This window comes from Paenibacillus sp. J22FR21, from assembly GCF_056269135.1.
Genome location: NZ_JBWDNJ010000001.1, coordinates 230,686 through 288,356 on the forward strand (window position 1 = coordinate 230,686; position 57,671 = coordinate 288,356).

The 57,671-nt window shown below is 48.3% G+C and carries 51 protein-coding genes and 4 tRNA genes (2 of these 55 only partly in view); 42 read left to right on the top strand and 13 right to left on the bottom strand.

Going from position 1 to position 57,671, the window contains the following annotated elements; genetic code table 11:
- The 11 genes from AC0YNS_RS01065 to AC0YNS_RS01115 form a co-directional block, all read left to right on the top strand.
- A protein-coding gene (locus AC0YNS_RS01065) for an ABC transporter ATP-binding protein (protein WP_475779238.1) crosses the window boundary here: on the top strand, nucleotides 1-123 show its 3' end. Its footprint begins 642 nt before the window's first position; 123 of the gene's 765 nt are visible here — the last part of the coding sequence; its start codon lies beyond the left edge, outside the window; it ends in the stop codon at nucleotides 121-123.
- On the top strand, nucleotides 89-1,171 hold the full coding sequence (locus AC0YNS_RS01070) for an efflux RND transporter periplasmic adaptor subunit (RefSeq protein WP_475779239.1): 1,083 nt from the start codon (nucleotides 89-91) through the stop codon (nucleotides 1,169-1,171). The genes AC0YNS_RS01065 and AC0YNS_RS01070 overlap by 35 nt, the downstream gene beginning before the upstream one ends.
- A 3-nt stretch (nucleotides 1,172-1,174) precedes the next feature.
- The gene (locus AC0YNS_RS01075) at nucleotides 1,175-4,099 is read left to right on the top strand and encodes an ABC transporter permease (RefSeq protein WP_475779240.1); all 2,925 of its coding nucleotides are present in this window, start codon (nucleotides 1,175-1,177) and stop codon (nucleotides 4,097-4,099) included.
- A gap of 6 nt (nucleotides 4,100-4,105) precedes the next feature.
- Complete coding sequence (locus tag AC0YNS_RS01080) at nucleotides 4,106-4,993, top strand: ABC transporter ATP-binding protein (RefSeq protein ID WP_090979739.1); 888 nt, start codon at nucleotides 4,106-4,108, stop codon at nucleotides 4,991-4,993.
- Between the two features lie 5 nt (nucleotides 4,994-4,998).
- Entirely contained in the window at nucleotides 4,999-6,540 is a 1,542-nt protein-coding gene (locus AC0YNS_RS01085) for an ABC transporter substrate-binding protein (protein WP_475779241.1), read from the top strand.
- A 139-nt stretch (nucleotides 6,541-6,679) separates the two neighbouring features.
- A complete protein-coding gene (locus tag AC0YNS_RS01090) occupies nucleotides 6,680-6,844 on the top strand; it encodes a hypothetical protein (protein ID WP_177186601.1) in 165 nt (54 codons plus the stop codon).
- 81 nt (nucleotides 6,845-6,925) lie between these two features.
- Nucleotides 6,926-7,002: transfer RNA gene (locus AC0YNS_RS01095), tRNA-Met, on the top strand.
- 21 nt (nucleotides 7,003-7,023) lie between these two features.
- Nucleotides 7,024-7,100 (top strand) — tRNA-Ile (locus tag AC0YNS_RS01100).
- An 18-nt stretch (nucleotides 7,101-7,118) separates the two neighbouring features.
- A tRNA-Leu gene (locus tag AC0YNS_RS01105) sits at nucleotides 7,119-7,204 on the top strand.
- A 1,007-nt stretch (nucleotides 7,205-8,211) separates the two neighbouring features.
- Nucleotides 8,212-14,850: a LamG-like jellyroll fold domain-containing protein gene (locus AC0YNS_RS01110; protein ID WP_475779242.1), complete on the top strand. Its 6,639-nt coding sequence runs from the start codon at nucleotides 8,212-8,214 to the stop codon at nucleotides 14,848-14,850.
- A 167-nt stretch (nucleotides 14,851-15,017) separates the two neighbouring features.
- Complete coding sequence (locus tag AC0YNS_RS01115; RefSeq protein WP_475779243.1) at nucleotides 15,018-15,437, top strand: NUDIX hydrolase; 420 nt, start codon at nucleotides 15,018-15,020, stop codon at nucleotides 15,435-15,437.
- A gap of 142 nt (nucleotides 15,438-15,579) precedes the next feature.
- Here the strand turns inward: AC0YNS_RS01115 and AC0YNS_RS01120 are convergent, their stop codons facing one another.
- On the bottom strand, nucleotides 15,580-16,275 hold the full coding sequence (locus AC0YNS_RS01120) for a helix-turn-helix domain-containing protein (RefSeq protein ID WP_475779244.1): 696 nt from the start codon (nucleotides 16,273-16,275) through the stop codon (nucleotides 15,580-15,582).
- Between the two features lie 375 nt (nucleotides 16,276-16,650).
- On the opposite strand from AC0YNS_RS01120, the gene AC0YNS_RS01125 reads away from it, so the two are divergent.
- From AC0YNS_RS01125 to AC0YNS_RS01135, 3 genes are all read left to right on the top strand, one after another.
- Nucleotides 16,651-16,971: a hypothetical protein gene (locus AC0YNS_RS01125; RefSeq protein ID WP_475779245.1), complete on the top strand. Its 321-nt coding sequence runs from the start codon at nucleotides 16,651-16,653 to the stop codon at nucleotides 16,969-16,971.
- A 454-nt stretch (nucleotides 16,972-17,425) separates the two neighbouring features.
- Nucleotides 17,426-18,127, top strand: a complete 702-nt coding sequence (locus AC0YNS_RS01130; RefSeq protein ID WP_475779246.1) for a uracil-DNA glycosylase — start codon at nucleotides 17,426-17,428, stop codon at nucleotides 18,125-18,127.
- A gap of 12 nt (nucleotides 18,128-18,139) precedes the next feature.
- Nucleotides 18,140-18,973: an SPL family radical SAM protein gene (locus AC0YNS_RS01135; RefSeq protein WP_475779247.1), complete on the top strand. Its 834-nt coding sequence runs from the start codon at nucleotides 18,140-18,142 to the stop codon at nucleotides 18,971-18,973.
- A 66-nt stretch (nucleotides 18,974-19,039) separates the two neighbouring features.
- On the opposite strand, the gene AC0YNS_RS01140 is transcribed toward AC0YNS_RS01135, so the two are convergent.
- Both AC0YNS_RS01140 and AC0YNS_RS01145 read right to left on the bottom strand, forming a co-directional pair.
- A complete protein-coding gene (locus tag AC0YNS_RS01140) occupies nucleotides 19,040-20,044 on the bottom strand; it encodes an S-layer homology domain-containing protein (protein ID WP_475779248.1) in 1,005 nt (334 codons plus the stop codon).
- A gap of 94 nt (nucleotides 20,045-20,138) precedes the next feature.
- Nucleotides 20,139-20,477 carry a L,D-transpeptidase gene (locus AC0YNS_RS01145; protein WP_090979722.1) on the bottom strand — a complete coding sequence of 113 codons (339 nt, stop codon included), beginning with the start codon at nucleotides 20,475-20,477 and terminating at the stop codon, nucleotides 20,139-20,141.
- A gap of 133 nt (nucleotides 20,478-20,610) precedes the next feature.
- Between AC0YNS_RS01145 and AC0YNS_RS01150 the strand changes: the two genes are divergently transcribed.
- The 5 genes from AC0YNS_RS01150 to AC0YNS_RS01170 all read left to right on the top strand — a co-directional run bounded on the left by AC0YNS_RS01150 (nucleotide 20,611) and on the right by AC0YNS_RS01170 (nucleotide 27,257).
- On the top strand, nucleotides 20,611-22,416 hold the full coding sequence (locus tag AC0YNS_RS01150) for a cache domain-containing sensor histidine kinase (protein WP_475779249.1): 1,806 nt from the start codon (nucleotides 20,611-20,613) through the stop codon (nucleotides 22,414-22,416).
- The gene (locus AC0YNS_RS01155; RefSeq protein WP_475779250.1) at nucleotides 22,394-23,998 is read left to right on the top strand and encodes a helix-turn-helix domain-containing protein; all 1,605 of its coding nucleotides are present in this window, start codon (nucleotides 22,394-22,396) and stop codon (nucleotides 23,996-23,998) included. The genes AC0YNS_RS01150 and AC0YNS_RS01155 overlap by 23 nt, the downstream gene beginning before the upstream one ends.
- A 159-nt stretch (nucleotides 23,999-24,157) precedes the next feature.
- Nucleotides 24,158-25,447: an ABC transporter substrate-binding protein gene (locus AC0YNS_RS01160; RefSeq protein ID WP_475779251.1), complete on the top strand. Its 1,290-nt coding sequence runs from the start codon at nucleotides 24,158-24,160 to the stop codon at nucleotides 25,445-25,447.
- 95 nt (nucleotides 25,448-25,542) lie between these two features.
- Nucleotides 25,543-26,430, top strand: coding sequence for a carbohydrate ABC transporter permease (locus tag AC0YNS_RS01165; protein ID WP_475779252.1), 888 nt, complete (start codon nucleotides 25,543-25,545; stop codon nucleotides 26,428-26,430).
- Nucleotides 26,427-27,257 (top strand): carbohydrate ABC transporter permease, encoded by an 831-nt coding sequence (locus AC0YNS_RS01170; protein ID WP_475779253.1) that lies wholly within the window; start codon nucleotides 26,427-26,429, stop codon nucleotides 27,255-27,257. Before AC0YNS_RS01165 ends, AC0YNS_RS01170 begins: the two co-directional genes overlap by 4 nt.
- Nucleotides 27,258-27,398: 141 nt before the next feature.
- On the opposite strand, the gene yicI is transcribed toward AC0YNS_RS01170, so the two are convergent.
- Complete coding sequence (gene yicI / locus AC0YNS_RS01175; protein ID WP_475779254.1) at nucleotides 27,399-29,726, bottom strand: alpha-xylosidase; 2,328 nt, start codon at nucleotides 29,724-29,726, stop codon at nucleotides 27,399-27,401.
- A 132-nt stretch (nucleotides 29,727-29,858) separates the two neighbouring features.
- On the opposite strand from yicI, the gene AC0YNS_RS01180 reads away from it, so the two are divergent.
- The gene (locus tag AC0YNS_RS01180) at nucleotides 29,859-30,740 is read left to right on the top strand and encodes an AraC family transcriptional regulator (RefSeq protein WP_475779255.1); all 882 of its coding nucleotides are present in this window, start codon (nucleotides 29,859-29,861) and stop codon (nucleotides 30,738-30,740) included.
- 69 nt (nucleotides 30,741-30,809) lie between these two features.
- Here the strand turns inward: AC0YNS_RS01180 and AC0YNS_RS01185 are convergent, their stop codons facing one another.
- From AC0YNS_RS01185 to AC0YNS_RS01195, 3 genes are all read right to left on the bottom strand, one after another.
- Entirely contained in the window at nucleotides 30,810-31,136 is a 327-nt protein-coding gene (locus AC0YNS_RS01185; RefSeq protein ID WP_475779256.1) for a hypothetical protein, read from the bottom strand.
- 124 nt (nucleotides 31,137-31,260) lie between these two features.
- Entirely contained in the window at nucleotides 31,261-31,533 is a 273-nt protein-coding gene (locus AC0YNS_RS01190) for a hypothetical protein (protein WP_475779257.1), read from the bottom strand.
- 167 nt (nucleotides 31,534-31,700) lie between these two features.
- Entirely contained in the window at nucleotides 31,701-31,877 is a 177-nt protein-coding gene (locus tag AC0YNS_RS01195; RefSeq protein ID WP_475779258.1) for a YjfB family protein, read from the bottom strand.
- Between the two features lie 224 nt (nucleotides 31,878-32,101).
- On the opposite strand from AC0YNS_RS01195, the gene AC0YNS_RS01200 reads away from it, so the two are divergent.
- The 11 genes from AC0YNS_RS01200 (at nucleotide 32,102) to AC0YNS_RS01250 (ending at nucleotide 45,546) form a co-directional block, all read left to right on the top strand.
- Entirely contained in the window at nucleotides 32,102-32,785 is a 684-nt protein-coding gene (locus AC0YNS_RS01200) for a response regulator transcription factor (RefSeq protein WP_475779259.1), read from the top strand.
- Nucleotides 32,782-34,584 (top strand): sensor histidine kinase, encoded by a 1,803-nt coding sequence (locus AC0YNS_RS01205; protein ID WP_475779260.1) that lies wholly within the window; start codon nucleotides 32,782-32,784, stop codon nucleotides 34,582-34,584. Before AC0YNS_RS01200 ends, AC0YNS_RS01205 begins: the two co-directional genes overlap by 4 nt.
- A gap of 140 nt (nucleotides 34,585-34,724) precedes the next feature.
- Nucleotides 34,725-35,408, top strand: coding sequence for an N-acetylmuramoyl-L-alanine amidase family protein (locus AC0YNS_RS01210; protein WP_475779261.1), 684 nt, complete (start codon nucleotides 34,725-34,727; stop codon nucleotides 35,406-35,408).
- A 23-nt stretch (nucleotides 35,409-35,431) separates the two neighbouring features.
- On the top strand, nucleotides 35,432-36,301 hold the full coding sequence (locus AC0YNS_RS01215; RefSeq protein WP_475779262.1) for a carbohydrate ABC transporter permease: 870 nt from the start codon (nucleotides 35,432-35,434) through the stop codon (nucleotides 36,299-36,301).
- 12 nt (nucleotides 36,302-36,313) lie between these two features.
- The gene (locus tag AC0YNS_RS01220; RefSeq protein WP_475779263.1) at nucleotides 36,314-37,192 is read left to right on the top strand and encodes a carbohydrate ABC transporter permease; all 879 of its coding nucleotides are present in this window, start codon (nucleotides 36,314-36,316) and stop codon (nucleotides 37,190-37,192) included.
- A 14-nt stretch (nucleotides 37,193-37,206) separates the two neighbouring features.
- Complete coding sequence (locus AC0YNS_RS01225; RefSeq protein ID WP_475779264.1) at nucleotides 37,207-38,322, top strand: efflux RND transporter periplasmic adaptor subunit; 1,116 nt, start codon at nucleotides 37,207-37,209, stop codon at nucleotides 38,320-38,322.
- A 25-nt stretch (nucleotides 38,323-38,347) separates the two neighbouring features.
- Nucleotides 38,348-39,793: an ABC transporter substrate-binding protein gene (locus AC0YNS_RS01230; RefSeq protein ID WP_475779265.1), complete on the top strand. Its 1,446-nt coding sequence runs from the start codon at nucleotides 38,348-38,350 to the stop codon at nucleotides 39,791-39,793.
- Between the two features lie 130 nt (nucleotides 39,794-39,923).
- Nucleotides 39,924-40,187: a hypothetical protein gene (locus tag AC0YNS_RS01235; protein ID WP_475779266.1), complete on the top strand. Its 264-nt coding sequence runs from the start codon at nucleotides 39,924-39,926 to the stop codon at nucleotides 40,185-40,187.
- Between the two features lie 228 nt (nucleotides 40,188-40,415).
- Nucleotides 40,416-40,688, top strand: a complete 273-nt coding sequence (locus tag AC0YNS_RS01240; protein WP_475779267.1) for a hypothetical protein — start codon at nucleotides 40,416-40,418, stop codon at nucleotides 40,686-40,688.
- A gap of 297 nt (nucleotides 40,689-40,985) precedes the next feature.
- Complete coding sequence (locus AC0YNS_RS01245; protein ID WP_475779268.1) at nucleotides 40,986-43,061, top strand: DUF4832 domain-containing protein; 2,076 nt, start codon at nucleotides 40,986-40,988, stop codon at nucleotides 43,059-43,061.
- A 220-nt stretch (nucleotides 43,062-43,281) separates the two neighbouring features.
- Nucleotides 43,282-45,546 carry a DUF4832 domain-containing protein gene (locus AC0YNS_RS01250; RefSeq protein ID WP_475779269.1) on the top strand — a complete coding sequence of 755 codons (2,265 nt, stop codon included), beginning with the start codon at nucleotides 43,282-43,284 and terminating at the stop codon, nucleotides 45,544-45,546.
- A gap of 156 nt (nucleotides 45,547-45,702) precedes the next feature.
- Here the strand turns inward: AC0YNS_RS01250 and AC0YNS_RS01255 are convergent, their stop codons facing one another.
- Both AC0YNS_RS01255 and AC0YNS_RS01260 read right to left on the bottom strand, forming a co-directional pair.
- Complete coding sequence (locus AC0YNS_RS01255; RefSeq protein ID WP_475779270.1) at nucleotides 45,703-46,698, bottom strand: oxidoreductase; 996 nt, start codon at nucleotides 46,696-46,698, stop codon at nucleotides 45,703-45,705.
- Between the two features lie 35 nt (nucleotides 46,699-46,733).
- Nucleotides 46,734-47,135, bottom strand: a complete 402-nt coding sequence (locus AC0YNS_RS01260) for a MerR family transcriptional regulator (RefSeq protein WP_475779271.1) — start codon at nucleotides 47,133-47,135, stop codon at nucleotides 46,734-46,736.
- Nucleotides 47,136-47,453: 318 nt separating this feature from the next.
- Between AC0YNS_RS01260 and AC0YNS_RS01265 the strand changes: the two genes are divergently transcribed.
- From AC0YNS_RS01265 to AC0YNS_RS01285, 5 genes are all read left to right on the top strand, one after another.
- Entirely contained in the window at nucleotides 47,454-47,798 is a 345-nt protein-coding gene (locus AC0YNS_RS01265; RefSeq protein WP_475779272.1) for an ArsR/SmtB family transcription factor, read from the top strand.
- 47 nt (nucleotides 47,799-47,845) lie between these two features.
- Entirely contained in the window at nucleotides 47,846-48,322 is a 477-nt protein-coding gene (locus tag AC0YNS_RS01270; protein ID WP_475779273.1) for an ArsI/CadI family heavy metal resistance metalloenzyme, read from the top strand.
- 278 nt (nucleotides 48,323-48,600) lie between these two features.
- A complete protein-coding gene (locus AC0YNS_RS01275; RefSeq protein WP_475779274.1) occupies nucleotides 48,601-50,043 on the top strand; it encodes an arsenic transporter in 1,443 nt (480 codons plus the stop codon).
- Nucleotides 50,043-50,465, top strand: coding sequence for an arsenate reductase (thioredoxin) (arsC, locus tag AC0YNS_RS01280; RefSeq protein ID WP_475779275.1), 423 nt, complete (start codon nucleotides 50,043-50,045; stop codon nucleotides 50,463-50,465). Before AC0YNS_RS01275 ends, arsC begins: the two co-directional genes overlap by 1 nt.
- A 4-nt stretch (nucleotides 50,466-50,469) precedes the next feature.
- Nucleotides 50,470-50,913 (top strand): protein-tyrosine phosphatase family protein, encoded by a 444-nt coding sequence (locus AC0YNS_RS01285; RefSeq protein WP_475779276.1) that lies wholly within the window; start codon nucleotides 50,470-50,472, stop codon nucleotides 50,911-50,913.
- A gap of 172 nt (nucleotides 50,914-51,085) precedes the next feature.
- Here the strand turns inward: AC0YNS_RS01285 and AC0YNS_RS01290 are convergent.
- A tRNA-Val gene (locus AC0YNS_RS01290) sits at nucleotides 51,086-51,161 on the bottom strand.
- A gap of 147 nt (nucleotides 51,162-51,308) precedes the next feature.
- Here AC0YNS_RS01290 and AC0YNS_RS01295 point away from each other — a divergent pair.
- Both AC0YNS_RS01295 and AC0YNS_RS01300 read left to right on the top strand, forming a co-directional pair.
- Nucleotides 51,309-51,473, top strand: a complete 165-nt coding sequence (locus tag AC0YNS_RS01295) for a hypothetical protein (protein ID WP_256208370.1) — start codon at nucleotides 51,309-51,311, stop codon at nucleotides 51,471-51,473.
- Nucleotides 51,474-51,924: 451 nt separating this feature from the next.
- Nucleotides 51,925-52,191: a DUF3892 domain-containing protein gene (locus tag AC0YNS_RS01300; RefSeq protein WP_475779277.1), complete on the top strand. Its 267-nt coding sequence runs from the start codon at nucleotides 51,925-51,927 to the stop codon at nucleotides 52,189-52,191.
- A gap of 73 nt (nucleotides 52,192-52,264) precedes the next feature.
- On the opposite strand, the gene AC0YNS_RS01305 is transcribed toward AC0YNS_RS01300, so the two are convergent.
- Entirely contained in the window at nucleotides 52,265-52,999 is a 735-nt protein-coding gene (locus AC0YNS_RS01305) for an MBL fold metallo-hydrolase (RefSeq protein ID WP_475779278.1), read from the bottom strand.
- Between the two features lie 172 nt (nucleotides 53,000-53,171).
- On the opposite strand from AC0YNS_RS01305, the gene AC0YNS_RS01310 reads away from it, so the two are divergent.
- The 3 genes from AC0YNS_RS01310 (at nucleotide 53,172) to AC0YNS_RS01320 (ending at nucleotide 54,511) form a co-directional block, all read left to right on the top strand.
- Nucleotides 53,172-53,372: a hypothetical protein gene (locus AC0YNS_RS01310; protein WP_090976991.1), complete on the top strand. Its 201-nt coding sequence runs from the start codon at nucleotides 53,172-53,174 to the stop codon at nucleotides 53,370-53,372.
- Between the two features lie 158 nt (nucleotides 53,373-53,530).
- Nucleotides 53,531-54,100 (top strand): stalk domain-containing protein, encoded by a 570-nt coding sequence (locus AC0YNS_RS01315; protein WP_475779279.1) that lies wholly within the window; start codon nucleotides 53,531-53,533, stop codon nucleotides 54,098-54,100.
- Nucleotides 54,101-54,211: 111 nt separating this feature from the next.
- Entirely contained in the window at nucleotides 54,212-54,511 is a 300-nt protein-coding gene (locus AC0YNS_RS01320; protein WP_090976987.1) for a DUF1292 domain-containing protein, read from the top strand.
- Between the two features lie 65 nt (nucleotides 54,512-54,576).
- On the opposite strand, the gene AC0YNS_RS01325 is transcribed toward AC0YNS_RS01320, so the two are convergent.
- Complete coding sequence (locus AC0YNS_RS01325) at nucleotides 54,577-54,996, bottom strand: DUF1885 family protein (protein WP_475779280.1); 420 nt, start codon at nucleotides 54,994-54,996, stop codon at nucleotides 54,577-54,579.
- Between the two features lie 161 nt (nucleotides 54,997-55,157).
- Complete coding sequence (locus AC0YNS_RS01330) at nucleotides 55,158-56,624, bottom strand: aminotransferase class I/II-fold pyridoxal phosphate-dependent enzyme (protein ID WP_475779281.1); 1,467 nt, start codon at nucleotides 56,622-56,624, stop codon at nucleotides 55,158-55,160.
- Between the two features lie 141 nt (nucleotides 56,625-56,765).
- On the opposite strand from AC0YNS_RS01330, the gene AC0YNS_RS01335 reads away from it, so the two are divergent.
- Nucleotides 56,766-57,671, top strand: the 5' portion of a protein-coding gene (locus AC0YNS_RS01335) for an MFS transporter (RefSeq protein ID WP_475779282.1). The gene runs 360 nt beyond the window's last position; the window shows 906 of its 1,266 coding nt (coding positions 1-906); its start codon is at nucleotides 56,766-56,768; its stop codon lies beyond the right edge, outside the window.

A 57,671-nucleotide genomic window follows, 5' to 3' on the forward strand; every position in this document is an offset into this window, starting at 1 on the left:
ATGTCGGTATTCCAGACCATCATTCGCACGGAACAAGTTACGATTTGTATGACAACGCACGATCCCACGATTCTGGAGGTTGCCGATCATGTTTACGAAATGGTTGACGGGAAGTTCATTTAAGACTGCAGCTGTTGTAGTTCTTGGAGCTTCTCTTGTTTTCACGAGCGGATGCTCATTGCTGCCAAACGAGGATAACGAAGAATCATTGCCTGCTATAGCGCCGCCGCAAATTTCGAAGAAGCCGGAGTACGAGGTAACGACTGCTACGCTCGAATCGAAGAAGACGGGAATCGGGAAGCTGATTTCGCTTCAGGAAGAAACGCTGTATTTTACACTCGACGGCAAACGATTGAAGGAACTTCATATTAAAGTCGGCCAGAAAGTAACAGCAGGCCAAGTGATCGGTTCCCTCGATGTGGACGATATGAAGAAACAATTGCGCTCGGATAAACTGCAATTCTCGCGAGACGAACTGCAGATGAAAGAAACGCTGCGCAAGAAAGACGAGATGGACCCGGTAGAGTTCGAGCTTGCGAAGATCACCTTCGAAGAGAAGCGCCAGAAGTTGGTAGAATCGCAGCTGGAGATTGACAAAGCGATTCTGAAAGCGCCTTTCAGCGGTACAGTGGTTTCGTTGAACGTCATGAAAGGCGATTTGATCAAAGCTTACGATCCGGTATGTATCGTTGCAGATACAGGACAGTTAACCGCAGCAGCGAAAATGACCGCCGATGAGCTGCAAGGCATCTCCGTAGGCATGCCGGTTGTCGTTGATATCAACGGTGCCGGACAGGTCAAAGGCAAGATTGCTCAGCTTCCGATTCAGAAGGATGACGGAGGCGGTGGTGGCGAAGGCGGCGGTGGCAACGGAGGTGCGGGCGGCAATAAACCAGAGCGTCCTGAAGATTTCCTGACGGTGAAGCTGGATAAGATGCCTACAGGCGTGACGCGTGGAACGCCGCTGTCCATCTCCATTATTATGGACCGCAAAGAAAATGCAATCGTTATTCCGCCATCTGCATTACGTTCAATCGGGTCTCGTACTTACGTGCAAGTCATCGACGAGAACGGCAAACGCGAGGTGGATGTTGAAGTAGGGCAGCAAACGGCAACGCAAGTTGAAATCCTCAAGGGATTGACACCGGGGCAGAAAGTCGTAGGTCGATAAGCTATGGGGATGCCGCTATTTCGCTTTCTGCTTCGCAAAATGTGGAACACGCGATGGATGACGCTCAGCTCGCTGGCCGGCTTGATCATTGCCGTCGCCTTTGCGACCAGTATCCCGATGTACGCGGATGGAGCGCTGAAGCGGGTTGTGGCACAATCGCTCATGGAAGAGAGCAGCGGGCTGCCGGCGGGATCGATTCTGATGCGTTACCAGGAAACGACCGGTAAGACGGATTTGAATGCGTTGACCGAGGTGTCCCGTTATATCCGCGAGGATGTGCCGAGCGAAGTTGGATTTCCTTTCGGCACCTATGTACAAAGCTTAGCCATTCGAACGGCGGAGCTGACGCCGGAGGATCCAACGACCGTCGATGCGAGCCGGGTTCGTCAGATGGGACTTACATCGATGAGCGGCCTCGATAAGAAAACAGAACTGACGCAAGGTCGTTGGTACACCGACACGGTTGGTGACGATGACACGATCGAAGCGGTCATTCTGGAAGAGGCGATGTACCGCAGTGACATTCATATCGGCGATGTGTTTGAATACCCGATCTACAGCGGTTTGAATCTGACGCTTCGCGTTAAGATCGTCGGAGCGTTTAAGCCGCTTAGCGATACGGATCCGTATTGGTATCAAGGGCTTGAAGGCTTGATGAGTACGCTGCAAATCGGCGAGAATGCCTTCCAGAAAGGGCTTATGAAGGATCGGAAGATTCCGGTTCATACGGCTAACTGGTATTATGCATTCGATTTGAAAGATATCAAGACAAGTCAATTGTCGCCGCTGAATCAGACGCTTGAGCGGTTGAACATCGAGCTGTACCAGCGTTTGAAGGATACGAGAGTAGAGATCTCATTCGCTAAACTGCTCAATGAGTTCCGCAAGTCGAGTCTTCAGCTGCAGCTGCTGCTCTTTACATTGGCTGCACCGATGCTGGCGATGGTGTTCTACTTTATCGCAATGAATGCCCGGCAATCGCTTGATAAACAGCGCAGTGATATCGCTGTATTACGAAGCCGGGGAGCGGGAACCAGGCAGATCATCGGCATTTACATGCTGGAAGGATTACTGCTCGGAATCGTCGCTCTCCTCATTGGTCCGTTAATCGGTTGGTTTATGGCGAAGAGCATCGGCTCGGCCAATGGATTCCTGGAATTCGTCAATCGGAAATCGATTCCGATTGGATTCGGAACAGAGTCAATTATCGCAGGTATCGGCTCTGTGGTTCTTGCCCTTCTGGCGACCATCATCCCAGCGGTTATTTATGCCAGGGCTTCGATTGTGGACTATAAGAAGCAGATCGCGCGCTCTGATCGTAAACCGGTTTGGCAGAGATGGTATGGCGATGTGCTGCTGCTTGGCATCGCAGCTTATGGCTGGTACTTATTCAATGAACGCCAGATGATTTCGTTCAAAAGCAAAATGACGACGGATCAGCTGAACGTGCAGCCTTTTCTGTTCTTTGTTCCGGCGTTGGCAATCTTCGCAATGGGTTTGTTCTTCCTTCGCGTCTTCCCATGGCTGCTGAAGCTGTTTAATTGGATCGGCCGGAAGATGCTTCCGGTGCCGCTCTACTTAACTTTGACTCAGCTGTCGAGATCGTCGAAGGGATACTACCCGCTGATGATATTGCTTATCTTGACGCTTGGATTAGGAGTTTACAATGCTTCTGCGGCTCGAACGATCGATCTGAACTCTACAGAGCGGACGCTCTACAAATTCGGAACCGACGTTGTCATGCAGACGGTATGGGAAGGAACTGCTGAAGTGATCGACACCGGAGGCGGAGATGCCGGCGGTGGCGGTGGCGGACAAGGCGGCAGCGGCGGTGGAGAAGGAGCCGGCGGCAATGGTGCTGGAGGCAATGGAGGAGGCGGAAATGGTGGAGGCGGCGGCAACGGCGGCGGCTCTACGGTTCCGACTCGGATCAACTATTCGGAGCCTCCATTTGAAGTGTTCCGCAAGCTGGATGGGGTAGAGGCGGCGGCGCGCGTGCTGCAGACCAAAGCCAATATCGTCGTTTCAGGACGATCGGCCGGACAAGGAACCGTCATGGGCATCGACAATGTCGATTTCTCCAAGGTGGCCTGGTTCCGTGACGATCTGTATCCTTCGCATCCGTTCAACTACTTAAATTATTTGGGGCTCTATGAACAAGCGGCTATTATTCCTTCCAACGTGGCCGAGAAATATCAGCTGAAGCTTGGCGATACGATCTCTGCCGGTTTGCAGGAAGGAATGATTGACTTCGTCGTCGTCGGTATCGTACCGTACTGGCCGAGTCAATATCCGGATTCATCACCGTTCATCATCGCGAATCTGGATTATATCTATGACCAAGTTCCGATGATTCCTTACGATGTATGGCTCAAAATGAAACCAGGTGCGCTTACCGCTCCAATCATGAAGCAGCTGCAGGATGAGGGCATTGAGCTTGCGAATGTTCAGGACGTGCGCATTGAGCTTGCTGTGCAATCGAAGCATCCGACACGCGGCGGCGTATTCGGGATCCTAAGTCTCGGCTTCCTTGTTTCCATCATTGTTTCGCTAACGGGCTACATTCTGTTCTGGTTCTTTAATCTATCAGGGCGGATCGTACAGTTTGGTGTTCTTCGCGCGATGGGGCTCTCCAGGAAGCAGTTGACCGGTATGCTGCTGCTTGAGCAGGTGTTTACAGCGGGACTGTCCATTGGACTCGGTATCCTAATCGGCAAAATCGCAAGCTTGCTATTCTTGCCATTCCTGCAGACGACCGATAATGTCGCGAACTCTGTACCGCCGTTTAGGGTCGTATTCGATTCCAAGGATACGACGCAGCTCTACATCGTGGTCGGATGCATGATGCTGATGGGTGCAGCGCTTCTACTCATTCATATCCGCAGATTGCGCGTACATCAAGCCGTTAAGATGGGAGAGGAGCGTTAAGACCTCATGATTACTTGCGAGGGACTCGTTAAAATTTACAAATCAGATGATCTTGAGGTCGTTGCACTGCAAGGGCTGAACCTTCACGTCCGTGAAGGTGAAATGATGGCGATTATCGGCAACAGCGGCAGCGGGAAATCGACGCTGCTCAATATACTGGGCGGTCTTGACCGCCCTTCGGCCGGCCAAGTGAGTGTAGGGCCATGGGATTTGCTCAAGATTACCGATGAGCAGCTCGTTTCTTATAAACGCGATACCGTCGGTTTTATCTGGCAGAGTAATGCACGCAATTTGCTCCCGTATTTAACGGCGCTCGAGAACGTGGAGATGCCGATGATGCTGTCCTCCAAACTGGATCGCGCTTATGCGAAGCAGCTGCTGGAGTGGGTGGGGCTGAAGGAGCGCATGCACAATAAGCTGCATCAGCTCTCAGGCGGTGAACAGCAGCGGGTTGCAATCGCGATTTCGCTGTCAAACCGGCCGAAGCTGCTGCTTGCCGATGAACCGACAGGCTCCGTCGATACGCGTACTTCAGATCTCATCATGGATATCTTCCGCAGACTTAATCGCGAGATCGGCATTACGATTGTTATCGTTACGCATGATTTATCGTTAGCCGGTAAGGTTGACCGTGTCGTGGCGATTCGGGATGGATTAACCAGTACCGAATTTATTAAGCGGAACCCGAATCTGGACGATAAAGATCAGATAGGCGACCATTCGACTCTCGGCGGCGCTGAGGCCATCCATGAAGAATATGTCGTCGTTGACCGGGTAGGCAGACTTCAAATTCCGAAATCGTATTTAACAGCCTTACAAATTACAGATAAAGCATCAATGGAATTTGACGGTGAGCGCATCATTATCTCGCCGCCTAAATCACTGGAGGGGTAGAACCAATGGAGAAGAAGGTAAGACGTTCACGGGGAAAACTAATTATGAGGACTTCTGCTTTGGCGGTTACAGCAGGCCTACTGGTATCAAGTCTTGCAGCATGCAGCAAGGGAGACAGCGGCAATGAAGCAGAGCGTCATGTACTGAGAATCGGCTTTATGTATTCCAATTCCGATAATGAACCTTATCTGCGTCAACAGTTCACGGATGGTTACGAACTAACGCATCCGAATATCGACATCGAAATCGCTGCCGCAATCAACTATGACGACCAGCGTTTCGAAGAGCCCGATCCGAACAAGAAGCAGCCAGACCCCTATGAGAAGCTGAAAGAGATGATCAACGGCAAGAACCCTGTCGATGTTGTTGTACTGGAATCTTCTTATTTGAAACGTCTGGTAGAAGACAATCTGCTTAAACAGCTGGACCCTCTGATCCAAGAGAGTGAATTTGATATCGAGGATTTCGTACCGACGGTTATCGATGGTATCAAGGATGCGGGAGGCGGCAGCCTCTATGCGCTTACGCCGACCTTCAATGCTTCAGCGCTCTATTACAATAAGAAGTTGTTTACTGATGCCGGTGTTACGCCGCCGACAGACGGCATGACTTGGACAGATATCCTTACGAAGGCCAAACAGGTAGCGAAGGGCGAAGGGGCAGAGCGTAAATTCGGCTTCTCGTTCAATCGTTGGAGCGGAGACCCGTTCTGGGATTCGCAAACCTACTCGGCACCTCTTCAGCTTAAGATGTTTGACAATAAAGCAGAGAAGATGACCGTAGATACACCGCAATGGCGCAAAGTGTGGAGTGAAGTAGCCGCATTGTACCAAGAGAAAATCGTACCTACCCAAGAAGATATGAACAACGGTGGCGGCGGTGGCATTGCCAGGGACAAAGAAGTCGCATTTAACCCGTTCCAGAACGATCTATTCATCAGCGGTCGCATCGCCATGATGATCGGCGGCTATGACTATGTGAATGAGCTGTCCAGAGCGAAAGATTATGCCACTAAGAACCCTAAGATTCCATCCCCGGATTGGGATGTCGTGACGATCCCGACTTTCGAGGAAGCTCCTGGTATTGGCGGCAGCATCTACTTGAACAATCTAATGGCGATCAGCGCCAATGCACAGAACAGCGACGATGCTTGGGACTTCATCCAGTTCAACAACAGCAAGGAATGGGCGAAGCTGAAATCCCGCAGCACGTATGAGATGGTAGCGCGCAAATCGTTCCTGAAGCCGAAGGACGGCATGAACTATAACATCGAGGCCTTCTACACCCTTAAACCGATTCCACCGCAGGATATCACGCTTGAGAAGCTCTACCGCGAGAAGCCGAACCTCTATCAGGTTCAACAGTTTGCACAGCCACTCTTCCAGGAAGTCATACAAAAGAAGAAATCCGTCGAAGAGGCGCTTAAAGAATGGCAGACCAAAGGGGATGCCATGCTGCAGAAGATCAAGGACAATCCGAATGGTCCGCTTGAGCCGGTTGATGGCGGAGGCGGCGTAGGCATTAATGTTTACGGCGGTAAAGGCTAAATCATAGTGGAGCAACCGCATTGGCGCATCTTGCGTCGATGCGGTTTTTTATATCTTTGTCGGATCGTTCAGAGCCGATGCTTGTTTTTTCCGAAAATGGGGCATTCTAAGCGAAACGGCGAAGAAGGGAGTAAGTGACATGAAGTGGATATATTGGGGGCGTCTGTATGAAACCAAATTTCAAGCCGGATGTCTGGTTAGACGGATGGAAAACGACTGGTGGGTATACGGTTATGAATGTCCGCAAGAGATCGAAGTATTTCGTTCGCGCAAAGGAAGATTCGGCGTTCGATTTCTGCCATAAAAATATACTTGACTTATTCATGCATCATATAGTATATTATTTCTTGTCGCCATTGAATGATTTGTAGTGAATGAGTGTTATCGCGGGGTGGAGCAGCTCGGTAGCTCGTCGGGCTCATAACCCGAAGGCCGCAGGTTCAAATCCTGCCCCCGCAACCAACCTTTCGATTATTATCGTAAGGGCCCTTAGCTCAGTTGGTTAGAGCGGTCGGCTCATAACCGATTGGTCGGGGGTTCGAGTCCCTCAGGGCCCACCATTCCACAATCATGAACATGCCGGGGTGGCGGAACTGGCAGACGCACAGGACTTAAAATCCTGCGGTGGGTGACCACCGTACGGGTTCGATTCCCGTCCTCGGCATCCAACAAGAAACCTTGATGAATCAAGGTTTTTTCTATTTTATATGGTGCTTGTACGTATACTTAAAACATCAAATCCTGTGCGTTTAAACTTACCACACAGGATTTTCGTAAAAGCTTATAATACCTCCTTTGCAGTATCTGACTAAATCAGATAATCAAGGGAGGTATTTTTGTTATGCGTATCACGAAAGTTAAAAAAACAGCGCCAGCAACAATGGAGTTGCTTGAGAAAGACTTTTTTGGCAGCACTAATTATTGAACCAAATTAAAGACATCAGCCCCCTAATAAAGAGAGCGTTAGCTAAGGAACGGGCCACCTTGGCAACATTCATCGATGTGTGTGACTTCCTATAAAACACTACATTCGCTTTTTCATAGTCATAGTCCTCCATTGAAATTGAGTAATAAATAAATCTCCAATGGTGGTGCTAAAAACATATAAAAGTAACAATCAATGACGAATGGTTTCCATGACCAAATAGCAAATCGTGGAATATAGGGGAGCCATATTTGATATTAATTATAGCCTATTAAAATTCAACTACAAAATGAACTCTCTTTTGACATTTTCAACGACAATCTACCTAGATGAAATTACCATATCGTTCTACTAGATTGTAATTTTTTATTTTTTTGAATATAAGTTAATATATTTGTACACAAGTTTTGAAATATAAAGGTTCCAGCTCGAAGAGAGCTGGAACCTTTTTTCGTTGTTGAGGTGTTTTATGGAACGGCTGCCCGTCAAAGAATAGCCGTTTTTTGCTAGCTTGATTCCAATCAAAATAAAGAGGCGTAGGAGAGGGCTGCAATATGTTTCGTCCGAAAATCGTAGAATAGTTCATTTTCTCCGTTTGCTTCTGACTCTAAAATACAAGTTGACAATGAATAAACGCTTGCTGCGTTACAATCCGTACGACGAGATGTTGGGAGGGGATTAACAAGCTTGCCCTGATGATAGACCATGAATGTTTTCACAAAATATACCACAGAAGGGATAATAATATGAACAAGCACAATCTGAAATCACGCCTGGCATCGCGTCTGACTGCTTTGGTTCTTAGTATTTTGCTAGTGGCACTAACACTACTGCCCGCCACTGCTTTCGCAGATACCCCTACCGAAGGCGATCCCTTCCAAGGCGAGATTCTATTCCCCTTCAATGAGGGGAATGGCTCGAGCTCCAGTGCCCTGTCGGGCGATCTATCAGCGACATTAAACAACTACGCTTGGAATCCAAATGGCCGAGGCAATACTTCCGCGTTCTCCAATGACCAAGCAGGCCAGAACGGAATTACAATCGACTACGGCACTCCTTTCGCGAGTGTAAATGATCTTACGATGGGCGTTTGGGTGAAGCCCGCAGCCCCCAATTCCGGACAAACCAGTTCTTTAATGGCCCCGCCTTATGCTGGTACTACAGGCAATTGGGGATTCAGTAGTGGAGAAATCTGGTGGAGTATCAACTGGGGCACCAGTGCAAACAACTTCGCTGACACAAGTATAAGCTTCCTGTCTTATGGATCGAATGGTTCCGAATGGGATGGCGGCCTCTCAGCGCCGGCAGGCAATCTGGCAGATGGAAACTGGCATTATTTGGCATACAGCTTAAGTGCAACTGCGAAAACGATCGCTCTGTATGTAGACGGCAATCTGATCGGCGAGAAAGATTATAGTTCCCTATATCCAGTCAATCTGCAAGCTTACAAATGGTTCGGAGGGAATGGGTACCAGGCTAAGTCGTACACCGGCCTGTTGGATGAGCTTTCCGTTTTCCCTTCTGTTCTGGGTGACTCTGCGCATGAAGCACTATATAACAGAGCACCTAATACTAGCAATCCTAGCAATCCGGGCAATCCTGGCGATTCTCTCCAAGGCGAGATTCTATTCCCCTTCAATGAGGGAAATGGTTCGACCTCCAGCGCCAATTCCGGTGAGCTGACAGCCACATTGAACAACTATGTATGGGATATCGATCACAATGGCCGGGGCGATACTTCCGCGATTACCAATGACCAAACAGGCCAGAACGGGCTGACGATCGACTACGGTACTCCGTTCGCGAGTGTAAATGAACTTACGATGGGCGTTTGGGTGAAACCCTCTGCTCCCACTCCTGGATCATCCAGTTATTTAATGGCTCCGCCTTATGCCGGTACCACTGGCAGTTGGGGGTTAAATGCCGGAGAAATCTGGTGGAATATCGGTTGGGGCACCAGTGCAAACAATTACGCCGACACAACCATAAACTTCACATCATACGGATCGGATGGATCCGAGTGGGGAAGCAGCCTTTCGGCGCCAGCGGGGAATTTGGCAGACGGTGACTGGCACTATGTGGCGTTCTCCTTCAGCGCGACGGCGAAAACAGTCGCACTGTATGTGGACGGCAATCAGATCGGTAACAAGAGCTACACGTCCACATTCCCTATTAATCTGCAAGCCTACAAATGGTTCGGCGGGGCTGGCTATAATGGAAGCGGGTACACGGGCCTGCTGGATGAGCTTTCCGTTTTCCCTTCCGTTCTGGGCGATACCGCTCATGAAGCGTTGTATAACAGAGCGCCTAATACGAGCGACAATACAGGCAATTCAGGCGATCCCTTGCAAGGCGAGATCCTTTTTCCTTTCAATGAGGGCAATGGTTCAACCTCCGGCGCCCTTTCGGACGGTCTGACGGCTACATTAACCAACTATATGTGGGATATCAATCACAGCGGCCGGGGCAATACTTCCGCAATCACCACGGACAGCAGAGGTGCGAGCGGGCTCACAATCGACTACGGTGCTCAGTTCGCGAATGTAAATGATCTTACCATGGGCGTATGGGTCAAACCCTCAGCTCCTAGTCCAGGAACATCCAGTTCATTAATGGCCCCGCCTTATGGCGGCTCCGATGGCAGTTGGGGGTTACATGCCGGAGAAATCTGGTGGAATATCGGCTGGGGCACGAGTGAAAACAATTACACCGACACCAAGATAAACTTCCTATCTTACGGATCTGATGGCTCCGAGTGGGATAGCAGCCTTTCAGCGCCAGCAGGGAATTTGGCCGACGGCAACTGGCACTATCTGTCGTTCTCCTTTAGCGCGACGGAGAAAACAGTCGTTCTTTATCTGGACGGCAGTCAGATCGGTGAAAAGACATATACGTCCACATTCCCTGTTAATCTTCAATCCTACAAATGGTTCGGCGGAGGCGGATATAATGAAAGCGCGTATACCGGCCTTCTGGATGAGCTTTCGATCTTCACCTCTGCTCTGGGTAGCACCGCACATGCAGCGCTATATAACAGAGCGCCTAATACAGACGGCACCGGACAGCAGACAGATCCGGCCGACACCGATCAGGTAGGCGACAAAACCTATCATGTGGCCAAGACCGGCAGCGACAGCAACCCCGGCACCGAGGCCGAACCATTCCTTACGATTCAGAAGGCAGCTAATGTTCTCCTGCCTGGCGAAACCGTATTCATCCACGAGGGCGTCTATGAAGAATCCGTACGTCCGAAGTACAACGGCACGGCTGAACACCCGATTTCATTTAAATCTGGCGACGGCGAGAAAGTAGTCATCTCAGGTGCGAACCTGATCACCGAGGCATGGCAGACGGCGTCAAACCCAAGTGCGGTGGAATATGACGCAGATGACGCCAACCTCTGGAAAGTGAACATCAGCTTGCCGATGGGCAATTACCGCAATCAAATTTTTGTGGACGGCGAAGCCATGCTGCCTTCACGGTATCCGAACGTTGCGAAGGAAGACGCGTACTATCGTCCGAACTGGCTGACTTATGAGTTCGACGGCGAGAATGCCAGTACCGGCGGATGGTCTACCCCTACGGGCAAGCTGCGCGACCCCGAGATGAACCAACCGGCAGGTACATGGGACGGTGCAGCGATTGTGGGTATGGACAACCGCGGATGGAACTTATCCGGTGCGGAAGTCGTCTCATCCACGCCAGGCTGGCTTAATCTTGCAAACATGAATTTCTATGAGCTAGGCCCAACCGGCTACGCCTCAGGCGATGATTTCCATTACTATATCCAGAACGCAATGGCCGCTCTGGATGCACCATATGAGTGGTTTTATAACCAGAATAGCGAAACGCTGTATGTACAGCTCCCGAACGGCTTAAACCCAAATGATCTGGATGTTCGTTACAAAGCACGTGATTGGGGCTTGGATCTGTCCAGCCGTAAATACATCCATATCGAAGGTATCGACCTAAACGGCTGCAGCCTGACTATGCGCAGCGGCGTGAGCAATGTAGTGGATAAAATGACAGCCAAGTACGTCACCGAATTCCTGTCCCCAGATAATGAGCGGGGTGGCATCATCGTAGGCGGCAAGAACAACACCTTGATCAACAGCGAGATCGCCTATTCTGCCGGTGCGCTGGTCACCGTGGAAGGCGAAGGCAACAAGATCGTCAACAGCAAGCTGCATGACGCTACTACCGGCCCGACATTGTTTACCTTCTCGATAACCATTTCGGGTATCAACCACTTGATCAGCCACAACCAGATTTATAACGCCAGTGGAACTCTGATCGGCGGCAGCTTCTACGCCAGCGAAATCTCCTACAACGATATCCATGACGGTAACTGGCACAGCACTGACGCAGGACTGATGTATTTCGCTTATAACGATTTTGGTAACAGCCAAATTCACCACAACAAAATCCATGATTCCCACAGCGAATTTTCCAATGGCGTGTACTTTGATCTGGGCTGCAAGAACGCCTTGGTATACGGCAATGTGTTTTGGAATTTGCCATGGACGGCTGTTTTCATTAACTCCAGCTCCGAATTTATATCCGTGGTCAACAACACGGTTTACAAAGGAGCAACCAGTCACTCGAATCCTGAAATTTACACGAACTCCCCAGGCGACGCCTACATGGACGTTTTTATGAACAACATCGTAGATTCCCGCGGCGTGGGTACTGATAACGTTAACGCCGGCGCGGTGGTACTGGACAACTACGGCAGGCCAAATGACGACATCGATGGAACCGCGACCTTTAACAACCCATCGGCGTTTGACTTTACCCTGAAATCCGGTTCCGACGCAGTCGGTATGGGCGCCTATCAGCCGGGAGATAGCTGGACTGCCGGTCTGAAGGGTACTCCGGTAACGGCCGAAGAAGTTAGCAGCGGCCCGCAGTTCCTGTCTTATTCGAACAGAAACCTGTTGTTCAACAGCGGTTTTGAGTGGCCGCGCGTGGAATTCCCGAGCATGGGCTCAATGCCGTATTGGGAAAAAACAGGGACAGGGAGCGCATCGCTCGTCAGAGCCGGTTCATCGGCCGACAACGCTCATGCCCGCGATCAGAACGCAGTGGAGCTGACCGGTCAGAACATCGGACTCGAGCAGGAGATCGCAGGTCTGGAGCCTGGTGTGGAATACGTGCTGCGCGGCTTTGCCCGGATGGGCAACGGCAGCAGCGCCGAAGGGCAGAAGGTAGAAATAGGCGTAATTGTCGGTGCAGATACCCTCAAAGATGAATTGGACCGGCCCGCATGGCGATCGGTGTCCATCACATTTACGGCAGACGAGACCGGAACAGCCAAAGTCTACGCCACAAAGACAACATCCGGATCACGAGCACTGGTAGACGACTTCTCGGTTGTGCGTGCCGATCTTACGCCTGACGAGGGACCTGTCAGCGACGATCTGTACCCGATGCTTCAGTCCCCAGTGGCACTGCTGGACGATATGCTGTTTGAGAATGCCAAATGGACGGCAGCCAACCAATCGTCGTTTGTGAAAGACGAACCGATCGGTCTCACCCTGGAAGCTCAGTCCGGCCAATCAGCAGCTGCGTTCTACACCCAGGAAAAGTACAGTAACAAGGACTTCTATTTGAAACTGGACGAGAGTGAAGATCTTGACGCTCTTGACCTGAACATCATACTTCGGGCAAATGCGGCTACGCGAACTGCCAACAGGTATGAGATTGCTATTCAAGGCACGACTGCCACACTGACCCGTTATTACAACGGTCAGGGTCTCCAATTGGGGCAATGGACGGTAGACATTAACGATCGGCTCTTGAAGGCCGGAGCAGTATGGGATGATGTCAACGAAAGCGGGTACGGCGGCGTGACCGTGACGCTCAAGAGTGGAGACGAAACGCTATTCTCCGTGCGAGATGAGAATAACTTAAACGTCTCCTCCCCTGGTTACTTCGGCCTGGCGACTGGATCCTCCATCAAACTCGGACGCGTGACCGAGTATGTGGATATGGGCACAGTCATTGCAGATAAGGCTAATTGGAAATCCGGAGGGACTTCAATCAACTGGGAGAATAACGATACCAAGTTGACCCCCGTCGGAGCTGGAACTGCAGGTTACACCGGTAGAACATTCGGCGACGCAGAGTTCGTTGTGGGCTTCGAGTCCGGCATGAACACCGGGGCGTTCCCGAACTTTACCCTGCGAGCTCCGACCGAGGGGGATCTTCTAAACAACCCTTGGAGCGGCTCAAAATACAGTGTTATCTTCAAGGAGGGCTCCTTTGAGATTCAGCATTGGCAGGAACTCTGGAAGACCGGTTCAAGCATTCTGTCGGATGACGGCCGATCGGCGCTGGCGGACAACAAAGGCTTTGTACCGGCGTATACAGACACACTGGTTAAAATCAGTACAGTAAACACCGACTATGGCGTGTGGATCCGCGTCAAGGCAGGCGACACGATCGTCGCAAGTTGGATTGACGAGAATAATTATCATACAAACGAGGGATATTTTGGCATCTGTGGCTACACCGAACCGATGTCCATCTCAGTGCCTGGCGAGAGTACTTATGTTCCTGTCGACATTGGGAACCCGGACGATAAGCCGGGCAATGACACTGATGTAGCTGTGACAGGAATCGCCGTAACGGGTGCGAGCGGAGCATCCGCGATCGCGAGCCTCGGCGGGACGATGCAAATGACCGCAACCATGACGCCTGACAATGCAACCGATAAATCCGTCTCCTGGAAGGTCGTCGGCACGGATGGCAACGCAACGAACAAGGCGACGATCGATGAGAACGGCCTTCTGACAGCAGTGGGGGACGGTGTAGTCAAAGTCGTCGCCACGGCAAATGACGGATCAGGAGTAACGGGCGAAACCCTCGTCACGATTGATTCGACGCCGCCGGTAATCGTTGCCCCAAGCGATCTGTCGTATCTCCAAACAGAAGCGGTATCGATCACATTCTCCGCAAGCGACAGCGGAAGCGGCTTGCAATCATTGACCGTATCCTTTAACGGCAAGACGACATCCGGAACGGTTTCCGTAGATCCGCTCGGCCTCGCGGTTGGAACGTATCCGATCGTCGCTATAGCAACGGATAATCTCGGTCATCAAACGACGCAGACGTTCAGCTTGAAAATCACGATAGAAGTTGCTCAATTAGACGAACTGATCTCTCTCGGGGCAACCCGCGGTTTGATCGCGGACGCCAAAACAGTGAAGTCTCTTCAATCGGATATTGACAAAATCCAAAAGGATCAAGCGAAAGGCAAGCTTGACGCGAAGGATTTCAAACAGCTGGAAAAGGATATCAACAAGGAGAAAGGCAAAAAGATCAACACCGCTTTCGCGAATCTGTTGCTGCAGAGCATCGAAGCGTTAAAGAGTTCCCTGTAAAAATAAGCAGAAAACACAAGCCGACTTGCCAGCGAGCAAGTCGGTTTTTTTTTACTTAATCGGACACGATCTGAATTTAAGTATTGCCATATCCCATCTACTGGAAATATAATCTCATTAGTCATAGATATGATAATAGATACCTAAACTTCAGCGAGGTGAAACAATTGCAACTCCTTCGAACAATCACAGACAGTGACTTTGACGGCGGTGAGCCGGAGATGCTGGAGCTGGTGTCTAGGCACGCTTCCAGAGGCGTTCTTATTAATGACCACTTCCAAGTCGCGATGATGTATATGGCGAAGCTAGGCCTTTATAAATTGCCCGGCGGTGGGGTAGAAGCGGGGGAGAACGCCGAGGAAGCATTTATACGGGAGATAAGAGAAGAAACGGGCTGCATGGCATCCATTGTTCATGAGCTGGGTTATATGGATGAACATAAGAATAGAAATCGGTTTTTCCAGCGCTCGTTCAGCTACATCGCGAAAGTGGTAGACCTGCCCGGTGCTACATCTCTATCAGACAATGAGATCAAGCTCGGCATGCAAGTGAAGTGGGTTATCTCAATCAAGCCATCGTATTCATGAACAGCTCCGTCAGCGATTATTCCACTCGGTTCATGCTGCTGCGAGATCGAATCATCCTTGAAGAAGCGGCTCATTGGTTAAATAAACAAACAAACCTCCATCGCAGTATCTGATTCAATCAGGTACTCACGATGGAGGTTATTTATTTGGCTGGTTTGATGAGTGCATTACTGTGAATGTCCAGCAGCGAGAAGGCTCTTCCGATCATATCTTTATCTTTCTCATAGAGATGCGTTGCTTTATCGAAGATGCCGCTTGACTTGGCCACATGGTTTAATTGTTGGACCATAAACTCGGAATTACAGAGGGCAACCACTCGATTGCTATATTTGGTTAACTCCTGTTGGAAGACGGTAGCGAGTTCCACGATTTCAGGAGAATAGACAACGGCTTCCCCATCTGAGGCTTTCATCTCGCGATGATCGACCAGTATATTCAACTCATTCTGCCCATAGGCGGAACAGATCCCCAAGATGACAGAAGATAAATAATCCACATCCTGCTTGCCTGAGAACAACCCGCTAACCGAGAATGCCAGCACTTTCTTCTCCGGATCCAGGTTGTATTGAAATCGCTCTTTAAAGGGGACTTTGAAATCTCTGGGAAGGTAGGTAGGCGTTAAGGAGAACCGCTCTCCAGAGAACATATAAGACATGGTGACTTGAAGTGCAGCCGTAATTTTCTGGATATTGACAAGACTAATATTACGTTCTCCCCGTTCAACTCCACTTATGTACGTACGGTCTAGTCCAGATCGATATGCCAGCTGTTCCTGTGACATTCCGCTCCTGGCTCGGAGTTCTTTCACTCTTTGTCCAAACTCCAGGCATATATCCATTGCTGCCTATTAAACCCCCTATTATTTCCCATATATACATTAAGAGAATAGCGGCAATGTGACGTAAAGTCAACAGACGGAAAGCTCGAATCTAGTTATTATTTATTATATCTGTGAGAAATGATATGAAAATAATAAAAGGAGTCATGAACAGTGAGAATTAGTTATGCTGGCAGGAGTTTTTTGAGGCTCTCTATATTTTTGCTGGTCTTCCTCGTTGGGCTGGTTACATGGCTGTTCTGGGGGAATCACTTATACATAAAGCTTACCCCTTTGTGGTGCGTGGTGTTGCCAATTCTATATAACATCATGGAGAACCTTAAGCGGCAGAGATGTGAGCGGCTTATTCGCAAAGAATACAAGGAAATGCCAATCATGTCGGTTGAGGCATGGGGAGATGCCGGTTACGGATTTTTATCGGTGACGAAAGAATCGATTTATTTTGTCCCTCAGAAAGGGTCTGTATTTTACTTGCCTCATCATGAAACCAGCACGTACGGCTATGACTTTATCGGAACAGCTAAAGGCAGCTCGTTCACAACGAACAGTAAGGAGAAATGCCGTTCGAGACGGACGAAAATCCCTGTATTTTATGTGGATTTCACCGATCACAGGTTTTACTTTCAATCGAATAAAAACAAACAATTTTATCATGAGGTTGAGCTGGTAAATCGCGCGACAGTTCAACATTTTTAATATAGGCTGTATAAAGCGAGTCCAATCGGAGCATAATAATTGTTGACGGTGTGAAGAGAGGTGTGGTTCCGTTGGACCTTATGGTGCTAGGGCTACTGGAGGAATTTATTTAATCACTTCACGATATGGAAGCGAGGGGTTGTGTCGCAGAGCAGATCTGAACACACGCGCTGATAACGATCCGGGTAAAATCGGTGAGTACTAAGCGGTGCCCAAGTTTTTCAAAGAAGTTTAGTGTGAGAATGGAAGAATTCAACGATCGATCACCGTCGAGAAGGAGCCTGCAAAGGCTCCTTTTTCTATTGCTAAGCAGGTGCTGAACTTTTGTATTCGCCTATGCAGTATGTTAAAATAATCGTATTCGATTTAGTACAGACAACCTCCTTTGCACCACTTCTGATTGAACTCAGAACGACGGCAAAGGAGTTTTTTATTTCAATTAATGGGGGACGAAATGACTTTGGTACTTAGAAACGATTGGGCTGAAGTATTGAACGGGGAATTGGAGAAGCCGTATTTTCGCGATTTGAATTCGCAGTTAGCGAAGCAATATGAGACGGAGCTGGTTTACCCGGATCAAGGCGCGATATTTAATGCACTCCACTACACCTCGTATCAGGATACGCGTGTAGTTATCATCGGTCAGGACCCGTATCACGGACCTGGGCAGGCGCATGGACTTAGCTTCTCGGTGCTGCCCGGCGTGAAGACGCCGCCATCCTTGCAGAACATTTATAAAGAATTGCAGTCTGACCTTGATCTGCCGATCCCTGATCATGGATTTCTGGAGGCTTGGGCTAAGCAAGGCGTACTGCTCCTTAACAATGTACTGACGGTAAAAGCAGGATTGCCGGCATCCCATCAAGGCATGGGGTGGGAGCGCTTCACGGATACGGTGATCGCAAAGTTAAACGAACGTGAACAGCCTGTCGTATTTGTGCTGTGGGGGAAGCATGCGCAAGAGAAAGCGGCATCGATAAATCAGGAACGCCACTTTGTCATCTCATCGGCACATCCGAGCCCATTTGCCGCACGCCGCGGCTTCTTCGGCAGTCGTCCTTTCTCGCGCGTGAATCATTATCTGCGGGAGCTTGGCGTCAGTGAAATCCAGTGGCGCATCCCTATGCTTGCTGAGCTGCAGAGAACGTTAACCTAAAGGGGGAGCGATATGACTGCATCTGCATCAGAACCCGGAAAGAAGAAGCAAGCGGCCGTTCGCTTCCTCAATCCGGCCTCCGGTTATTTGACGGGATATGCGTATACGCTCAATCCGTATGTGGGTTGTTCGTTCGGCTGTTCCTACTGTTATGTTAGGCGAATGCCGATTGCGATGTTTCGCAGCGAGCCATGGGGGGAGTGGGTAGAGCCGAAACGATTCGAGGCGGATGCTTTCCGCAAGGAATGGCGCAAGGCGCTTACCAAAGGTAATGTCACCGTATTTATGTCATCCGCCACCGACCCTTATCAGCCGGCCGAATACAAGGAAGGTGTGACGAGGAAGCTGCTCGAAATCATGGCTGAGGAGCCACCGCAGTTTCTGCTCGTGCAGACTCGAAGTCCATTGGTAATAAGAGATGTCGATTTATTCAGAACCCTCGGTGACCGAATACGAATAAGCGTGACTGTCGAGACTGATTTGGAATCCATTCGGAAGAAGCTGACTCCGGACGCGCCGCCTCTGTCAGCGAGGTTGCGGGTAATCCGTGAGCTGAGGGAAGCGGGCATTCCGGTACAGGCAGCCGTATCGCCGCTGCTTCCATGCAGCGATAAATTTGCCGAAATCATCGCTGCCAGCGTAGAGAGAGTCGTTGTGGATGATTTCTTCCGCGGCGATGGCAGCGGGGGCAAACGGACAGCGCAGCTAAAGATGGTTGAACGCTATCAGGAGCTTGGCCACGAAGCACTATATACGCCGCAGACAGCAGATCTCTTCCTGCAGCAGCTGAGCGAGTTGATGCCGCATGATACCGTTTATTTTGGCCAACAAGGATTTCTGCCCTAACACAAGAAACCCCTCAAAGCATCTTTGCTTGGAGGGGTTTTCCTGTTTCATAATCTACGAAGTCGATTATTGGCCAACTGCCATATCCGGCGCTTGGGAGCTGGCAGAAGTACCGTTACCGCCAATAATGCCGGTCGATCCGCCAACAGATGCACCTGCATCGCCGAGCACCGGTTTGAAGCCGGACGCGATATAGGTGACGGCTTTTACATTTGTAATTACCTGTGCGTAAAATTTGTCTTTATCCGGATAGATCGGTTCGACATGGATGATCGCTTGATCGCCCTCGAACGAAATGGAAGCAATGCGCAGTCCATAACCGGGATTAGGCGCTTGAGCGGACACCGTTACTTCGGTAATCTCACTGTTAACAGCCTTGGAGGACAGTTGCAAATCGTAGAGCGGGAACGGGATTGGCTCCTCAATCGGTGGGACAGGCGGTGTATTCTTGACGAATTGGATGGCGCCATGTAACCAACCGGCTGCATCGCTGCGCGTAATCGCTGTCTTAGGTGAGAACTTTTGGTTTTTGTCGAGCTGTGCGATTTTGAGAATCAGGAGCTTCTGAATGCTGTCCATGTAGGCCTGCTCGACATCTGCTTCATCCTTCAAGATGACATACAAATCGATGAAAGCAAAGTCACCTTGACGAAGAATGCCCTTCATCAGATGGTGAGCAAATTGCTCCTTCGTCATCAGAGCGGCAGGATCGGTATCTCTTGGGATATCCAGTCCGTTCAATGAAGCGATGATAAAAGAATTGGCATACCAAGCATCGTCCTTCATCTTCGGGAAACTATCCGTTACTTTCGGTTCCTTAATGAAGCGGATGTTGTCAATATTGAGTCCGAGTCCTTTCACGATCATTGAAATGCCTGAAGCGTAAGTGAGCTTGCCCTTCGGCTGGAACACATCGGTTTTGCCGCTTCCGGACAGAATGCCCATCTTCTGAAGCTCCGCGATCTTCGCTTCATTGGGATCGTTCTTAATATCCGAGAATGCCCAAACCGATTGGGATGCTGTCAGGAATAGCAGCAGCATCATCGTAAACAGTGCGAACCGTTTCAACATGAGTGGATTCACCTCTTATATGATGGATTGTCTTGTTTATGTAGACGCACCTTCACTCGATAAAGTTGCAACAGAAGGTGCAAAACATGCGGAATTATGGCCGAATCGTAACCCTTGTATTCACCGGGACAAGTGCGGATAGCGCAAGCACATCATTGTTATACATCCGGATGCACCCATGAGAGACTTCTCTTCCTATGGAGCCGGGGTCATTGGTGCCGTGAATGCCGTAATGCGGCTTAGATAATCCCATCCACAACACGCCGAAAGGACCGCCCGGATTCTCCTGTTTATTGATAATTGTGAACTCTCCGGTCGGAGTACGCGTCAGCATTTTGCCAATTCCAACGGGGAACCCTCGAACGACGATATTATCGTCGAGCAGGTAGAGGTGTCGATCAGATAAATCCACGATAATTCTGTAATTGGGCATGCTTGAATCACTCCTCTTCGTCAGCATATGAGAGAGCAGATGAGGAGGAGTCGAGTGTGGGTGAAGTTAGGCGTAAATTGTATATTTTCAACGACGCGCTATAATGGTACTATTCTGCGTTGGAGGACTTCATGTGATTGTTAATTTATGGAAAATGCTTCATGTCACCATCGCGAGTAAGCTTCGCAACCAGCTCATTATGCTGTTCTCAGCAATAGCAGCATGCATTGTCATCCTGCTCTCCTACTTGTCCTACCTGCAATCGGCGGGCATGAATCGAGACCATTTCATCGAAAGTAATCGCAAAATTCTCAAGCTGGTCAATCAGAATCTAGACGGTTATTTGGACCGAATGGATGAGCTCTCGATCTCGCTGCGCAAAGATTCGCAATTCATGGATGCTATTATTTCCAAAGAATACGGCAGTCAGCTCTATATCCAGAATCAGCTGAAGAACTTATACTACTCCAGTGATGACATTGAAGCGCTGTCCATTTATACACCGAAGACAGGCTTGCAATACACCATGTCCAAAGCGTTCATAAATCTTCGCCAAGAAGCAACGAATGCCCCTGAGGCAGAACGTTGGTACAGGGAAGCGGCGCAAAGCCATAAGTTTAGGAGTATGGAGTCGGGCTATGGCGCGGGCGAAACGGATGGCGGCAACTTCCTCGTGTTTCATCGGATCCTGATTAATATTGCGGATAAGAAGCCGCTTGCGGCGATCTCAATCACGTATAATTTGAAAGAAATCAAACGAATCCTGCAGGATATGACCGGCCAATCCGGTGAGTACATCGGTATTTTCAATGAAGCAAATGAACTGTTCTATGCAGAAGGTCCTCGTCTTGCGGCAGATGCTACTGCGCAGCTTGCGCGTACCATTCCGATAAACGCCGTTGATACGGAGCAGCGAAGCTGGACGATCCATGATACCCGTTATCTGGCGATTTATAATGTATCCCCGCATAACGGCTGGAAGCTGGTTACGTTGACGCCATATAGCGTGCTCAATAAGGATGCAGCAAATGCGCGGCGGATTAATCTCCTTGTTGGTTCCGGAGCAGTTGTATTGCTTATTTCGGTCATTGTGATTGCGGCTAACGCGATAACGAGACGGCTAATGCAGCTGTCCCGGCAAATTGTGATGCTCGGAGATGGGATTTTCGAGGTGCAGGGGGAAATCAAGGGAAGCGATGAGATTACCCACCTTTCGCGCAAGTACAACCAAATGATTGTGAAAATCAATGATCTCATTGGTGAACGGTACGAGATGCAATTGAATGAGCGCAACGCTCGGTTGATTGCATTAGAGGCCCAAATCAATCCTCATTTTCTATACAATTCGCTTCAAGCGATTTCTACTGAGGCGATTATCAGCGGGATGGATCGCATTCAGGATATGGTGGATGCGCTTGCGTCCTCCCTGCGTTATTCGATCAAAGAAGCAGAGACGGTGCGGGTCAAAGAGGAGCTAACCCATATCAGCAACTATATGCTGCTTCAGCAAGCACGCTTCGGCTCCAGACTGCGGCTGCATGTTGAGGTGGAGGACGCCGTCAAGGAAGCATGGATTCCGAAGATGATTGTCCAGATCTTAGTGGAAAACACGATCAAGCATGGACTTGAGCAGATGACAGGCGACATGGATGTCGTCGTCAAAGCAACGAGCCATGAAGGTCTGTTAATCTTAACCGTATCCGATAACGGCCCGGGCATATCCGCGGCCCGGTTGACCGAGATTCGTTCCTTCCTGGATCGTCATTTGGTGGAATATCGAGAAGGCATTGGACTTAACAATGTGAATGCGAGAATTAAGCTGTTGTTCGGTCCGGAGTACGGATTGAATATTGCCAGCGAACACGGCGCTGGAACGGAAGTCACCGTTACACTGCCCTTGAAGGAGGAGAGACCGTATGTACAAGGCTATCATCATTGACGACGAGCAGCCCGCCCGCCTTGCTATTCGGGCTCTTGGCGAATGGGACAACCATGCAATTGAAATTGTCGCGGAAGCGGGTAACGGGCAGGAAGGTCTTCGTCTACTTACAGAACAGAAGCCGGATATCGTATTTGTCGATATGAAAATGCCGCTGATGGGCGGAGAAGAGTTTCTGGAGCGAGCAAGGATTACTTATCCGGACGCCTGCTACATTGTCATCAGCGGATTTGATGATTTTACTTATGCCCGCAGCGCGATGCAAGCCGGTTCGATCGACTATTTGCTGAAGCCGATTCGCAAAGCGGAGCTTAATGATGTGATCGATCGTGCCATCTCGTTGATTAACAAGCGTCGCGAGCGGCATCTCGTGGACAGCAGCTCGCAGATCTATCGCAACTTGTCGGCACCTCTTGTCAAAGAGAAGATCTATTCATCCATCATCGATGGTAACGGCCGTTTTCATCATATTCGGGAATTGGAAGCCGTTCTTGGCACAGATGCAGGACAAGCGCTCTGCCGAGTTGTAGTCTTCAAGCTGTTGAATGCAGCGGAGGTTATTGATCGCAAGTTTTACGGCGATACCCATACGTTCTATTACGCATTAACGAATGCGGTAGACGAGCTTCTCGGGCGTTTCGGAAAGTCGTTCAGCTTCAAAAACACCCGTGACGCGATGGAAATCGTTGCTGTTGTTAATCTGTCGGAAGCAGGCTCGAATCAAAGTATCGGGATTTGGGGAATGATCGATAAGCTGACAGCCTTGTTTACGATTAGGCTTGTCGCCTCAGAAGGCCATCTTGCTCAGATCGAGGATCTCGGGGATTCGTATGCTGCAGCCTTACGTTCGTTGATGGCACTTAATATGATCGATCTGCGGCCGACAGCGAAGGAAGCGGAGGGCGAGCGTCCGTCGATCTTGGATCGATCGAATTTATTCGAACAAACGATTGAATCGGGCAGCGAGCGTCAAGCGATGCAGGAGCTGCGCAAATGGCTGGAAGAGATTGAAGCCTCAGGCGTAGTTACCATGAGCGGCATGCTGGCGATGGAAGACGAATTGCGGATGTTCGCGGAGATGCTGATTGCTCAGCTCAAGGCTGACACGCCTTCTGATTCCTTATCTGCGATGGCATTGGGCCAATTCGATCGTTCGCTCCGAGGCAGAGTATTCGAATATGCGGTCTTCAAGGCCACGGTGCTGGAGTATTTCCATCCGCTCTTTACAGCGCTTGCGGAATCGCGTCGATCTGAAAGCGGTTCAACATCGGTGCCGGAGCGAATTAAAGGGTATATTGAGCTGCATTATTACGAGGAACTGCCTGTTTCGTTCTTTGCGGAACGGTTTCATATGAGTAAAGAGCATCTGGCTCGTACCTACAAGCAGAAATATGGCATTGGCATTCATGAATACCAGCTGCAAATTCGGATGGCCAAAGCGAAGGAATGGCTGAGCGACAAATCGCTCAAAATTCAAACCGTCAGCGAAAGGGTCGGTTTTCGCGATCAGAATTATTTCAGCAAAGCGTTCAAAAAATATACCGGTCTCACTCCTCAAGAGTTCAGGGTGAAGATGGAATGATAAGAGCGAGTGGACATCAATTGTCCACTCGTCATTTTTTTACCCATAATGCGTTTGTTTTTTACATTGTTCGCAAGGGCGTTTCAGACGAAAATAAGGGAGCAGCAAGATAAGAATACTAGTTTGTAAGCGTTAAACAACCAGGGGAGGCTTACGATTATGGCAGCGAAAAGATGGGTAACACTGGCAGCGACCGCAGCGCTTGTACCAGCAATATTAACGGCATGCGGAAGCAATGCGAACAGTAACAATAATAGCACGAATGAAAACAGTAGTACTAACACGGAACCGGTAGAGATCAACATTCTCCAGTACGCGCCGGAGATGACGGAAGCAATCAATAAGCTGGCTGCCGATTACAAGATCGAACATCCGAACGTTACGATTACAGCAACGATTCATCAGGATGACTATCCGACCTTGTTGAAATCCCGCATTAATTCTGGCGATATCCCTGATATCTTCATGACGGGTGCTTATAACGAGAATAAGACCTATCAAGATTATGTGTACGACCTGACGAACGAGCCGTTCATGAAGAACATCGTGCCTACTGCGCTTCCGGGCGTTACGCTCGATAACAAAGTGCTTGGTTTCCCGCTCGTCCTGCAGGCTCATTCATTCGTTTACAACAAGAAGCTATTTGCAGATGCAGGCATCACGGAGCTGCCGAAAACATTCGCAGAGCTCGAAGATGCAGCTAAGAAGTTGAAAGCTAAAGGCATCATCCCATTCTCTAACGGCTACAAAGAGTGGTGGGTACTGGAGCAAACCTTCACGCAGGTGCTTGCATCTATGGGCGGCGACTACGCGAAGACGTTTGACGAATTGAGTGCAGGCGACAAGAAGCTGTTCGACATTCCGGCAGCCGCTAACGTCTTCAAACTAATCGATTTGACTACGAAATACGGCAATCCAAAGCCGCTTGAAACCGATCTGAACTCGCAGGTTGCCCTGTTCGCAGAAGGTAAAGCAGCGATGATGCATCAAGGCACATGGGTTGAGGACTCCGTTCGCAAGCTGAACCCGAGCATCGATATGGGCTTTATGCCAGGTCCGGTCGGAGATGACGGTTCCAAAGCAGGCCTTATGGTTGACTCCAATATCGTATGGCGCGTCAACAAAGATTCCGAGAACTTGAAAGAAGTGCTGAAATTCCTGGATTGGATGACAACTTCCGAAGCAGGTAAAGCCTTCATTCCAGTAGGTACGAAACAAATTTCTACGGTAGCCACTGCACCGTTCCCAGACGCGCAGCTGTCCAAAGAAACGCAAACGATTCTTAAAGACGGCGTGACATACCCTTGGGTTAAAGGCTACTGGCCGGATGGCTTCGAACAGAAAGCCGGCGAAATTCTGCAGAAATACATTGCAGGCGGAGCAAGTGCAGACGAAGCAAAAGAAGAAATGAACAAAACATACCGTACTTTAGCGGAAGCTGCAGAATAACATTCGTTTAATCAGCAGTTTAACATCTAGTAGGCAGTCCGGCCGGAAGCAAAATTCCGGCCATGGCTGTCATTACAGCATTCGGGTGGAGTGAGATGATGAAGACACGCAACAAATGGGGAAGCAGAATTGAGTTTGGCGTTTTCGTCGTACCGGCCATGGTATGCATTCTGATTTCGGCCATCATCCCTTTTATGATGTCCATGTACTACTCTTTAACCAAATGGAATGGCGTAGGCAAACATATTAAATTTATTGGATTGAAGAACTTCAAAGAACTTCTAACTTCAGACACAAACGCGCTGAAGGCGCTTGTCTTCACGCTAGAATACACATTGCTGGCAGTTGTGCTGACGAATGTAGTTGCCATCTTGCTCGCGGTAGTCTTGACGAAAGCGCTCAAATTACGCGGCTTATATCGGACAGCATTCTTCGTGCCTTACATCATCAGCTTAATTATTATCGGCTTTATCTGGCGGTTTATGTTCACGAAAGGCTTCGACGTCTTGTACTCGGCTACGGGCTGGGACATGTTTCAATGGAGCTGGCTGGGGAACGCGCATCTGGCGTTCTGGTCGATCTTGTTCGTTGGGATTTGGCAGTCGGTCGGATTCTACATGATGATCTACATTACGGGCTTACAGTCCGTTCCCGGTGATTTGCTCGAGGCAGCATCCATTGACGGCTGTGTGGGAATAAGTCGGTTCTTCAAAATCACGTTGCCGCTGCTTATGCCTTCCATCACGGTCGCGTTATTTCTGTCCTTAGCGAACTCGCTGAAAGTATTTGACATCATCTATACGTTAACCTTCGGTGGACCGGGCGGCGCTACGAACAGCATCACCATTGATATTTACAACGAAGCCTTCGTCAATAATCGCTTTGGTTATGCAACGGCTAAATCGCTGGTGTTCGTTGTACTCATCCTGCTCATTACAATCATTCAAGTTCGCTTTACGAAAAGCAGGGAGGTGGAGGCATGACACATCGCAGTCAAAAGAGATTTAATTTCATTCTGGAGATTGCCATTGCGATCTTGGCCCTGTTGTTCTTGTATCCGCTCTTCCTTGTTGTGTTCAACTCATTCAAGACCTACGAGCAGGTTCTGACTAACATCTTGGCGCTTCCAAAGACGCTTATGTTCGACAATTATCAAGCAGTTTGGGGCCTCATGGGGTATCCGAAGCTGTTCATGAATACCTTCTTACTTACATTGATTAGCGTGACCGGCATTGTTATTATCGGTTCTATGGCCGGTTATAAGCTTTCACGAACGAAGTCAAGATTAAGTACGGTGCTGTTCTTCCTGGCGATCTCGCCAATGATGATTCCGTTCCAGTCCTTTATGATTACGTTGACGAAGCTCGCTAAGACATTCCATCTTATCAATTCGCTTGGCGGATTGGGTATTATTTATTGGGGGCTTGGTGCTCCGCTCGCGGTATTCATGTTCCACGGGTTCGTCAAGTCGCTGCCGATTGAGCTTGAAGAGAGCGGCGCTATCGATGGTGCTTCGCGTTATGGAGTGTTCATTCGCATTGTATTCCCGGTCATGGTTCCGGTTATCAGCACCGTTATCATCCTGAACGTGATGTGGATTTGGAATGACTTCCTGCTGCCGCTTCTTATGCTCAATGGCAAGCAGGCGACATTGCAATTGGCATCGTATAAATTCTTTGGCCAGTATAAGAGTGAGTGGCAGTATGCATTAACGGCTGTCGTGTATACCTCGATTCCGCCGATTGCAGTCTTCCTGTTCCTGCAGAAGTATATCATCAAAGGGATGGTTGCCGGAGCGGTTAAAGGTTAAGTGGAAGCATAGCAGGAAGAAGCCCGTCTCAACTTTTGTTGAGGCGGGCTTTTTTGTTAGGAGAGAATAGGAACGGAAAAAGCTGCTTCAAAAGGCGTAAGTTGCACTTTTGAAGCAGCTCGTTTGTTGTTGAATGGAGAATTAAGCTAGCTCGATAACCAATTTGGATGCTCCGGATAATGGAATAATTCGAGCGCCTTCTGGAGCGGTGTCGGTTTGTCCGCCTTGAACGGAAGCCACTGCATGTTCGCCATGGAGAATTACGCTCCAGCCTTCGGATGTGCCATCTGTATCGATCGTGATCGTGGAACCGTTGCGGCTTGCTGCAGCCGTAAACGCGGTTTCACCTGTAACGGTTGTCACCACAGAAGCAGCAGTTGCGCCATCTTGAAGCGCGTACAGCGAAAGCGTAACGCCAGTCGCGTAATCGTAATCGGGGCGACTGTCTTCGGAGCCTACTGCGATCAGCGAGTTCTCGCGGACAAACAGCGGCATGCTGAAGTAATCGTAAGTTTCTGTACGCCATACGCCGCCTTCCACTTGTTCACCGCTCAAGTAGTGCGTCCATGTGCCTTTTGGCAGGTAGTACGTGGACTCACCGTCGGCATTGAAGATTGGGGCAACCAGCATGGAATCGCCAAGCATATATTGACGGTCAATGTAATCGCAGGTTGGATCTTCGCCAAATTCAAGCACCATTGCGCGCATAACCGGCAGGCCGATCTTAACGGATTGCACGGATTGACCAAACAAGTACGGCATTAAGCGCAATTTAAGTTTCGTATAGTGACGAAGGACATCGACTGCTTCTTCATCATACAGCCAAGGCACACGGTACGATGTGCTGCCGTGCAGACGGCTGTGACTGGAGAGCAAGCCGAATGCGACCCAGCGTTTGTATAGATCCGGTGGGGAGCTTTGCTCGAAACCGCCGATGTCATGGCTCCAGAAGCTAAAGCCGGACAAGCCAAGAGATAGGCCGCCGCGAAGGCTCTCTGCCATCGATTCATACGTGGCCTCGCAGTCGCCGCCCCAGTGTACCGGGAATTGCTGACCGCCGGCCGTCGCGGAACGAGCGAACAATGCTGCTTCGCCTTTACCGCGTTTCTCTTCCAGCAGTTCAAAGACGACTTTATTGTACAGCTGTGTATAGTAGTTATGCATTTGCTGTGGATCGGAGCCGTCGAAGTAAACGACATCTGTCGGGATACGCTCGCCGAAATCGGTTTTAAAGCTGTCCACGCCCATATCGAGCAGCACAGCCAGCTTACTCTTGAACCAGTCGCAAGCGGCAGGATTGGTGAAATCTACGATGCCCATGCCATATTGCCACATATCGGTCTGCCATACGCTGCCATCCGGACGTTTCAACAGGTAACCGTGCTCGGCCGCTTCGTCAAACAAAGGAGAGCGCTGAGCGATATAGCTGTTAATCCAAACGCAGATATGAAGGCCTTTTGCTTTCAGTCGCTCCAGCATGCCCTTCGGATCCGGGAATACACGCTCGTCCCATTCGAAGTTACACCACTCGTATTCCTTCATCCAGAAGCAATCGAAGTGGAATACGGCAAGCGGAAGATCGCGTTCAGCCATGCCGTCGACGAAGCTTGTCACTGTCGCTTCATCGTAATTCGTAGTGAACGATGTGGTGAGCCATAAGCCGAACGACCAAGCAGGCGGTAGTGCAGGCTTGCCGGTGAGCGATGTATAGTTCGACAGAACATCCTTAAGCGTATCGCCGCCTACTACATAATATTCGAGCGACTCTCCGGCCACGCTGAATTGAGCCTTGGATACTTTCTCCGAAGCCACTTCATAGGAAACGAGCTCGGGATGGTTAACGAATACGCCATAGCCGCGGTTCGTCACATAGAATGGAATGTTTTTGTACGATTGCTCGGTAGCCGTGCCGCCATCTTGGTTCCAGATATCGACGACTTGACCATTCTTCACGAAAGGGGTGAAGCGTTCGCCGAGTCCGTATACCGTCTCACCGATGCCAAGGTCAAGCTGTTCGCGGAAATGATGTTTGCCGTTGTCTGCTTTGACAAAACCAGTCGAACGGAAGCCGCTGCGCGTGAGCTTCTTCCCTTTGTAGGTGTAGGTGATCGAAAGCGGATGCGCTTTCGTAATTGTAACTGCGGCATCCCCGCTCTTGAGCGTTACGGCATCAGCCGAATCTTCGATCTCAACAGGCGCTTGACTGGCTTCGAGCAGTGGGAACGAAGAAGGACCGAGGCGGCGAGCGCCTTTGTGGTGATAAAACTTCGCGCGGATAATATCCTTCATCGGCGAAGAGAATTCCATTGTCATTAGAGGCGCGTTCAACGTATTGCCGCGGTGCTCCAAGTGGCTGTGCGTGGCATAAACGGTGATGCTATTGCCTGAAACCTCTACGTTATGCACTTCGTAAGGGGTGAGTACTTGATAGCCTTCGCGCGTCATCCAATATCCGTCGCTGAATTTCATTTTGTGTATCGTCCATCCTTTCAAATTCGGTTTAATTGTGCGATTATAATAACAGTATACTGATTTAAAAATAGTTTATCTTGCATTATTATGCTATAAGTTAATACGATTATGATATTTGGGGTGGGATCGATGGATATCCATCATTTGCATGAAAACAGGCGGCATGGCAGTCCCGGACTTCCGGTCGGCATCTATCGCATGGAGCAGGGGGCAGGCGAGCCGATTCTCGATAACCATTGGCATGAGGAAGCGGAATTTCTGGTGGTGGAGAGCGGGGAAGCGGTGTTCCAAATCGGGCTGTCGACGTACACGGTTCGGGCAGGAGAGGTGTTGTTCATCCCCGGAGGTGAGCTGCATGGCGGATATTCACCGATTGGCGGGCCTTGCTCTTATTCGGCGCTTGTCTTTGATTTGGATTGGTTGATGAGCCAAGGGGACAGCTTGACCAGTCAGTTTCTTGAACCGATCAAACGCGGACGATTAGTGCCCGAACCGCATGCTGCCTTGGGGTCAGGGCTAACCTCGGCACTGCTCCGGCATTTGGCACCGCTTCTTGCGCTTGAACATTCGGAAGAGCCGGCGAAACCATTGCGGTTGAAAGCAGGACTGTACCAGCTGTTCGCGGAATACGTTTCGCAATCAGCATTCGTGCGCCGAGAGCCGCGTTCATCGCTCGACATGCATACGCAGGAACGGCTCAAGACCGTATTGTCTTACATCGACGCCCATTATGCACGTAAGCTGACCATCAAGGAACTGGCTGCTGAGGCTGGAATGAGCGAGGGACATTTTACGCGGGTATTCAAGTCCTTCATGCGCAAAACTCCGATCGAGTATATTAATTTGCAGCGCATTCGGATTGCGGCAGCACTGCTTGCAGACAGCAACACTTCAGTCGGCGAAGCGGCACTGGAGTCGGGCTTCGACAACTTTAGTTATTTTTGCAAAATGTTCCGTTCTGTATACCAGTGCACGCCATCCGATTATCGGCATCGACATGGAGCGGAGTAGCGCGAACAAAATAAAGAGAAACCCAACGTTCTAAAAAAACGTTGGGTTTCTCGACATTCTGACTATGTATTAACGTTTGGAAGTCGAAGGAGAAATCTTAAACGAAGACAGACGACGCGGATGCCACTCACGATCTATGCGAACATCGTTGTCATTGTACTCTTCTACAAGTCCCGAACCGGCTATTGCGCCATCCCTCTCAACGATGACGTTGCTGCCAAACCACATGCTGTTATCAAATTCGCAGTCAAACGTAACTGTACGCATCTGTGCAGGCTGAGTGATGTCTGTACGATCTGAATCCGAATGTTCCTTGCTTTGCCGGGATTCGGAGGGAAGCGGTAGATGACCACTTCCATCGTAGTAAAAGGGTTTGTCCTGTTGGTCATCATTCATATGTAAAAACCTCCTTTTGATTCCATTATTATACTTATGAAAGCGTTAACTTTCAATAGAAATATCGTCTTAGGAAACGAAAAGACCCATAGAAATGGGCCATTTTGAAGTAGTTCATATTCAATTATTCATTACGTGGAGGGACTGTAAACGGCGTACTGTTACTGCCGCGCGAACCGTTGCTGCCGCGCGAACCATTGCTGCCACGAGAACCATGTGAACCGCGAGAGCCGTTGCTGCCGCGCGAACCGTTACTGCCGCGCGAACCATTGCTGCCACGTGAACCATTGCTGCCATTCGAGCCATTGCTGCCTTGCCATTCCCACCAGCCGTTGCTATTGTTTTCCCAACCGTTGTTTCTGCCTCGTGAATCGCTGTTGTTAGTTGAACCTGCCATTAGAATCAACTCCTTTCATTAGATCATAGTAGTATATGTTGCGAATCTATCAAATGTTATTGATGTACGCATTTGATAGAGAAGAGGCTACTTTCATATACGGACCATGCCCGAATTCAAACAAAAAAAGCCTTGAATCTCAAGGCTTTCGGCTCTCTCAGCATCTACTATCCACTTATGTCTAGATTTCCACCTAAATGTGGTTGTACACTTCGTTCCATCATTTGAACCATTTGCTGTGACTGGCTCATAGCTTGATCTTTAGCCAATTTTAGAACGCTGATTCCAACCGCTTGGGACAAATTGATTTGGGCTAAGGATGTTGATAACGCTGCGATGTCCATGTGTCTCCTCCTAACTTAGGTGATCAACTTACACTTAATTATCGGGATATAGGTAACCAATCTTTAATAATTATGACGATCTTTATCTTATCTTTATCTCAATTGAATGTGTTCTTCATTATGGGATTGTACAATTGGGCATTGAGGGACGCAGCAGAAATTATGTTTCCACTCTTCTGTTTGTTAAACTGATTCTAGAAAATCCGTGAAATAGGGGCGGCAGCATGAGAACGATATTGATCGTCGAAGATGAGGAAATATTGCGTGAAATCAGTAAAGATTATTTCTTGAACGAAGGATATAAGGTGCTTGAAGCGGCTGATGGGAAAGCTGCGATGGCGTTGTTTCAAGAACATGAAGTGGATCTGATCGTGCTGGATATTATGCTGCCGGAATTAGATGGATGGTCGGTATGCCGCAGAATTCGCAAATCCTCAGACGTCCCGATCATCATGTTGACTGCCCGTGCCGATGAAGACGACACACTGCTTGGCTTCGAACTGGGTGCCGACGACTATGTAACGAAGCCATATAGTCCCCCGGTGCTGCTTGCAAGGGCGAAGCGGCTCATCGAAAGTCGCAGCCGAATCGGAAAGCTGGCGCAGCCGGAGGACGCATTAAGTATGAATGGGATCAAGGTTCATTTTCCATCGCGGACCGTTACGATCGAAGGGACTTTAATTACACTCACACATACCGAATTCGAGATTCTTACCTACCTCATGAACAATCAGGGGATTGTCATTTCACGAGAGCAGCTGATTTCGAAAATATGGGGTTATGAGTACGCCGGAGATGATCGCACGGTGAACACGCATATTCGCAATTTGCGCACGAAGCTGGGCGACAAGGCTCATTTGATCGTTACGATTGTTCGGACAGGCTATAAGTTCGAGGGGCAGATATGAGAAGCGGCATCGTGCTGAAATTGTTCGTGCTTACAACAACGCTATGCATGTTAATATTGGCGACGATTTATATCGGACAAACGGTTTTCTTCAAAGAGTATTACGCGAATCGCAAAGTAAGCGACTTGCAAGCGAAGATCGGTGAATTTAAGAACTCCTATTTGGAAGCAAGAGGAAATGCGCTTGCTATCCAATCGCTGGAGCAAGATTTCTACAGGAATAACAATGTAACCATCACAAGCTTGGATCACGATGGTAACTTAAAGCATATTAACGACTTTTATCTGGAAATCCGATTGCTTAAGACTTTAACCAAAGAGCAGGAGAAGCAGCGCTTTAAAGTTCCTCTCTATCAGCTCATGAGCGTGGAAGAAGCCGCTTCGGGTCAATCATTGCTTACAGCCGGAGTCGATCTGATTATTCAAGGGATAAAGAGTCATTCCTTGCTTATCCCGATTACGTTGCATCATCCATCCGGGGAAATCATATATGCCAATGAGACTTTTAAGCGTAAGGCTTTTGGGGTCGGCGATAAAATGGAGATAAGGAAACCAATCGACTCGGGAACTTCGTCTTATGTGAGTCTATTCGGAGTCGTCACGGACATTCGGCTTCCGCAAGGCGGAGGATTATCAGATGTGATCTATTCCAATCCGCTTTTCCTGGAACAGATCAATGCGTTTCAAGCAAAGCTGTTATTTGAGAAGCTTCAACTTGCCGATTCACTGGTCATTCAAGATTATGAGCAGAATAACGTGAAGTATAAACTGTTCATCCAGCCTGTTCAATATGACAATGGGACGACAAACTATATCTTCGCCATGGCATCGCTGCAGCCGGTAGATGAAGCTGTTCAAATGATGAAGGACTATTATGTGTATATCGTCGTGTTTGTTTTGGTGCTCATCTTGATTGCATCGCTTTACTTTTCCATGAAAATCGCAAGACCGTTGCTGCGCATCAATCAGACGACGAAGAAGATCGCAAATCTCGATTTCTCGGAAAGCATTCCTGTTCGTTCGAAGGACGAGATCGGGGATCTATCGCGCAATATCAACCAGTTATCTGCTACGCTGCATTCTTACATCGGTAAGCTGCGGGAGGATATCGAGAAAGAAAAACAGTTGGAGCGCACGAGAAAAGATTTCATCGCAGGCGTCTCCCACGAGCTCAAGACTCCTCTCAGCGTCATGAAAAGCTGCATTTCGATACTCAAGGATGGCGTAGCGGCGCATAAGAAGGACCATTACTTCGAAGCGATGGAGAATGAGGTGGACAAGATGGACCATCTCATTGTCGATATGCTGGAGCTGGCAAAATACGAATCAGGAACGTATAAGATGCAGATGGACGAGTTTTATATCGATAAGTCGATCGAATTGATTTGTGAGCAGTTGGCGCACGAACTTTCGGATAAACAATTGCGGTTAAGCCTTCGGCTTGTTCCAGCTTTGGTTATTGCCAATCAACATCGCATCGAGCAGGTAATCACGAATTTCATGACGAACGCGATTCGCTACACGCCGGAGAAGCAAGAAGTCATCGTCTCCGTGGTGGAGGAAGCGAACGGGATTGCCGTACGCGTTGAAAATAGAGGCGTCCATATACAGGAGGAGCAGCTTGATAAAGTGTGGGATCGCTTCTATCGGGGAGATACGGCAAGGCAGCGAGAGGGTGGCGGGACAGGGCTCGGGCTTGCCATTTCCAAGAATATTCTGGAGCTGCACGGAGCCGAATATGGCGCGGCCAACACACAGGATGGTGTCGTATTCTACTTTAGCTTGAAGAAGAAACGTTAATGCAGTGTTAGGTCTGAAACGCTTGTCAGGAAGGTGCTCGTCACCTCCTTGACAAGCGTTTTTTAGTTTCGCTAGTAATCTTTATTTCATCTTTATTTCGGCTCCATGTGGTCTTTATTGGCGGCAATTATGATGGATTTATGAAAACAACACCTAAATTAATTGCCATAGCCATTGTCGGAGTCATCGTATCGGCCAGTCTCTTTCAAATTCAAACGGAAGGTGCGACGAAGCCGAAACCAATCGAAGCAGAGCCATTAGTGATGGATAATGATGTGAATTTACCCTTGAAAGGAAAAACGATTGTTCTCGATCCCGGACACGGCGGCAAGGATGTCGGTTCCACAGGCGCTCAAGGAACTTATGAGAAGGATGTAACGCTGCTAACCGCGTTAAATGTAAGAAAGAAATTAACCGAGCAAGGTGCAACTGTCGTCATGACCAGACAAGCCGATACGACGATTTCGCTACATGCAAGAACGGAAGTAGCGCTTGCCGAGAACGCGGACTTGTTCATCAGCATCCACTTCGATGCTTTTCAAACCCGCGATGTGTATGGGATGACGACTTACTATAACAACCCGCAGGATAAAGAGATCGCCGAGATCATTCATGATCAATTGTTCAAGCAGGACATGCATACGAAGGATAGAGGCGTTCAGTTCGGCGATTATTATGTGATCCGCGAGAACGAGAAGGCGGCTGTGCTGTTAGAGCTTGGATATATTTCGAATAAGAACGAAGAAGCGAGCATGCAAACCAATTCGTTTCAAGAGCAAATATCATCTGCGATTACCAGCGGCGTTATCGAGAGTCTTCGTTAAGGAGAAGGAGAGAGAGGAAGGTCATGTTTCGTTTAATCATGCGGCGGCACAGTGTCGTTGCAACCTTATTTCTTGCTCCAAGCGCGATCGGATTCTCAATCTTTTACTTGATTCCGTTCGCGATGGGCTTGCGTTATTCCTTTATGAATCGAACGACCGAAGGTTCATTCGTCGGCCTTAACAACTATAAGGAGGTATTGGCGAGCGATTCCTTCCTTCAAGCAGCGAGGAATACATTACTGTTTACTTCCGTCAGCGTTCCGATCACGATCGCTTTATCGTTGCTGCTGGCCTTGTTATTGAATCGGAACTTGTATTTCCGCAATTGGCTCAGAACCGCGTACGTGTTGCCGCTTGTCGTACCTGTCGCTTCCGTTGTCCTGATCTGGCAAGTGCTGTTCGATTGGAACGGAGCAGTGAACAGCTGGTTGCATGGACTTGGCGTTCCAAGAATCGATTGGATGAAGTCGGATTGGGCAAGAGGCGTGCTCTCTATTGTCTATGCGTGGAAAAACATCGGCTACAACATCATCGTGTTTCTAGCCGGCTTACAGAGTATACCAAAAGATTATTACGAGACGGCGGATCTTGAAGGCGCTGGCCCGGTCCACAAGTTTATCCGTATTACACTGGTCTACCTGACGCCAACGATGTTTTTCGTCGTCCTGATGGGACTGATCAGCTCGTTTCGAATATTCCGGGAAACGTATTTGATCGCGGGTGATTATCCGCATGACAGCATTTATACGCTGCAGCATTACATGAACAACATGTTCTTGTCGCTTGATATTCAGAAGCTTACATCAGCCGCGTCAATCATGGTGGTTTGCTTGCTCGTTCTTGTTTCAGGGATGTTTGCATTAGAACGGCGCTTTACTAATTACTTGGAGTGATGGGGAGAATCAATGAAACTGAAAGCTGCCATTATCAAAGTGGCGATCTCGATACCGCTAGCGTTGATCGCATTCGTTATGCTGCTGCCGATCATCGTATCCTTCACCAATTCGCTCATGACGGAACACGAAATCGAATCGAACTATAATTTGATCGGGAAGATGGCGGATACGGCAGCCGGCGGCAAGGATGCCTTTGTCAATCTGAAACTTATACCCAACTGGGTTTCGTTCGAACAGTACAGCAAAGTGCTGATCGAGACCCCGACGTATTTAAATCTGTTTTGGAATTCGGTTTACATGGTTGCGTTCATTATATCGGGGCAGGTTATTGTTGGCTCTCTGGCTGCCTATGCCTTTGCCAAGCTCCGCTTTCAGGGTCGGGACCGGATGTTCTTCGTTTATCTGGTGGCGATGTTAATGCCGTTTCAAGTGACGCTCGTACCGAACTATATTATTGCGGATCAATTAGGCCTTCTGAACCGTGCAAGTGCCATCATACTGCCCGGTATCTTCGGCGCATTCGGCGTGTTCATGCTTAGGCAATTCATGTTATCGATCCCGAACGCTTACGTGGAGGCGGCCTATATGGACGGAGCGGGTCATTTTCGCATCTTCCTTCAAATCATAGTTCCACTTATTAAACCGGGATTCGCGGCGCTGATCGTGCTCTTGTTCGTTGATTATTGGAACATGGTGGAGCAGCCGCTCATCTTTCTCGATGATACCTTCAGACAGCCATTGTCGGTGTATCTCTCCGTCGTTCAGCAGGAAGCAATGGGCATAGGTTTCGCCGCATCCGTCTTCTACATGTTGCCGATGGTGCTGTTGTTTCTATATGCGGAATCACATTTTATCGAAGGCGTTCAAATGTCCGGCATTAAAGGGTAGGAGGTTTGTTGGAAGTGGAAAGGCAAGAAATCGAGCAAGAACATACAGGCAGGAAGAAGAAGATCCGGCTGCTCGCCATCTTGTTTGCCAGTGGATTAATCGTGCTTACCCTGTTCAGCAATACGCTGCAAACGATGAATTTAACGAAGGTATGGACAACCATCGGACGACAAGAGGAGCTCGTTCAGACCTTTAGCGGAAGCGGTGTATTGGAGCCAATTACTGAAGCTTCGTTATCGAACAAAGCAGGTTGGAACGTAAAAACCATCAAGGTCAAAGCAGGAGAAACCGTGAAGAAGGGACAGACGCTCGTCATTTACGAGAGCCTTGAAGCCGAAAATCGTTATCTGGATGCCAAGACCCAACTGGAGCAGCAGCAACTATCCATACAAGGCTTACAGGACCGTTATGTTGAAGCCGCAGCCAGCGATGATGCGATTCAGTTGCGCAGCGCGAAGCGGGATCTCGATAGCGCACGTCTGACGCTGGCCATGCAGCTGCGTAATCTGGACAGCATGAAGGCGGATCTGGTCAGCAACCGCGAGCTGAAAGCGCCTTTCGACGGAACTGTGATGAACGTGAGTGCCGTGGAATATATGCTATCCGCCAGCGCCGGTCCCGATGTTCATATCGCTTCCTCCAGTCAAGGTTATCGGATGGAGCTGCTTGTACCTGCTAAGATTAGCGAGAAATTGCGCATTGGACAGAAGCTGGATGTCCAAGTCGGTCACGCGGAGGATGAGAAGCAGCTGGAAGGGAGCGTTACGGGGATCCAAAACAAAGAAAATCAAATGAACATCGTAGTTGCCGTGAAACATGAATCGCTCCGTGGAGGCGAACAAGGACGAATTGACCTCAGATTTGCGTCTTCGGCTGATAATGGCGGCATCGTTATTCCGAGCAGCGCCATTCACCTTGAGGGTGATGCTGCTTACGTTTATGTCGTCGAGGAGAAGAAAGGTCCGCTTGGCGATACAAGCCATGTCCGCAAGGCGACAATCAAAGTCGGTGATTCGAATGAAACCGATACTGTCGTGCTGCAAGGGATTTTTCCGGATTCACCGATCATTCTGGAGAGCAGCGCACCTGCTGTTTCAGATGGAGAGCGTGTTCGAGTAATGGTCCATTAATACTTATCAAATGAGGAAAGCGGGAATGAAGATGGCAAGAGTTCTAATTGTAATCATGAGCTGCATCATAATGTTTAGCTTAACAGCGTGCGAGGGAAGCAGGAACACGAATATCCCTACCGGAAATTTATCTCGACCCGAGGCGAATGAATCGCCAAAGAATACAAGCGATGAGTCAAAACCTGCAGAGAATGCAGCAGCCGAAGCAACCCCGCAGGGGCTGGAACCGCTTGACGATAAACCCAAAACCATTGTCGTGTCTATTCTTGGAACTACCGACATCTACAAGCTGGCGAAAGAAAAGTATGAAGCGCTGCATCCGAATACGACGATTCAGTTTAAAGAATTTGAAACCGGCAGCATGATGAGCGCATCTGAAGTGGAGCGATATATCAAAACGACGACGACGGAGGTGTTGTCCGGCAAGGGGGCGGACTTGTTCGCATTTACGACTGTGGAGCTGCCTATTGATAAGTACGTCAGAAAAGGCGCGTTCGAAAACATAGACAATTGGATGAAACGGGATCCCAGCTTCGATCCGCAACAATACCATATGAACATTATGGATGGTTCCCAAATGAACGGCGGCCTGTATATTATGCCAGTCGAATTCTATTTGGAAGCATTGTACGGAGATGCGGAGGGGATCAAGAATGCCGGAATTATAATGGATGATAAAAACTGGACATGGAGCCAGTTCGCCGAAATCAGCAAGCAGGTGGCAGGCAAGACCGGACATTCCTATTCCATGAATTTTTTGCCGCCTGAGGCGATGATCAATAATCTCGTGTCTGACAACTATAACCGATTAATCGATGGTGCTAACGGCAAGTCATCGTTTGACACTCCTATTTTCTCGGATTTACTGACGGGAGTAAAGGAGATGTATGATGAGAAAGAGTTAAGAAGTGATGCGGCGGAATTCACCAGAAGCTACTTATCCTATTCATTAATGACTTCTCCAAGCGATTATCTTCTACGACTTGCCATGTATTATAAAGATGGGAAAGTATACCAGAAGCCGCATGCTGCGGATCAAAAGTCGGGCATTTCGTTTCTTGTAACGAATCAAATTGCCATGAACGCCAATTCAGAGGTGAAAAGAGACGCTTGGGAGTTTATGAAGTTTCTGCTGTCCGAAGAGATGCAATCTTACCCGAAACACCCGGGAGCTTCAGGATTCTCGATGAATAAAGCGGTGAATGAACAGGCGATCGTAAACGTCAAGGTGAATGGTATTGATAAGGCCGTAAGCGGTAAAGGCGGAGATGTTAAGATCGAAGTAACGGAGGAGAATCTACAGGTTCTCCGTGACATGCTGTCCGAAGCCAGCTTAAGAAATATAGGCTATGAGACAACCGTACAGAAAATCATTGCAGAGGAAGTCAAAGCGTTCTTCGCGGGGCAGAAACCTGCTGATGCAGTAGCTAAATTGATCCAGAATCGGGTAACGACGTATTTGAATGAGTGACTGGGACGCGCCACTATTGTTTGTGGTGCGTCTGTTTCTTTTCGGACATAAGCGTTACTGCTAAGCAGCATATAACGACATTAGTGAGCGTAATTTAGTGAATAAGCTAATGAGAGGAGCGCCTATGTAAATGACTACGCTTTCCATGATTAAGGCCTTAGCTTTGCTCATCGGAATGATGAACAATACGCCCACTGAAGTTTCCGTGTATACCATGATGGAATGCCCCCATGAGCATTGCTACGATGCAATCAATGACACAGGAGATCACTGTATGTTCAGCGAAACTAATTTCCGACAAGAAACACCATTAATTGAAGGCGACAAAATATTTGCTATTTTCCTTCAAAATGATGAACATAGACTGGTTCGTGTTGTCAAAGCGGAGCAGTGAACTCATACTTATCGTACTTTTGAGGTCGTTCGGACATGATTCCGACGGCTTTTTTTGCTTTTTTTATCGTTCCGGATACTACTGATTTTTACTGCTTCCAAGGCATTACATAGGCGAATGGCTCGTCAATTATTCCAACAAAAAGACACCATAGAGTGACAATTTCATCACCTAATAAATGGTAATATAAATCTAGAATCTCATATTATATGAATGGAGCGCAATCAGATGACCCAAGACAATCAGCAGCAACTTCATGATTTCGTGAAACTTATCCAAGGTTTTTCCGAATTGACCAACACGATTAGCTTGGAATGGTCGAATTTGAACAATGCCAATTGGGTGGCCGTTAATTTGCGCGAGTATCCGTTTCCGTATTCAATCGATGTCATGAAAGTGAAAATCAGCCAATGGGCAGAAGCGCTCTCCAATCAAGCCGAATCACGAGCAATTGTAGTAGATAACTGGCTGCATCCCGTACAGGTTGAATCAGGTTACTAAGCAACTAAGATTCAAGATCATCTCTACATAGTTAAATAATAAACCGCCTTTTACAGGGGCGGTTTTCTTATGTTTATTTATATATATTGGAAATTAGCATTTGTTTTGCTAATAATTGGACGTTATTCTCGTCACCACTAATGCTCGTCCCCGTATACTGATAGAGACGCTGATTCTTTTCTAAGGAGGGAAAAGATGAAGAAATGAACTTTACGAGTATTCCTCTGCACCGCAGCGTTGCTCACGTTAATCTGGAGCGGAGGGAGATCAGGTTATATTAAGGAGGCGAATGAGGCAATGGGAACCATCACGGTTAAATTGACTGAAACGCCGGAAGCATTCAATAATCCGATCATGGGCTTTAGACCATCTCGCAATATAAACGATACTTCTTTCCCAAATCGGGAATATGCGGATATTTATAAACACTACATCAAATACACCGATCTGGAAATGAATGCAACGGACACCGTTCAGAAGATCAAGGATTGGAGCAACAAATCTTGGGTTGGCATTGAAAAGAAGAATATTAAGGTAGTTCCACGCGTCGTCATTGTTTTCCCTAATGTCGGGGAGTATTGGCCGAATGGGATCACACATGGTGATCCTGTCAATCAGTGGCTGACAGATGTCTTGAAAACCCGGCTTGTGGCGTTTATCGCGAAGCTTGGGCAAGCTTGGGATAATGATCCTCGAGTAGCTTTTGTCGAGCTTGGCTTGTATGGCAAATGGGGTGAGCACCATATTTATCCTAATAAGTTTCCTGACGGATCACACATTATTCCGCTTAGTTTCCAAAAGGCTCTGGGTGATGCATCTACTGCAGCATTCCATAACAAAAAAATGCTTGTCCGCTATACGGATACGTTCAAGGCTTATAATTTCGGAATTTACTGGGATTCTTTCGCGTTGCCGGATGATGCTAGCACCGGGAATGGGGAGATTGCGCGAAATAATTGGCAGACGCAGATTAACAGCGGTGAAGTCGCTTATAACTGGGGGAACCAGTCTAAGCTAGGCGGCAGTCCCAATGGAACGCTTAGCAGTGTCTCCAATACGAACTATGTCATTGACTGGATTATGAAGACGCATACTTCGAGCTTAGGGTGGATTTCGGATTATACAGCAAGCAATCCCGCAGTAGAAGTCGGGGCAACCGCCATGCAGAAGGTGCTTGGCTATCGCTTCGTGTTGAATCAAGCAACGTTTACGAGCAATGTGGCGCCGGGAGGGACGATGAACGTTTCGTTCCAGGTTACTAACAAAGGCTCCTCGCCATTCTATTACAACTGGCCGGTGGAGGCGAATTTGCTTAAGAGTGATGGGACTGCTGCATGGAAGGGCATATTCCAAGGCGATATTCAAACTTGGCTGCCCGGTTCAGACTGGAATAGCGTGACTCGTGCGTACAATCAAGCTCCAGCTGCCAACACCGTGAACGGTGCATTCAAGATTCCGACCACATTGGCGAATGGAACGTATACACTGACGCTGTCCATTCTGGATCCGGCTGGCTGGCAGCCTGGTGCACGATTTGCCAATACCAACTACTACACCGGAGGCAGAACGCCGATCGGTAAGGTAGGCATCGGCATGGAACCCTCCAATCAAACGCTCGGATCGTTCACAAGCTTGAAATCAGATACGACACTTGGTTATAGTCTGCAAAGCGGTGCGTACACCGGATCAGTCGGAAGCACAGACACACAAGCGCCGACAGCTCCTGCGAAGCTGACTTCGACAGCTAAAACGACAAGCACTGTCAGCCTCAGCTGGTCGGCTTCAACAGATAACGTAGGCGTAGCTGGTTACGATGTCTATCGGAGCAATAGTTTTGTCGGCAGCACAACAAGTATTTCCTACAGCGATACCGGACTTCAAGCATCGACTGGCTATAGTTACATGGTAAGAGCGAAAGATGCGGCAGGTAATGTTTCGGGGAACAGCAACGTTATTAGCGTAACGACGAATGCAGCCAGTACTTCAATTTCGATTGAAGCGGAGTCTTCGGCCAATACACTTGCCGGCGGTGCAATCATAGTGTCGTGCAGCTCCTGTTCAGGCGGTTCAAAGGTCGGTTACGTTGGCAACAACAGCGGTACGCTTCAATTCAACCGTATCAACGTGGCAACCGCCGGGACCTATACGCTGGTCATTTCCTACGTGAATGGAGATGCGACAGCAAGAGCGGCTCGGATCACTGTAAACGGTGCAATCGCTAATTTAAGCTTCCCATCTACAGGCAGTTGGTCTACACTCGGCACTTATCAAGCGTCGGTTCAGTTGAAAGCAGGGGACAATACGATCAAGTTTACTAACGCCAGCGGATGGGCGCCGGACTTCGACCGGATCCAGATTAATCGAAAAGTGTAACATTGACAGGGATCCCCGTTCATTCGGAGGATCCTTTTTTTCAGTCAATTCGATTATATAGATCATCCCCCTCCCTCCAAGAACGACAATGAAATCCGGTATGAATTCCCATCCAATAATTCCGATTAAGCAGAGCCGCGGCGAGCATGATAACAATCGAAGGAATTGACTGGGTGGTTGAACTTACAGGATCCGAGTTGATCGAGAGGAGGATTTCGATGTGCGTAAGACTTTAGCTTTAACTACGGTGCTGTTATCGGCTTCATTGGCTTTGTCCGGCTGCAGGGTGGATAACGGCGATTCGAATCAAATAAATACTCACTCTCAAGGTGTAACACCTAACGAAAAAACAAAAAGTCGCATGATTCCAACCGAGTCATCGGAACCGAAAGTGAAGCTGTTTGGGCTAAATACCTTTAAATTGACTGAAACGTCGGAAGCATTCAATAATCCGATCATGGGCTTTAGACCATCGCGCGGCATAAACGATACTACTTTCCCGATTCGGGAATACGGGGCAATTTATAAACACTATATCAAGTACACCGATTTGGAAATGAATGCGACAGATTCCATTCAGAAGATCAAAGATTGGAGTAATAAGGCTTGGGCGGGCATTGAAAAGAAAAATATGAAGGTTGTTCCGCGAGTCGTCATTGTTTATCCAAATGTCGGGGAGTATTGGCCGAACGGAATTACGCATGGCGATCCCGTTAATCAGTGGCTGTCAGAACCTTTGAAAGCCCGGCTCGTGAGTTTTATCGGGAAGCTTGGTCAAGCATGGGACAATGATCCTCGCGTTGCTTTTGTGGAGCTTGGCTTGTACGGGAACTGGGGCGAGCACCATATATATCCTTTGTCGTACAGCGACCGCACAAATCAAATCCCGCTTAGTTTTCAAACGGCAATGGGGAACGCGTATATGTCAGCTTTCCATAACAAGAAATTACTCATCCGCTACCCGGCGACGTTTCAGGCTTTCAATTTCGGTGTTTTTTGGGATTCCTTTGCTGTGCCGGATGATGCTAGCAGCGGGAATGGGGAAATTTCGCGGAATAATTGGCGAACACAGATTAACAGCGGTGAAGTAGCCTACAATTGGGGCAATCAGTCTAAGCTAGGTGGCAGTCCGAATGGCACGCTTGGCAGTACCGCTAATACGAACTATGTCATCGATTGGATAATGAACACGCATACCTCTAGCCTAGGGTGGATTTCGGACTATACGGCAAGCAATCCCGCCGTAGCAGCCGGGGCAACCGCCATGCAGAAGGTGCTTGGCTATCGCTTCGTGTTGAATCAAGCAACGTTTGCGAGCAATGTGGCGCCGGGAGGGACGATGAACGTTTCGTTCCAGGTTACTAACAAAGGCTCCTCGCCATTCTATTACAACTGGCCGGTGGAGGCGAATCTACTGAAGAGTGACGGGACCGTTGCGTGGAAGGGCGTATTCCAAGGCGATATTCGAACCTGGCTGCCCGGTTCAAACTGGAATATTGCGACTCGTGCCTACGATCAACCTCCAACTGTCAACGCCGTGAACGGTGCATTTAAGATTCCGACAACGCTGCCGAATGGAACTTATACATTGGCGCTGTCTATTCTGGATCCGGCTGGCTGGAAGCCAAGCGTACGATTTGCTAATACCAACTATTACACCGGAGGCAGAACGCCGATCGGTAAAGTCGGCATCGGTATGGAACCCGCCAATCAAACGCTCGGTCCATTTGCAAGCTTGAAGTCGGATACAACGCTCGGCTATAGCCTGCAAAGCGGAGCATACGACGGATCAACCGGCAGCTCAGACATACAAGCGCCGACAGCTCCTGCGAAGCTAACTTCGACAGGTAAAACGGCAAGCAGCATCAGCCTCAGTTGGTCAGCTTCGTCCGATAATGTCGGCGTATCTGGTTACGAGATTTATCGGAACGGCAGTTCTGCCGGCACTACAACAAGCACTTCCTACACCGATACCGGACTTAAAGCATCGACGAGCTATAGTTATTTCGTAAGAGCGAAAGATGCGACTGAGAATGTTTCGGGTAACAGCAACACCATTAGCGTAACAACGAATACAGCTAGTACTGTAGGCACCTCAGTCACAGTTGAAGCGGAGACTTCAGCCAATACGCTTGCGGGTGGAGCTATCGTAGTGTCGTGCAGCTCCTGCTCAGGTGGTTCAAAAGTCGGTTACGTTGGCAACAACAAAGGTACGTTGCAGTTTAACCGAATTAACGTGGCAACTGCAGGGACCTATTCGTTGGTTATTTCCTACATGAACGGCGATACGGCAGCAAGAGCGGCTCGAATGAGTGTAAACGGTGCAACAAGTAATCTAAGCTTCCCAGCTACAGGGAGTTGGACTACACTCGGCACTTTACAAACTACTGTTCAACTGAAAGTAGGATACAATACGATCAAGTTCTCCAACCCTAGCGGTTGGGCTCCGGACTTCGACCGCGTCCAGGTCGTTCGAAGAGGGTGAAAATAAAAAGGGATCCCCGGTTAATACGGAGGATCCCTTTTGTCGGACATTCAGAGAATGTCGGTAGTGAAGAGAAACCTTAGCGGATGTTAATGTCATGCTAAGGAGATTGTTCTCGCACCGCCGTCAACCGTGGCGGCGTATGAACCTTCTGACTCACAACGGCTCTAGAAATTTTACGCCTGTAAGTTTCTCGCTCAATGTCCATAGCTTCTCGGCATTCTCTGGGTCCACGGCGAATGGAGCAACGCCGTCATGAACATCCGAGTCCGTAGGGACAACTTTGGAAATATCCACATTTTTGAGATACACGCCGCCTTTTCCGTCCAACTTGTTGCTTACGGCTGCCCATACCGTAGTAGCCGCACCTTCTGCTATCGTCTTCAGATCATCGCCATAGTCGCTGTAAAGGCGGCCGTTTGTATCAAACGCCCCGGCCGCTTTAAGTTCTTCATGGGACATGTGGCGTGAAAGCGAAGTTGCAATTACTGTTCCCGGGTGAACCGAGAAGGCACGAACTTGATCAGCCATTCCGCGCTTGTCCAACTCTACTGTAAACAGGACGTTCGCTGTCTTGGACTGCGCATAGGCTCCCCATTTCTCATAATCGCGGTTCTCATAGTTCGGATCTTCAAAGTCAACACCTGCAATGCGATGGCCTTGAGAAGATACCGTTACCACTCTTGCACCGCCAGCTTGCTTCAGAGCAGGCCATAGGCGGGCTGTTAGTTGGAAATGGCCCAAATGGTTTACAGAGAATTGCACCTCATAACCGCGTTTGTCGTGCTCCAGGCTAGCTGGAGTCATCACCCCAGCTCCATTGATAAGTATATGAAGTGGACGGGAGGACTTCAGAAAGCGTTCTGCGAAAGCGTCAATCGATTCAGGAACAGCGAGATCCATCGTATCCATTTCAACACCCGGTATATTTTGCAGAGTTTCGCGGGCTTTCTCAATCGAACGGACAGGTACAATGACTGTAGCTCCTGCCTCAGCAAGAATGCGCGTTGTCTCCAGACCAAGACCGGAGTACCCGCCTGTCACGATAGCCACTTTGCCTGTCAAATCTTTCCCTTCAAGAGCTTCCTTTGCTGTTGTACGCGGTCCGAATCCAGACCCTACAGGTTCTTGTTTTGTTAGTTCAGTGCTCATGTAAAGCCTCCAATTCTATAAAAGTCGCGTGTAGTTCACTTAACCGTCTCCTTATTCTGTTTAAGGAAATCAACCGTCTTTAATTCTTCAAAATGCTTAAGCTTGTACCTTAAAATATCCAGTATCGACAGCATATCCGCCATCTGCGATTCAATTTGGGAAGCATGTTCCTTCAGCAGAGAGTAGCATATTTCGTATTCTCGCCTGGAGGAATGCTCCATATAATTCTGAATCTTCTTTAAAGGCATATTGGTTCTCTTGAGAATGGAAACGAACATATAGCGGTCCATATCCAGCTGCGCGTATACACGTTGGCCGCTATCACTGCGAGCAGGTATGGGGATTAAGTTAATCTTCTCATAGTAGCGAATTGTATCCATGCTAAGTCCTGTTCGCTTGGAAATTTCCGTAATCGTGTAGGTCGGTTCCACTTCCATAATCCTACCCCCTCCAAATGGTAATATGGCTCTCTTCCCGCCTACATTATGTAGGTTACAGGTTGGAGTATACTCCAAGTCAAGCATGTCGCACATTTTTTCGTGATGCATCGCCTTTTATTCGCAGATTAATTCTTGCATAAAAAAGCCCTGCGTTATGCTTCTTTCGCAAAATTCGCTTTTTCACAGGGGGTGGGGAAGACTAGTTTATTAAATCAATTATTTTTGATTTAGTTATTGACCAGAGGATATAAATTATGGTAAATTTGATTCGCGGAATAACATCAAATAAATTTGATTAATATTGAGGCGATTAAGTTGAAAAAAGTAATCCCGGTTAGTGTGGCTAATGTACCAGAAATTTCGTTCGAGCGCTTCGAGCAAAAATTCAAAGCTTTAGCCGATCAAAAGAGATTGCAAATCTTATATGAACTCTGCCAACGCGGAAATACGTGCGTTTGCGACTTAACTGAAATCGTGGATATGCCGCAATCCAAGCTCTCTTATCACCTTAAGATTTTATTGGATGCCAATCTAATCAAAAAAGAGACGAAAGGCACCTGGAGTTATTACGAGCTTAATTCGGATGAAATCGATTCGTTACTCTCGGAGCAGCTATGCTGTATTTTTAGACCAAGCGATACATCATCCGGTTGTTGCTAATTTTTTATCCATATAATCAAAAAAAATTGATGAAGGAGTGCTTACGTATGAAAATGCACGTAGCCATTAATGTTAGGAATTTGGAGCAATCACTCGAGTTTTACAAAAAGCTTTTTAATGCAGAGCCGACAAAAGTCAAAGAGAACTACGCTAAGTTCGAGCTTGGTAATCCAGACTTGCATTTTTCGTTGAACGTTCGTCCGTACGACAACCGTGGCGTTTTAAATCATTTCGGCTTCCAAGTACAAAACACAGAAGAAGTGCTCGCGACAAAAGCGCGCTTACAAGACGCTGGTTTGGTTTCGTTCGACGAAATGAATACAACATGTTGCTACGCGGTGCAGGATAAGATTTGGGTATCTGATCCAGAAGGTAATCCGTGGGAAGTGTTCTACACCAAAGAGGATAGCGAGTTTGAAGCAGCAGAAGACCATGTGAGTGCCCAACAAGATGTTTGCTGTGTCACCCCTGCACCTCAAAAGGTGGAGCTAACAGATATGCGCCTGAAAAATAAATGCTGCTAATTAGTAATTCTCGCACGCTGGATACCGGTGGGCTGTTTTTATAAAATACATCATACAAATGAACGCTGTCCGGTTGTTCCATTTGAAATACTGAAATGGGAAATACCAGATCCGACTCCAAAGGCTGACGAAGATGGTAACATTGACGAGTTTCGCGTAGTACGGGATGAAATAAAAGAAAAAGTGCTTCAGCTGCTGAATGAACAGCGGGTGATTGGTGCATAAGGAGTATCTTAATGAACAGATTCAAGTGATGGCAGATGATATGGGGGTTCAACATGACGATAATAGCTTTTCTTATTTTTTTAATCACTTTAACGTTTGTAATTTGGCAGCCAAAAGGACTTAATATCGGCTGGTCGGCAAGCGGTGGTGCGGTTCTTGCTTTAATATTCGGGGTCGTTAGTTTTGCAGATGTCGGTACCGTAACCGGTATTGTGTGGAATGCAACACTTGCCTTCGTTGCAATCATTTTGATTTCACTTATTTTAGATGAGATTGGTTTCTTTGAATGGGCTGCTTTGCACATGGCTCGACTTGCAAGAGGCAATGGTAAGCTGATGTTTGTGTATGTTGTTCTCTTAGGCGCAGCTGTGGCGGCATTCTTCGCTAATGACGGTGCAGCGCTTATATTGACACCGATTGTTCTGGCGATGGTACGTGCACTTAAATTTGACCAGCGGATGATTTTGCCGTTCATTATGGCAAGTGGATTTATTGCCGATACAACTTCACTTCCGCTTGTGGTCAGTAACCTCGTTAATATTGTATCGGCTGATTATTTTGGTATCGGATTTGTCGAATATGCAAGCCGGATGATCATTCCAAATATGTTTTCTCTACTCGCAAGCCTTCTGGTCTTGTTCCTGTTCTTCCGCAAGAGCATCCCAGGCAATTATGATTTGAAGCAACTCAAAAAGCCTGTTGATGCCATCAAGGATAAGAAAATGTTTAGGTTGTCATGGATTATATTAGCGGTGCTTCTCGTTGCGTATCTGGTAAGTCAATTCATCCATGTTCCGGTCTCTGTCATTGCTGGCATAGTTGCAGTGTGGTTTATACTGGCTGCGAGACGTAGCCCAGTTCATACATGGAAGCTCCTAAAAGATGCTCCATGGGCGGTTGTGATCTTCTCCATTGGTATGTATGTCGTTGTATATGGGCTTCGTAATGTTGGACTTACTGACGAGCTCGGAGATGTCATTCAAGCCGTGGCTGATAAGGGACTCTTTATCTCCACGTTGGGCATGGGTTTCCTAGCTGCGATATTGTCTTCGATCATGAACAATATGCCAACGGTTATGATAGATGCCCTTGCTATTAAAGGAACGGCAACGGAAGGTGTTATTCGAGAATCACTTGTGTACGCAAATGTGATCGGTAGTGATCTGGGTCCGAAGATTACACCGATTGGTTCACTGGCAACTCTTTTATGGCTACATGTGCTATCACGTAAGGATGTAAAAATCACATGGGGCAATTATTTTAAAACAGGCATTGTACTGACAGTTCCGACGCTATTTATTACGCTTACCGGACTTTATCTGTGGCTGCACTTAATTAACTCCACAAGCATTAATGTTTGGGTATTAATTGCTGTTTTCATGGTAATTACAATCGCAGTTGCATTGCTAGTCAAAGCAATATTCGGTCCTAGAAGAGAACGTCTTGATGAAGTTGTTCAAATTAAACAAATACACAACAAGGGAGATCAACCATAATGAATAAGCCACTCGTTTACTTTCTATGTACAGGAAACTCATGCAGAAGCCAAATTGCCGATGGTTTTCTAAAAGCACTCGGCAGTGATAAATATGAGGTTAGAAGCGCAGGGCTTGAAGCACATGGCTTAAACCCACGTGCAGTTCAAACCATGAATGAAGCAGGTATCGATATTTCAAGTCATACATCCGACGTCATTGATTCTGAAATTTTAAAACAGGCGGATTACATCATCACGCTCTGTGGACACGCAAATGATAATTGTCCGGTTGTTCATAATGACAAAGCGGAGAGATGGCACTGGGGCTTTGATGATCCTGCTAAAGCAACAGGAACAGAGGAAGAAATCACAGCTAAATTCCGTGAAGTTCGCAATTCGATTAAAAATCGCATTGAGCAGTTTGTGAAAGAGGGTAAATAACCACATGTCTCAGGAAAAGAATTATCATGCTCTACACGACAACATGATCTTCATGGGTGGGGCTGCTGATGTAGAAGCAATGGTAAAAAAAGAAGGCGTTGAAGTAATCGTTGACCTACGAGCGGAAGCAACAGAGTGCGCTTATCCGGAAGCTGGTGTGAAGTGGATACTAGTGCCGCTCGAAGACAACACAGATGACATAGAGGAAGAACTATTCAAGCAAGCCATTAATCACGTCCTGGAAGCGTATAAAGGCGGTAAAAAGGTAGGCTTTCATTGCGGTGGCGGAAAAAGCAGAACTGGAACCGTTGCAGCGGGTATGCTAATCGCTTTAGGTCAGTCCACTACAGTGGATGATGCAGAACTAAAAGCAAAACGAATTCGTTCGATAATAAACATTAAGCCTCCTCAGCGGGCTGCACTAGAAAAGATATTCCCAAATAACTAACCTTACAAGGGATGGCTAGCGCTATCCAAAGCCCACAATCCCAGTAATACCAAGGGGTTGGGGGCTTTTTGAATTTATCTGTTTCGCATCAACTCGTGTCTGAACCAGTTTTAACCCTTTGGTAGACAAAAGAAAAAACCCGGCAATTACGCGGGTTTCGGCGTTTAAATTATGGTGATCTGGACAGGGTTCGAACCTGTGACCCCTACCCTGTCAAGATAGTGCTCTCCCAGCTGAGCTACCAGATCATAAAGTGTTGCTTCATTAGTGACAAGAATTAATATATCAAACGGCAAATAAGATGTCAACAAGTTTTCGCAATAAAATAGTCTAATTTACTGTAAACCCGCATAAGGTGTACTCAAGCTTTTATCAGTGGAGAGGCGGGTTGTCTAGTGGCGGAAGCTGCCCATTTGGCGGTGTGGTTGGTTGGATTGTTCAGTATCGTCGGTACGGTTTGCGTGTGCGTGGCAAAGATGGTGATCCATGATACAGTTGCTTACGATGAAGCATTTGTGTGGAGAAGAAAGCTGCCGCCGGAGCTGAAATCCAAGCGTTAAGTTTGCTTTGGTGACAGCGCGGGTATACTATTCCCAAAATGGTAATTCGATCCATAGGGAGTGGTATAGTTGAGGAAAGCAATTGGAGCTGCTCTATGTTTATTGATTTGTTCCGGGTGCTTACAGCGACATGCTTCAGACACGGTCCCGACCATTAAGGTCGTCAACCAGGAAAATGTGCTAAGCACGGTTTATCCAACAACGCGATCCGTGTTCGGTGAAGTATATGATTCACCTAACAAACCCAAAGATATGACACCTGCTTTACCGGGTGCGGCGAATTCGCGCCAGCAGAAGCCTCCGCTACGTGAAGAAAACAACCCATAAATCCGGTGGTGTCCGCGGGGCACACCGGATTTTTTTGGTTTCCCGATTCCTTGCTCCTGAATAATAGCAGAGAATATGAGCCATCCTACTTGAGCGCTATGCAAGCGCAGAGGAGGAAACAACCATGAACAGTCCAGATAACGAAAGTGTGCAAGAGAGCGTTGCTGCTGCTGAGAGGTTCGTTGCCGCACAGAAGAATGGCGATGGAGATTTAATGGCATTTAAGACTTCCTCGGGTCGCGTACTCAATTACGAGCAGGCACTGGCAGAAGCGAATAACGGCACGATTGCCGGAGTGAACGTATTTAAAGGAAAAGACGGCGAGCATTACATTCGAGGGGATGCAGATGGAGATCCGACGAACAATCTGGATCAACTGCCTAATTTCTAGCAGTCAAGCCAGTCTGAGATAAAGCAAGACAAGCCCGCTGCGGTGCAGCGGGCTTGTTATCGTTATGACCCTACTAGAAGGTGTATCGCTTATGCTGCTCTACGAATCGCATGATGCCATCTCGTTCGAGGTCTTTCGGCTTACTGTCATCATAGTGCATGAGCCAGATGCGTTCTTGAATATGAGCAGGAAGCGATTGCAGCTCTTGAAGTGTTGCATGTACGGCTCCCGGAGGCTTCAGCTGGCAGTCATGAAAGATCGTCTGAACCCCATCCTGTACCAGTCGTTCCAGTAGGCTGGGATTAAACCTCATATCCGCCGAATAGAAGAAGTTCTCATTAATCAGGAAAGAGTAACTAAACTTATTTGGAATATGCTCGGTATGTATCGCTTCGACAACGAATCCGGGCAGAAGCTCTGTGCTGACACCTGTCTGCAGCGGGATAACTTCAAAATAATCCTCAAGCGCCGAACATTCATCCTGCAGCAGTCCACCCTTTAGAGAGCTTTCCCATAAGGAGTTAACCAGTGATTCATGGATAAACAGTTTCGGCTTGCGCTTATATATAAACTTCATTTGAAAGGCGAACTCTTCTAAGCCGCCGATATGGTCGGCATGAATATGGCTGATGAGTACGGCATCGATCTCGTTAACGGACTTTCCAAGCTGATGCATTGAGAGCAGCGCTGTGGTACCGCAATCAAGCAATAGGGTGTGGCGATCTGTATAAAATAGAGCATTCGTATTGAAGTAGGTTTTGGCGAATGCACTACCCGTTCCGAGCATTTGAATATCCAATCGGGACATCCTCCCTAAGCTGTACGTTACTATTCAATTTATCATTTCTGTATGCAAATGAAAAGGAAAACCTTGCTAATCCGCAATCGGAATCGAGCGTTCTTCTGCCATGCACACCGGTGCCTATTCAATCATACGATAGCTATGAACGGAATGCGAAGATAGGCAGGTGCGGATCAATATGGCTCCTAAAGGTAAAGTCGTCAAGAAGAAGAAAAGTCCATCGGATCGGAAGCAGGCAGTACTGAAGCTTGTGCTTTCGGACACTTGTGCAGTATGTAAAACCCCTTGTGCAAGAGGGATGCGTTATTATGAAGGCATGAAGCAGCCGGGAGCAATGGGAAAAGGCGTACCGTGTATTTTGACGCGGACCTACGTATAAAGTCGGCATCCATTTCCCGTTAGTATTTCCCAGGCAAGCGCATGTTTCAACATAATGTGACAGGTTTTGGTAAGGAAAAATTTTTGTGAACTGGCGCAACTTTGGACGACTTGGTGAGTATAACCATACATCCAGATTACGGACGGAGGTTTACTACCATGAAGTTCAGAAGACTTCTCATGTTGACGTTGGTATTGTCGCTGTGGGGCGGCACCATGCTCTTTGCGGATTCCGCTTCTCAACGGGTGCGGGTTATCGTGAACGGAAATGAGCTAGACGACGCGGGGATTTTTACTGACGGCAAAACATACTTATCAGTTCGCCAAGTAGCCAATACGCTGCAATCCATCGTATATTGGGATGAGGCATCGAAGAAGGTTACGTTGTATAAGCCTAATGTTCACATGTTCTTATTCAAGGATAATACGATCTTCGGTAACGTTCTGAAAGGGAATAAGTTTGCATTCAAAGTGTTTGCCCAGATTGATAACCTTCAGACCGATATTTCTGCTGTAAAGGTAACAATCGAGGATCCGAAGAGTAATGTCACGTTGATTCAATCGGAGAACATTACGATACAGAAGGATAACTTCTGGTATCGCACGGATGATATCAACTATACCTTTGACGATGTAGGCAAATATACGATTAGATTTTACATGAAAGTAGCCGGCAGCGACGATTGGAAGTTGGTTTCCGAGAAAACAATTACGGCCAAAGCTCAATAGATATACGCTAAGCGCTGCATTCCACAGGATGCGGCGCTTTCGTTTGACCCTGAGATTGTTCCATGTTACGATACGAAGGAAATGAATCATTAATGGAAATGAGGGTATACAATGAGCGATCACGTGCACGATGAGAATTGCAACCACGATCATGATCACGAAGAACACGTATTCCTTGTCACGGACGAGGAAGGCATTGAACGTGAAATGGTCATGGTATTTACGTTCGAATCCGAAGAGCAAGTTTATTCCGTATTGCTGGACCGCAACGATCCGGAAGCTGACGGCGTTATTTTCCGTATTGAAGAAGAGGACGGCGAAGCATTCTTGGTTGGCATTGAAGATGATGCAGAGTGGGAACGCGTAACGAAGATTTATGAAGAAATCGCGAAGAGCGAGAACGAAGCATAAAACAGCGTATATGCAAAATAGAGAAAACAAAAACTCCGATGCCGCCATGGCTTCGGAGTTTTTCGTTATTTACGAGGATTATAGTAAATGGTTCTGCCGTTAAACATCGTTAGCTCAGCCTTTAAGTGCTTGGCGAAATATTTGCAAAGCTCATTGGCTTTGGATTTGTCGCCGTGTGTTGCGGTATCGGGGAGCACGACCTGCACATGCGAGATGCTCTGATCACCGGACTCCTGCGTGCCGACTCCGAATAAGATGTAGTTGTACTGCGGCGAAATGCCTTTCAAGTAGAACCAACGATTCTCTTCGCCCGGCTTCGTTTCAACGGTATAGGGAAAAGCGGATTCGGTGTAGTCCCATCCAAGCTGCTGACCGGTTAGCGAGGTCTGTTCCCGGTAGCGGCCAAGCCTTTCCTTCACCTCATCGAGGCTGAGACGTTCAACTGCTGAACCTTGCACGAATTTAATGTAAGCGCTTTGACCCATTATGCCCACCCCCTCCCACATCATAGCATTCTGAAAAAGGATTGACAATAACCGCCAATAACGTGGCCCCAGAGATACGAAAAGTCCCCAGCCTGCTCTTCGGTAGCTGGGGACTTGCTTTCGTACATGGTAGCATAAGAAGTAAGCTGTATAGCTGTGAACTAAGAAATAGCTTCTTCTTCGAAAATAACTTTGACGAATTGGATGCTGCGATCCTCAGGACCTTTCACCGGCAAGCCGACTTCCACATGATCGGTGATGTAATCGATATTCGTCTGAGAGATGACTTCACCCGGCAGAAGTATCGGAATACCCGGCGGATACACGTAGATAAATTCTGCAATGATGCGGCCGGCTGATTCTTTGAACGGGACAACCTCAGTCTGACCGTAGAAGGCTTCACGCGGCGTCAGAGAGAGATGCGGGATTTCCGGAATCTTAACGACAAGCTCATTGGCTTCGTTTCCTTGATGCTGCTCGGCCAGATCGCGCAGGGCCGTGAGCAGTGTGCCAACGGAGTCGGAAGTATCGCCGGGAGTAACGAGCGCCAGAATGTTATACATATCGCTGAGCTCAACTTCAAGGTTGTAATGCTCGCGCAGCCAGTTCTCGGTCTCGTATCCGGTAATACCTAGGTGGCGGACATGAATAGCCAGCTTCGTCGGATCGTAGTCATAGGTCGCTTCGTCGCCGAGAATTTCTTCTCCGATACAATATAAGCCAGGCATCTTGTTAATCTCAGCACGTGCAAGCTGAGCAAGAGAAATTGCTTTCTCAGCCATATCATGACCGTTAATGGCCAGGTTGCGCCGCGATGTATCCAGTGAGGACAACAGGATGTAAGACGTCGATGTGGTCGTCAGCATACTGATAATCGTTTGTACGCGCTGCGCATTGATGCGGCCGCTCTTTACATTCAGAACCGAGCTTTGTGTCATGGAACCGCCCAGTTTATGAACGCTTGTTGCCGCCATATCGGCGCCCGCCTGCATGGCAGACATCGGCAGCTTCTCATGGAAATGAATCAGCACGCCATGTGCTTCGTCGACGAGTACGGGAATGTCGTAGCTATGTACAAGCTCGACGATTTCCTTCAAATCCGCGCAGATTCCATAATAAGTCGGGTTAATGACGAGAACTGCCTTTGCATCATGGTGACGATCCAATGCACGTTTAACGGAACGCGTCGTAATGCCGTGATCGATCCCAAGATTGGAATCACGAGCCGGCGAGATAAAGACAGGACGCGCACCGGCAAAAATAATGGCCGACATAATGGATTTGTGAACATTACGCGGTACGATGATTTTGTCGCCTGGGTTACAGACCGTCAAGATCATTGTCATGATTGCGCCGCTTGTTCCTTGTACCGAAAAAAAGGTATAATCAGCTCCGAAAGCATCAGCTGCCAGTTTCTGGGCTTCTTGAATGACGCCGGTCGGTTGGTGCAAATCATCCAACGGAGCAATATTTATAAGGTCGATCGACAACGCGTTGTCTCCAATAAACTCGCGAAACTCAGCGTCGCTCCCTACTCCTTTTTTGTGTCCGGGAATGTGAAATTGTACAGGGTTGTTGGCCGCGTGAGTGCGCAATGCGCTAAACAGCGGAGTCCGGGTATGATCCATAGCATTCATCCCAGCCTTTCGTGTGGATTGTAACAAACAAAGTTGAGTATAGCAAAACTAGGGGGGATTGCAAGCAACATTTTTGTTGAGACTAGAGTCTACATAGCCACCACGATTAATGAGCAGAAAAGGGGAGCGAACATGAGTATCGGTAAGGGCTGGGCAGGAAAAAAGGTTTTGTCGTCACCATTCGTCGTCCAGCTGCTCATCATTATGTATTTGGTTGAATTCGTGAAGGGTGCTTTGCTCGTCTCGATTCTCCCTGTTTATATGAGGGAAGTGCTCCATTTATCTGCGTATGCGGTAGGCTGGGCACTTGCTCTGCAATACATCGGCGATAACGCGTTTCGCAGTCCGCTTGGCTGGATTATCGACCGTATGGGGTACCGCTACGTCATGCTATTCGGCGTCTTGTTCACGAGTGCGTCGGTGCTGATCGTTTCCTATCTGCACGGTATGGGCTGGATTGTCGTTGCTTGTCTGCTGCTCGGGATCGGGACTTCACCGCTATGGCCATGCGTCATCAATGGAGCAACTACTGTGGCCGGCAATGAGTCGAGCGGCACGATAATGAGTGTTGTTTACATGGCTTGGCTGACTGGCGTCGGCTGCGGTCCGATCGTTATAAATTTCTTCATCACGCACACCTATGCACCTGCCTTTCGAATATTGATTGGGATGATGGTTGTCGTTATCATCGTCGCGCTGCTGCTGCCAGGGAAGAAACGGTCGATGGAGCTGGAAAATCGAGAAGAAGCACCGGTTGCCGCGACTTCTGAAACAGCTCATGAACAGTTATCGATGCGGGAGCGGGTACGCAGATATTTTGCCAAGGTGAGCAGTTCCTTGCATGCAAGTAAGCTGCTGTATCCGGCGATGTTTACGCAGAACTTTGCGCTGGGGCTTCTTACGCCTGTTCTGACGCAATACGCACGTACTGTCCTGCACCTAACTCCGCAGCAGTACAGCATGTATCTTGTTGCAGGTGGTGCGGTAACGGTAATCGGGCTAATTCCGGTCGGCAAATGGGTCGATCGTTTCGGCACG

Bases quoted from the DNA above. Each gene is read 5' to 3' on its own strand.
- AC0YNS_RS01070 (WP_475779239.1), top strand. From the start codon at position 89: ATGTTTACGAAATGGTTGACGGGAAGTTCATTTAAGACTGCAGCTGTT.
- AC0YNS_RS01075 (WP_475779240.1), top strand. From the start codon at position 1,175: ATGGGGATGCCGCTATTTCGCTTTCTGCTTCGCAAAATGTGGAACACG.
- AC0YNS_RS01080 (WP_090979739.1), top strand. From the start codon at position 4,106: ATGATTACTTGCGAGGGACTCGTTAAAATTTACAAATCAGATGATCTT.
- AC0YNS_RS01085 (WP_475779241.1), top strand. From the start codon at position 4,999: ATGGAGAAGAAGGTAAGACGTTCACGGGGAAAACTAATTATGAGGACT.
- AC0YNS_RS01090 (WP_177186601.1), top strand. From the start codon at position 6,680: ATGAAGTGGATATATTGGGGGCGTCTGTATGAAACCAAATTTCAAGCC.
- AC0YNS_RS01110 (WP_475779242.1), top strand. From the start codon at position 8,212: ATGAACAAGCACAATCTGAAATCACGCCTGGCATCGCGTCTGACTGCT.
- AC0YNS_RS01120 (WP_475779244.1), bottom strand. From the start codon at position 16,275: ATGGATATATGCCTGGAGTTTGGACAAAGAGTGAAAGAACTCCGAGCC.
- AC0YNS_RS01125 (WP_475779245.1), top strand. From the start codon at position 16,651: ATGTCGGTTGAGGCATGGGGAGATGCCGGTTACGGATTTTTATCGGTG.
- AC0YNS_RS01130 (WP_475779246.1), top strand. From the start codon at position 17,426: ATGACTTTGGTACTTAGAAACGATTGGGCTGAAGTATTGAACGGGGAA.
- AC0YNS_RS01135 (WP_475779247.1), top strand. From the start codon at position 18,140: ATGACTGCATCTGCATCAGAACCCGGAAAGAAGAAGCAAGCGGCCGTT.
- AC0YNS_RS01140 (WP_475779248.1), bottom strand. From the start codon at position 20,044: ATGTTGAAACGGTTCGCACTGTTTACGATGATGCTGCTGCTATTCCTG.
- AC0YNS_RS01145 (WP_090979722.1), bottom strand. From the start codon at position 20,477: ATGCCCAATTACAGAATTATCGTGGATTTATCTGATCGACACCTCTAC.
- AC0YNS_RS01155 (WP_475779250.1), top strand. From the start codon at position 22,394: ATGTACAAGGCTATCATCATTGACGACGAGCAGCCCGCCCGCCTTGCT.
- AC0YNS_RS01160 (WP_475779251.1), top strand. From the start codon at position 24,158: ATGGCAGCGAAAAGATGGGTAACACTGGCAGCGACCGCAGCGCTTGTA.
- AC0YNS_RS01165 (WP_475779252.1), top strand. From the start codon at position 25,543: ATGATGAAGACACGCAACAAATGGGGAAGCAGAATTGAGTTTGGCGTT.
- AC0YNS_RS01170 (WP_475779253.1), top strand. From the start codon at position 26,427: ATGACACATCGCAGTCAAAAGAGATTTAATTTCATTCTGGAGATTGCC.
- yicI (WP_475779254.1), bottom strand. From the start codon at position 29,726: ATGAAATTCAGCGACGGATATTGGATGACGCGCGAAGGCTATCAAGTA.
- AC0YNS_RS01180 (WP_475779255.1), top strand. From the start codon at position 29,859: ATGGATATCCATCATTTGCATGAAAACAGGCGGCATGGCAGTCCCGGA.
- AC0YNS_RS01185 (WP_475779256.1), bottom strand. From the start codon at position 31,136: ATGAATGATGACCAACAGGACAAACCCTTTTACTACGATGGAAGTGGT.
- AC0YNS_RS01190 (WP_475779257.1), bottom strand. From the start codon at position 31,533: ATGGCAGGTTCAACTAACAACAGCGATTCACGAGGCAGAAACAACGGT.
- AC0YNS_RS01195 (WP_475779258.1), bottom strand. From the start codon at position 31,877: ATGGACATCGCAGCGTTATCAACATCCTTAGCCCAAATCAATTTGTCC.
- AC0YNS_RS01200 (WP_475779259.1), top strand. From the start codon at position 32,102: ATGAGAACGATATTGATCGTCGAAGATGAGGAAATATTGCGTGAAATC.
- AC0YNS_RS01205 (WP_475779260.1), top strand. From the start codon at position 32,782: ATGAGAAGCGGCATCGTGCTGAAATTGTTCGTGCTTACAACAACGCTA.
- AC0YNS_RS01210 (WP_475779261.1), top strand. From the start codon at position 34,725: ATGAAAACAACACCTAAATTAATTGCCATAGCCATTGTCGGAGTCATC.
- AC0YNS_RS01215 (WP_475779262.1), top strand. From the start codon at position 35,432: ATGTTTCGTTTAATCATGCGGCGGCACAGTGTCGTTGCAACCTTATTT.
- AC0YNS_RS01220 (WP_475779263.1), top strand. From the start codon at position 36,314: ATGAAACTGAAAGCTGCCATTATCAAAGTGGCGATCTCGATACCGCTA.
- AC0YNS_RS01230 (WP_475779265.1), top strand. From the start codon at position 38,348: ATGAAGATGGCAAGAGTTCTAATTGTAATCATGAGCTGCATCATAATG.
- AC0YNS_RS01235 (WP_475779266.1), top strand. From the start codon at position 39,924: ATGACTACGCTTTCCATGATTAAGGCCTTAGCTTTGCTCATCGGAATG.
- AC0YNS_RS01240 (WP_475779267.1), top strand. From the start codon at position 40,416: ATGACCCAAGACAATCAGCAGCAACTTCATGATTTCGTGAAACTTATC.
- AC0YNS_RS01245 (WP_475779268.1), top strand. From the start codon at position 40,986: ATGGGAACCATCACGGTTAAATTGACTGAAACGCCGGAAGCATTCAAT.
- AC0YNS_RS01255 (WP_475779270.1), bottom strand. From the start codon at position 46,698: ATGAGCACTGAACTAACAAAACAAGAACCTGTAGGGTCTGGATTCGGA.
- AC0YNS_RS01260 (WP_475779271.1), bottom strand. From the start codon at position 47,135: ATGGAAGTGGAACCGACCTACACGATTACGGAAATTTCCAAGCGAACA.
- AC0YNS_RS01270 (WP_475779273.1), top strand. From the start codon at position 47,846: ATGAAAATGCACGTAGCCATTAATGTTAGGAATTTGGAGCAATCACTC.
- AC0YNS_RS01275 (WP_475779274.1), top strand. From the start codon at position 48,601: ATGACGATAATAGCTTTTCTTATTTTTTTAATCACTTTAACGTTTGTA.
- arsC (WP_475779275.1), top strand. From the start codon at position 50,043: ATGAATAAGCCACTCGTTTACTTTCTATGTACAGGAAACTCATGCAGA.
- AC0YNS_RS01285 (WP_475779276.1), top strand. From the start codon at position 50,470: ATGTCTCAGGAAAAGAATTATCATGCTCTACACGACAACATGATCTTC.
- AC0YNS_RS01300 (WP_475779277.1), top strand. From the start codon at position 51,925: ATGAACAGTCCAGATAACGAAAGTGTGCAAGAGAGCGTTGCTGCTGCT.
- AC0YNS_RS01305 (WP_475779278.1), bottom strand. From the start codon at position 52,999: ATGTCCCGATTGGATATTCAAATGCTCGGAACGGGTAGTGCATTCGCC.
- AC0YNS_RS01310 (WP_090976991.1), top strand. From the start codon at position 53,172: ATGGCTCCTAAAGGTAAAGTCGTCAAGAAGAAGAAAAGTCCATCGGAT.
- AC0YNS_RS01315 (WP_475779279.1), top strand. From the start codon at position 53,531: ATGAAGTTCAGAAGACTTCTCATGTTGACGTTGGTATTGTCGCTGTGG.
- AC0YNS_RS01320 (WP_090976987.1), top strand. From the start codon at position 54,212: ATGAGCGATCACGTGCACGATGAGAATTGCAACCACGATCATGATCAC.
- AC0YNS_RS01325 (WP_475779280.1), bottom strand. From the start codon at position 54,996: ATGGGTCAAAGCGCTTACATTAAATTCGTGCAAGGTTCAGCAGTTGAA.
- AC0YNS_RS01330 (WP_475779281.1), bottom strand. From the start codon at position 56,624: ATGGATCATACCCGGACTCCGCTGTTTAGCGCATTGCGCACTCACGCG.